At 37.1% G+C, this 57,671-nt stretch carries 35 protein-coding genes, 4 tRNA genes and 7 rRNA genes (1 of these 46 running past the window's edge); 30 read left to right on the forward strand and 16 right to left on the reverse strand.

Translation table 11 applies throughout. The annotated features are described in order from the left end of the window. On the reverse strand, positions 1 to 304 hold the beginning of the coding sequence (gene metH / locus K4L44_16890) for a methionine synthase (GenBank protein ID QZE14177.1). The gene continues 3,332 nt to the left of window position 1, outside the view; the window shows 304 of its 3,636 coding nt (coding positions 1-304); the start codon lies at positions 302 to 304; its stop codon lies beyond the left edge, outside the window. Between the two features lie 537 nt (positions 305 to 841). Here metH and K4L44_16895 point away from each other — a divergent pair. After that, entirely contained in the window at positions 842 to 1,519 is a 678-nt protein-coding gene (locus tag K4L44_16895) for a HAMP domain-containing histidine kinase (GenBank protein QZE14178.1), read from the forward strand. A gap of 228 nt (positions 1,520 to 1,747) precedes the next feature. Here K4L44_16895 and K4L44_16900 read toward each other — a convergent pair whose 3' ends face one another. The 4 genes from K4L44_16900 to queG form a co-directional block, all read right to left on the reverse strand. After that, positions 1,748 to 4,300 carry an adenosylcobalamin-dependent ribonucleoside-diphosphate reductase gene (locus tag K4L44_16900; protein ID QZE14179.1) on the reverse strand — a complete coding sequence of 851 codons (2,553 nt, stop codon included), beginning with the start codon at positions 4,298 to 4,300 and terminating at the stop codon, positions 1,748 to 1,750. 308 nt (positions 4,301 to 4,608) lie between these two features. Further along, positions 4,609 to 5,832, reverse strand: coding sequence for a 3-deoxy-D-manno-octulosonic acid transferase (locus K4L44_16905; protein ID QZE14180.1), 1,224 nt, complete (start codon positions 5,830 to 5,832; stop codon positions 4,609 to 4,611). A 50-nt stretch (positions 5,833 to 5,882) separates the two neighbouring features. Then, on the reverse strand, positions 5,883 to 6,350 hold the full coding sequence (rnhA, locus tag K4L44_16910; GenBank protein QZE14181.1) for a ribonuclease HI: 468 nt from the start codon (positions 6,348 to 6,350) through the stop codon (positions 5,883 to 5,885). Positions 6,351 to 6,537: 187 nt separating this feature from the next. After that, positions 6,538 to 7,482: a tRNA epoxyqueuosine(34) reductase QueG gene (gene queG, locus K4L44_16915; protein QZE14182.1), complete on the reverse strand. Its 945-nt coding sequence runs from the start codon at positions 7,480 to 7,482 to the stop codon at positions 6,538 to 6,540. A 99-nt stretch (positions 7,483 to 7,581) separates the two neighbouring features. Between queG and K4L44_16920 the strand changes: the two genes are divergently transcribed. The 3 genes from K4L44_16920 (at position 7,582) to prfB (ending at position 11,003) form a co-directional block, all read left to right on the forward strand. Then, positions 7,582 to 9,045 carry a glycosyltransferase family 39 protein gene (locus K4L44_16920; GenBank protein ID QZE14183.1) on the forward strand — a complete coding sequence of 488 codons (1,464 nt, stop codon included), beginning with the start codon at positions 7,582 to 7,584 and terminating at the stop codon, positions 9,043 to 9,045. Between the two features lie 147 nt (positions 9,046 to 9,192). Beyond that, positions 9,193 to 9,810, forward strand: coding sequence for a hypothetical protein (locus tag K4L44_16925; protein ID QZE14184.1), 618 nt, complete (start codon positions 9,193 to 9,195; stop codon positions 9,808 to 9,810). Positions 9,811 to 9,907: 97 nt separating this feature from the next. After that, positions 9,908 to 11,003 (forward strand): peptide chain release factor 2 gene (gene prfB / locus K4L44_16930; GenBank protein QZE14185.1). Its coding sequence is split into 2 segments (ribosomal slippage): positions 9,908 to 9,970 and positions 9,972 to 11,003, totalling 1,095 coding nucleotides; the frame shifts between segments, so codons are not numbered across the junction. Between the two features lie 42 nt (positions 11,004 to 11,045). On the opposite strand, the gene K4L44_16935 is transcribed toward prfB, so the two are convergent. Further along, positions 11,046 to 11,675: an HAD hydrolase-like protein gene (locus K4L44_16935; protein ID QZE14186.1), complete on the reverse strand. Its 630-nt coding sequence runs from the start codon at positions 11,673 to 11,675 to the stop codon at positions 11,046 to 11,048. A gap of 291 nt (positions 11,676 to 11,966) precedes the next feature. Between K4L44_16935 and ppk1 the strand changes: the two genes are divergently transcribed. Further along, a complete protein-coding gene (gene ppk1, locus K4L44_16940) occupies positions 11,967 to 14,027 on the forward strand; it encodes a polyphosphate kinase 1 (protein ID QZE14187.1) in 2,061 nt (686 codons plus the stop codon). Then, positions 14,020 to 14,361 carry a hypothetical protein gene (locus K4L44_16945; GenBank protein ID QZE14188.1) on the forward strand — a complete coding sequence of 114 codons (342 nt, stop codon included), beginning with the start codon at positions 14,020 to 14,022 and terminating at the stop codon, positions 14,359 to 14,361. Before ppk1 ends, K4L44_16945 begins: the two co-directional genes overlap by 8 nt. Here the strand turns inward: K4L44_16945 and K4L44_16950 are convergent. Beyond that, on the reverse strand, positions 14,353 to 14,880 hold the full coding sequence (locus tag K4L44_16950; protein QZE14189.1) for a hypothetical protein: 528 nt from the start codon (positions 14,878 to 14,880) through the stop codon (positions 14,353 to 14,355). The two genes, K4L44_16945 and K4L44_16950, sit on opposite strands and share 9 nt — an antisense overlap. An 82-nt stretch (positions 14,881 to 14,962) precedes the next feature. Next, on the reverse strand, positions 14,963 to 16,582 hold the full coding sequence (locus tag K4L44_16955; protein ID QZE14190.1) for an ATP-binding cassette domain-containing protein: 1,620 nt from the start codon (positions 16,580 to 16,582) through the stop codon (positions 14,963 to 14,965). 290 nt (positions 16,583 to 16,872) lie between these two features. Here K4L44_16955 and K4L44_16960 point away from each other — a divergent pair, with 290 nt between their 5' ends. The 16 genes from K4L44_16960 to K4L44_17035 all read left to right on the forward strand — a co-directional run bounded on the left by K4L44_16960 (position 16,873) and on the right by K4L44_17035 (position 35,767). After that, a complete protein-coding gene (locus tag K4L44_16960) occupies positions 16,873 to 17,508 on the forward strand; it encodes a TetR/AcrR family transcriptional regulator (GenBank protein ID QZE14191.1) in 636 nt (211 codons plus the stop codon). Then, positions 17,505 to 21,803, forward strand: coding sequence for an acyl-CoA dehydratase activase (locus tag K4L44_16965; GenBank protein QZE14192.1), 4,299 nt, complete (start codon positions 17,505 to 17,507; stop codon positions 21,801 to 21,803). The genes K4L44_16960 and K4L44_16965 overlap by 4 nt, the downstream gene beginning before the upstream one ends. 1,016 nt (positions 21,804 to 22,819) lie before the next feature. Beyond that, positions 22,820 to 24,343 (forward strand): 16S ribosomal RNA (locus K4L44_16970). A 142-nt stretch (positions 24,344 to 24,485) separates the two neighbouring features. After that, positions 24,486 to 24,559 (forward strand) — tRNA-Ile (locus K4L44_16975). Between the two features lie 24 nt (positions 24,560 to 24,583). After that, positions 24,584 to 24,657: transfer RNA gene (locus K4L44_16980), tRNA-Ala, on the forward strand. Between the two features lie 115 nt (positions 24,658 to 24,772). Next, positions 24,773 to 27,652: ribosomal RNA gene (locus tag K4L44_16985) — 23S ribosomal RNA — on the forward strand. Positions 27,653 to 27,777: 125 nt separating this feature from the next. Next, positions 27,778 to 27,888: ribosomal RNA gene (gene rrf / locus K4L44_16990) — 5S ribosomal RNA — on the forward strand. A gap of 53 nt (positions 27,889 to 27,941) precedes the next feature. Continuing rightward, positions 27,942 to 28,052 (forward strand): 5S ribosomal RNA (gene rrf, locus K4L44_16995). Between the two features lie 148 nt (positions 28,053 to 28,200). After that, positions 28,201 to 29,724 (forward strand): 16S ribosomal RNA (locus K4L44_17000). 142 nt (positions 29,725 to 29,866) lie between these two features. Next, positions 29,867 to 29,940: transfer RNA gene (locus K4L44_17005), tRNA-Ile, on the forward strand. Between the two features lie 24 nt (positions 29,941 to 29,964). Beyond that, positions 29,965 to 30,038: transfer RNA gene (locus K4L44_17010), tRNA-Ala, on the forward strand. A gap of 115 nt (positions 30,039 to 30,153) precedes the next feature. Beyond that, positions 30,154 to 33,033: ribosomal RNA gene (locus K4L44_17015) — 23S ribosomal RNA — on the forward strand. Positions 33,034 to 33,158: 125 nt separating this feature from the next. Continuing rightward, positions 33,159 to 33,269: ribosomal RNA gene (gene rrf / locus K4L44_17020) — 5S ribosomal RNA — on the forward strand. Together the 16S, 23S and 5S rRNA genes with 4 tRNA genes alongside form the textbook arrangement of a ribosomal RNA operon. 328 nt (positions 33,270 to 33,597) lie before the next feature. Continuing rightward, positions 33,598 to 33,891 carry a hypothetical protein gene (locus K4L44_17025; protein ID QZE14193.1) on the forward strand — a complete coding sequence of 98 codons (294 nt, stop codon included), beginning with the start codon at positions 33,598 to 33,600 and terminating at the stop codon, positions 33,889 to 33,891. Next, positions 33,891 to 34,235, forward strand: coding sequence for an IS66 family insertion sequence element accessory protein TnpB (tnpB, locus tag K4L44_17030; protein QZE14194.1), 345 nt, complete (start codon positions 33,891 to 33,893; stop codon positions 34,233 to 34,235). The genes K4L44_17025 and tnpB overlap by 1 nt, the downstream gene beginning before the upstream one ends. Before the next feature lie 23 nt (positions 34,236 to 34,258). Further along, positions 34,259 to 35,767 carry an IS66 family transposase gene (locus tag K4L44_17035; GenBank protein QZE14195.1) on the forward strand — a complete coding sequence of 503 codons (1,509 nt, stop codon included), beginning with the start codon at positions 34,259 to 34,261 and terminating at the stop codon, positions 35,765 to 35,767. Positions 35,768 to 36,442: 675 nt separating this feature from the next. Here K4L44_17035 and istB read toward each other — a convergent pair. The 4 genes from istB to K4L44_17055 all read right to left on the reverse strand — a co-directional run bounded on the left by istB (position 36,443) and on the right by K4L44_17055 (position 40,539). Further along, on the reverse strand, positions 36,443 to 37,198 hold the full coding sequence (gene istB / locus K4L44_17040; protein QZE14196.1) for an IS21-like element helper ATPase IstB: 756 nt from the start codon (positions 37,196 to 37,198) through the stop codon (positions 36,443 to 36,445). Next, on the reverse strand, positions 37,195 to 38,766 hold the full coding sequence (istA, locus tag K4L44_17045) for an IS21 family transposase (protein ID QZE14197.1): 1,572 nt from the start codon (positions 38,764 to 38,766) through the stop codon (positions 37,195 to 37,197). The genes istB and istA overlap by 4 nt, the downstream gene beginning before the upstream one ends. Before the next feature lie 598 nt (positions 38,767 to 39,364). Then, positions 39,365 to 40,258 carry an IS3 family transposase gene (locus tag K4L44_17050; GenBank protein QZE16028.1) on the reverse strand — a complete coding sequence of 298 codons (894 nt, stop codon included), beginning with the start codon at positions 40,256 to 40,258 and terminating at the stop codon, positions 39,365 to 39,367. 17 nt (positions 40,259 to 40,275) lie between these two features. Beyond that, on the reverse strand, positions 40,276 to 40,539 hold the full coding sequence (locus K4L44_17055; GenBank protein ID QZE14198.1) for a transposase: 264 nt from the start codon (positions 40,537 to 40,539) through the stop codon (positions 40,276 to 40,278). A gap of 179 nt (positions 40,540 to 40,718) precedes the next feature. Between K4L44_17055 and K4L44_17060 the strand changes: the two genes are divergently transcribed. The 3 genes from K4L44_17060 to K4L44_17070 all read left to right on the forward strand — a co-directional run bounded on the left by K4L44_17060 (position 40,719) and on the right by K4L44_17070 (position 42,281). Further along, complete coding sequence (locus K4L44_17060) at positions 40,719 to 40,880, forward strand: hypothetical protein (protein QZE14199.1); 162 nt, start codon at positions 40,719 to 40,721, stop codon at positions 40,878 to 40,880. 67 nt (positions 40,881 to 40,947) lie between these two features. After that, a complete protein-coding gene (locus K4L44_17065; protein ID QZE14200.1) occupies positions 40,948 to 41,238 on the forward strand; it encodes a hypothetical protein in 291 nt (96 codons plus the stop codon). After that, the gene (locus K4L44_17070) at positions 41,160 to 42,281 is read left to right on the forward strand and encodes a sulfatase-like hydrolase/transferase (GenBank protein QZE14201.1); all 1,122 of its coding nucleotides are present in this window, start codon (positions 41,160 to 41,162) and stop codon (positions 42,279 to 42,281) included. The genes K4L44_17065 and K4L44_17070 overlap by 79 nt, the downstream gene beginning before the upstream one ends. A gap of 848 nt (positions 42,282 to 43,129) precedes the next feature. Here K4L44_17070 and K4L44_17075 read toward each other — a convergent pair. Then, complete coding sequence (locus tag K4L44_17075; protein QZE14202.1) at positions 43,130 to 43,405, reverse strand: hypothetical protein; 276 nt, start codon at positions 43,403 to 43,405, stop codon at positions 43,130 to 43,132. An 825-nt stretch (positions 43,406 to 44,230) separates the two neighbouring features. Here K4L44_17075 and K4L44_17080 point away from each other — a divergent pair. Continuing rightward, the gene (locus K4L44_17080) at positions 44,231 to 46,801 is read left to right on the forward strand and encodes a hypothetical protein (protein QZE14203.1); all 2,571 of its coding nucleotides are present in this window, start codon (positions 44,231 to 44,233) and stop codon (positions 46,799 to 46,801) included. A gap of 201 nt (positions 46,802 to 47,002) precedes the next feature. Further along, complete coding sequence (gene aspS / locus K4L44_17085; protein QZE14204.1) at positions 47,003 to 48,763, forward strand: aspartate--tRNA ligase; 1,761 nt, start codon at positions 47,003 to 47,005, stop codon at positions 48,761 to 48,763. A 126-nt stretch (positions 48,764 to 48,889) separates the two neighbouring features. On the opposite strand, the gene lpxA is transcribed toward aspS, so the two are convergent. From lpxA to lpxD, 3 genes are all read right to left on the reverse strand, one after another. Next, entirely contained in the window at positions 48,890 to 49,675 is a 786-nt protein-coding gene (gene lpxA, locus K4L44_17090; GenBank protein ID QZE14205.1) for an acyl-ACP--UDP-N-acetylglucosamine O-acyltransferase, read from the reverse strand. 126 nt (positions 49,676 to 49,801) lie between these two features. Continuing rightward, positions 49,802 to 51,190 carry a bifunctional UDP-3-O-[3-hydroxymyristoyl] N-acetylglucosamine deacetylase/3-hydroxyacyl-ACP dehydratase gene (locus tag K4L44_17095; GenBank protein ID QZE14206.1) on the reverse strand — a complete coding sequence of 463 codons (1,389 nt, stop codon included), beginning with the start codon at positions 51,188 to 51,190 and terminating at the stop codon, positions 49,802 to 49,804. Between the two features lie 157 nt (positions 51,191 to 51,347). Continuing rightward, a complete protein-coding gene (gene lpxD / locus K4L44_17100) occupies positions 51,348 to 52,385 on the reverse strand; it encodes a UDP-3-O-(3-hydroxymyristoyl)glucosamine N-acyltransferase (GenBank protein ID QZE14207.1) in 1,038 nt (345 codons plus the stop codon). A gap of 319 nt (positions 52,386 to 52,704) precedes the next feature. Between lpxD and rimP the strand changes: the two genes are divergently transcribed. The 3 genes from rimP (at position 52,705) to infB (ending at position 57,671) form a co-directional block, all read left to right on the forward strand. Next, the gene (rimP, locus tag K4L44_17105) at positions 52,705 to 53,169 is read left to right on the forward strand and encodes a ribosome assembly cofactor RimP (protein QZE14208.1); all 465 of its coding nucleotides are present in this window, start codon (positions 52,705 to 52,707) and stop codon (positions 53,167 to 53,169) included. Between the two features lie 12 nt (positions 53,170 to 53,181). Continuing rightward, entirely contained in the window at positions 53,182 to 54,417 is a 1,236-nt protein-coding gene (nusA, locus tag K4L44_17110) for a transcription termination factor NusA (protein ID QZE14209.1), read from the forward strand. 137 nt (positions 54,418 to 54,554) lie between these two features. Further along, positions 54,555 to 57,671, forward strand: coding sequence for a translation initiation factor IF-2 (gene infB / locus K4L44_17115; protein ID QZE14210.1), 3,117 nt, complete (start codon positions 54,555 to 54,557; stop codon positions 57,669 to 57,671).

Here is a 57,671-nt window from a genome sequence, read left to right on the forward strand (position 1 = left end):
TGTTTATTTCTCTGACGTAATCCTCTAGATGATAGTCTAATTGGGATATCTTATTGGCATTAAAGGTATTTGTCTCAATAATATCAGCCCCTGCTTGTAAAAAGGATTCGTGTATTGCCTGAATCACTTCAGGTTGGGTAATACTTAAAATGTCGTTGTTACCCTTAATGTTGTGAGGATGATCTTGAAATTCCTCTCCTTTATACGCAACTTCGTCCAATTCATATTGCTGGATCATGGTACCCATGGCACCATCTAAAATAAGTATCTTATCTTTAAGCTTTTGATCTATAGTGCTATTCATCTCGAATAAGTTGTAATGTTTAGGTATAACACGCTATATACTCTTGTGGAAGAATATCGTGTGAGACAGTTTGAAACTTTGATTTGTGACCTACTTGCCTAGTAGGTAGAAATGTAGATATAGAAAGATTTAGCGCATGCTGCGCATACGCCTATTAGAAGAGTTATTCTGTTTTGAAAGAAATCGTATGACCAGATACTGTTTCATGATCTTTTTTAATCTTATCTATAGTTTTGAATGATTACAATTATAGTTGTTTTTCTTTTAAATCACAATATATTAATGGTTATTAGTTCTGAATAACCAATTGTTAACCGTTTCGTAATATTTAGAGGTTTATTTGTTATATATTATCCTTAAGTTTTTATACTTTTTACAATAATTTACTTTGAATAACGAATACCCATGTCTGTTACCTTTTTAAATCATCTGTTATTAGGTTGTAATATTCTTATTGCAATAGTGCTTTTATTGGCTGTACATTATCTTTTGAAAAAGTGTAATTATAAAATTAAAGACCAGTCGAATCCGGATGTTATGAATATATCAGTAATTATTGCACATGACATCCGCACTCCTATCTCGTCTTCAGTTTCAATGCTTGAAATCATGGAATACGAGGAGCTGTCTTCTTCTGAAAAAGTCGAAATGATTCAAAATATGAGGAAGCAACTAGAAAAAACAGAGCTTCTTGTGGATGATATGTTGAATTGGATGAATATGAATAGTGGATTGATAATGATTGATTTGAAGCGATTGGATGTGGTTTCTATATTAAAAAGTTATGTCGACTCATTAGAAGCATATAAACCCCTGAATAAAAATGTTTGCTTGATGTTTGAATCAAAGATGGATACTCTATGGGCTAATGTGGATAAGAGAGTTATTGAGACTATTTGTCGTAATCTTGTAATGAATTCTTTAAAGTTTGTCTCAAATGATGGTCATGTTTATGTAACAGTAAAAGAACTGAAAGGCAGTTGGCAGCTTGAGGTCTTGGATGATGGAATGGGGATGAGTGAAAATCAGGCTAAAGCATTAATGAACTTAAATAATACACAGGTTCGTTGTGCAGAGAATGGCTCTCATGGAATTGGTTTGGGGTTAATAATATGTAGCTCTTTAATAAAACTATTAAAAGGTAAATTGACTATAGAAACCTCTCTAGGAAAAGGGTCTTCCTTCATGGTTACTTTCCCATTGGATCAAGTCTAAATAGGTTGAGATCAGTTTTAATGCTCATATAAAGCTTTTGCAGTATTCTAATGGCTAAAGGTTTTTTCTCTTTCTGGTAACATTCAGTAGTCTATTATTGTCTGTGAGAATTATTTGATCTTTTATGAGTCGATTGCTTATTTATTTAAACATAGTTCAAACTCTTGGATATGAAAATAGGATGCCCAAAAAGAACATCCTATTCTCTACTTTATGTTAGGGGGATATTTATCCACACTTTGATGAACCACAATCTTTACATATTAAGCACCCCTCTTGGTAAATGACATTTGTAGATTTACAGGATGTACATGTTGCTCCTGATTTGGTTCCATTTGGAATATATTTCTTTAAAGCACGTGAGACTCCTACTTTCCAAGAATTGATTGTCTCATTATCGAATTGAAGACTAGATACAAGATCAACAACATTGGTTATAGGCATACCATGTCTCAAGACGCTAGAAATGAGTTTAGCATAATTCCAGAACTCTGGATTGAATTTATGAGATAATCCTTCTATTGTTGTTTTTATTCCTCTTTTATTCGAATATTGGAAGTCATATCTACTATTTCCACTTTCATCTTTATTCTTGATGATCAAGCCAGATGTAATTACTCTAGGAATTAATAGACCGTCTTCGTCATCAAGAAGTCCTGTAAATATTTCATAAGGAACTCCATCGATAAGTCCAATAAAAGCAATCCACTTCTCTTTGTTGTTTTGAAAACGAACCACATCGGCAATCAACTCCTTTGGTCTCTGCTTTGGCTTTTCAACTACACTCTTTTCTTTCGGCTTAGCTGAAACCAGGACACCTGAACGTGATCCATCACGATAAACAGTAATTCCTTTGCATCCGCTTTCCCATGCTGTAAAATATAATTTACTTACTAGTTCTTCAGTTGCGTCTGCTGGTAAATTGATGGTTACTGAGATAGAATGGTCAACATATTTCTGCATAAGACCTTGCATACGAACTTTCTCTACCCAATCTACATCATTAGAGGTCGCTTTGTGATAAGGTGATTTTGTAATGAGCTCATCTAACTCTTCAGAGCTATATTTCTTAGATGTATCGATGTTGTTAATTTTCATCCACTCTAAGAACTTATGGTGGAAAACAATATACTCTTCGAAAGAGTCTCCTACTTCGTCAACATAGTCTATCTGTACGTTCTTATCATTAGGATTAACTTTTCTACGACGCTTGTATACAGGCATAAATACAGGTTCGATACCTGAAGTTGTCTGAGTCATTAAACTCGTTGTACCAGTAGGTGCTATTGTTAATAAAGCAATGTTACGACGACCATATTTTTCAAGATTTTCAGCGAACTCTGGAGAATCAGCTTTAATTCTTGAGATAAAAGGGTTTTGTACCTCTCTTTGGGGTTCATAAATAGAGAATGCACCTCTCTCTTTTGCTAGTTCAGTAGAACCTAAGTAAGCGTTTATTGCTAGTGTTCTTTGTACTTCTACTGCAAAATCAGTGGCATTTTCAGATCCATATTTAAGATTCATTGCTGCTAACATATCTCCTTCTGCAGTAATCCCAATACCTGTACGTCTACCTTCTTCTGCTTTTCTTTTAATGTTAATCCAAAGAGTCTTTTCTGTTCTTTTAACTTCTTCACTTTCTGGATCTAGATCAATCTTCTGAATAATAGCATCGATTTTTTCTAATTCAAGATCAATGATATCATCCATTAATCTTTGTGCATATCTAACATGTTGAGTAAACAACTTAAAGTTAAACTTTGCATTTGGAGTGAATGGATTTTCTACGTAGGAGTATAGATTAATCGCTAGTAGTCTACAACTATCGTATGGGCAAAGAGGAATCTCTCCACATGGGTTTGTTGAGACTGTTTTATACCCCAAGTCGCTATAACAATCAGGGATAGATTCTTTTATGATGGTATCCCAAAATAGAATTCCTGGTTCTGCCGATTTCCATGCATTATGAACAATCTTATTCCAAAGGTCTACAGGATTCGTTTGTTTTGTAAAAGTAGGTTGTTTCGATTCAATTGGATATTGCTGAACATATGGAGTGTTTGTTCGAACAGATTCCATAAAATCATCATGTATTTTAACCGATACATTTGCTCCTGTTATTCGTCCTTCAGTCATCTTAGCATCAATGAAACTTTCAGAGTCTGGGTGTTTGACAGATACTGATAGCATCAATGCTCCTCTTCGTCCATCTTGAGCAACCTCTCTTGTAGAGTTAGAGAAACGCTCCATGAATGGAACAATACCTGTGGATGTCAACGCAGAGTTCTTAACTGGAGATCCAGATGGTCTGATCTGTGACAGATCATGACCAACTCCTCCTCTTCTTTTCATCAATTGGACTTGTTCTTGATCCACTTTCATAATTCCACCATATGAGTCTGATGGCCCTGTTTCTCCAATAACAAAACAGTTTGATAGGGATGCAATCTGATATTTATTTCCAATACCAGTCATTGGTCCTCCTTGTGGAACTAAATATTTAAATCCTTTCATAAGATCAAAAATTTGTTCCTCAGACATTGGGTTTGGATACTTACTCTCTATTCTAGAGATCTCGGCAGCCAAACGTTTGTGCATATCATTGGGATTCTGTTCGTAGATATTCCCAAATGAATCTTTTAGAGCATATTTGTTAACCCAAACACGTGCAGCAAGATCATCACCATTGAAGTATTCTAAAGATGATTGATAAGCTTCTTCGTTTGTAAATGTTTTTTTGGACGTCATAGATTTTTTTACGTCAATATCTCTCAATTCCATGATGAAAAGTTAAGAATTCTGTTATATTAATGCTACGATTGCAACGTTGAAAAGTGCGTATGCTTATCTTTTCTGAATTTGCGTCGCAAGGTACATTAAAAATACAATTGAGAGATAAGTTTTGTTTTCATTTTTTAAAAAAGTTATCAACTATGACGCTTTAAATAATTGATATTTAATGTATTAAAGTATTGATAAAAATGAAAAGTTTACAAAAAATGAAATTTATGGGAAAAATCAGTCTAATTCTTTTGAAATATTATTCAAAAGAATTAACTTATTAGAGACCTAAAAAGAAAGAATAACTATTACAAATGATTATGTATTATAATATCGGTAGAGCCTGTGTTTTCCTTAACGTATTGTATACATCTTTTGGATGCATTGTTTAAAATATCTTCATCTGTAAGAAGTTGGTAAAGTAATGCTTCTACTTCCAACTGACTATTTGCAGGAAATGCTGATTTTAACTTAATTAAGTCTAATGCTTCTTTAAATTTTGAATGTTTTGGGCCAAAAATTATAGGTGCACCGTATGTTGCTGCTTCCAATATATTGTGAATGCTTTTACCAAAACCACCCCCAACATAGGCTATATCAGCGTATTTGTATAGACTAGTAAGGTATCCATACCCATCAGCAATGACAATATCGTAGTCAGATGGATTTGAATTTTTTAGATTGCTAAAGGTTATGGACTTCTTCTGAATTTTTGATTCAAGTTCTGCTGTATGAGTATTACTCACTTCATGAGGTGCAATAATCCACTTTGTCCCTTCAGATTGATTTATATAGTGTAATAAGACCTTTTCATCTTCTGGCCACGTACTCCCGCATACGACAAGTTTGTCATTTCCTTTAAACTGTTCAATAGAATCAATTTTTTCTGCTTGAGTAGCAATATCGTGAACACGATCAAAACGTGTGTCACCGAGAACAGATACATTTTTGATATTAATACCTTCGAGTAATTCCTTAGACACTTCATTTTGAACATAGAGGTGAGTAAAGTTCTTAAGAATATCTGCATACCATTTACCATAATGCTTAAAAAACACTTGACTTGGTCTGAAAATTCCCGATACTAGATATGTTTCAATTTTCTGTTTATGTAGTTCACTTAAAAAGTAATTCCAAAATTCATACTTTATAAAAAAGGCCATTTCCACATGAACAGTTTCAAGAAACCTTTGAGCGTTATTTTGGGTGTCGAGAGGCAAGTATACGACCACATCTGCTGATGAGAAGTCTTTTCTTACTTCGTACCCAGAAGGGGAGAAAAATGTGATTATAATCTTCTTTGCTGGGTCCTTCCTCTTAATTCTCTCTATTAACGGGCGGCCTTGCTCAAACTCTCCTAGAGAAGCACAATGGAACCATATATATGAGCTGTTCTTATCGATCTTATTGTTTAGAGTAGACCAAACTTCATCTCTTCCTTGTATCCATTTTTTTGCTTTTGGATTCCATAAAGATGCTATTTTGATAAGATAATAGTAAAGATGAATGCTTAAATTGTAGAAGAATTTCATTTTGTTCTAATATATAACTTGAAATCTATGCCTTGTTAATTTATTTTGTTTTAATTGTTTAGTTCATACCCTTCATCAATGAGAAGATTTTGATCTAATGCTGCATTAACAGCTAGTCGGTCGCAGTTTTCATTTTCGATATTGTCTGCATGTCCTTTGACCCAAATCAATTTTACGTGATGTTTAGAATATATTTTAAGGAATCGCTTCCATAAATCTGGATTCTTTTTATCCTTAAAATTCTTCTTGACCCAACCGAATACCCATTTTTTCTCAATAGAGTCTACAACGTACTTTGAATCTGAATACACTACCACATGAACTCCATCTTTTTTTAGCGCTTCTAGCCCCTTTATCACAGCTAGCAGTTCCATACGGTTGTTGGTAGTCAATCTAAATCCTTCAGACATCTCTTTACGATGTTGTTTGTATATCATAATGGTTCCATATCCCCCAGGACCTGGATTTCCTCTAGATGCACCATCCGTATAGATGACTACTACCTCTTTTTGATTCATAATGTAAACGTATAATTGGCACCAAACACCGTTTCAATTGTAATTGCAACATGGCAAATTTAATACAATGAGAATAAATATAATAGGTTTTGCAATTCATTCTATTGTTAAACACTCTTTTTACTATCAATAATGATAAAGAATTTTAAGGATTCTCTATTTTCATATCATTAATATCGAATACCGTCTACTCTTCTTCCAGCCACTGTATATTCCTTCTTATTTGTTTTAGTCCAGCTCTAGCAATAGGACTGGATTGGAAACGTTTTTTGAATGAACCATTAGTTGTATCATCCCAATAGTTTTTAGTGAATATATCTTCTTTAATCATAGGATCAAATGCATCTATGTTTGTTGGTTTTGCTTTTTTGATATTCCAAGGACATACATCTTGACAGATATCACAACCATAAATTCTGTTACTCATTTTACCTTTTATTTCAATTGGCTTTTCGTCTCCTCTATACTCAATAGTTGCATGTGAAAGACATCTGTTCGCATCTATTGTTTTGGGTGAAATTATGGCATCTGTGGGGCATGCATCAATGCACTTAGTACAGTTCCCACAATAATTTTTCGTTTGGGGGGTATCATTAATAAGTTCTTTATTAATGATAAGTTCTCCAATAAAGACAAATGAACCATGATTTGGAGATATGAGGTTGCTGTTCTTTCCAATCCATCCAAGTCCAGATTCGACTGCCCAAACTCTATCTAATACTGGTGCTGAATCAACAAAAGCCCTCCCTTTAACATCAGGAAACCTATCTTGTATATATTCTAATAGATTTCCAATCATTGACTTCATGATGTAATGATAGTCTTTACCGTATGCATATTTCGATATGACCCACTGATCCTTCTTCTCCAGATTATTTTTTGGAAAATAATTTAATAGTACAGAGATAACTGTTTCAGCCCCCTCTTCAAGAAGAGATGGGTTCACTCTTTTTTCAAGATGATTTGCCATATATTTCATGCTGGCATTTTTCCCTTCGTAGAGCCATTTCTCAAGTCTAGTTTTATGCTCGGAAAGCTCTCTCACCTTTGAGAACCCACAATCGGTAAATCCAATCTCTATAGCATGTCGGCGAATCTCTTCTGTAATTTTATTTAATGAATCTGATTTCACAATCTTAAGCTCCTTATTTGTGGGTAAAAATACTCAAAATAACTTCCTTTTTAATATTGAACCGATTCTTTAGAATTTTTGTTTAAGCTTAAAAACAATATGAAAAGAATCTACGGAGTTTGGTTTTCCATGTTATTAGTTTCATTTGTAATATTAATAACATTTCCATTAGAACTTCATTTTGATGAAGCTCAGTATTGGAGTTGGGCCGAAAGGTTACAAGCTTCTTATTATTCTAAGCCCCCTTTGATCGCATACCTTAACTATATTTCAACATCAATTTTAGGAAAGACAGAGATCGCTGTACGTCTTTGGTCTTGGTTATTTGCGAACCTAACTTCATTGTTATTTTATAGGTGGGTTCTGTTTCTAACCTCAGACAAAAAACGAACATTGAAGGCATTATGCCTGTACTACTTCTTTCCACACTACTGGTATACCGTAATTTTCTTCACTACCGATGTATTGCTTTTATTCTTTTATATGGGAGCCATCTTATTTATTACTAAAATATCAAAGAATGATAGATTAAGATATTGGGTTATATTAGGCATCTTTGCAGGTTTAGGTGTTTTATCTAAATATGCGATGATTGCTGGATTACTGCCATTGTCTTTTATTTTATTGTCGGGAAATCGGTTTAGTAAAATACATGTGTTAATTTTTCTATGTATCACTCTGATGGGCTGTATCCCGATTTTATTGTGGGCATCGTCTAATGATTTTATATCCTTCAAGCATTTATTAGGACTGACTGTTTCTGGTAGAGAATTTAGTGTCTTACGTTCTTTTAGAAATCTTTTTGAGTTCTTAGGTGGGCAATTAGTTTTATTAGGTGGTCTTCTTTTTATTCCGATATTTAAAGGGATATCCAAATGCTTGAAAGAGGAGACACTTTTATTTAAACTGGTTCTTTTACCGTATCTATTAGTCATTTTAATGTTCTCCGTTTTATCCTTTACAAGACATAGTGCTTCTCATATTAATTGGACCCTATTCATTGTTTGTCCTATGCCTTTGATTTTACTTTTAGGAATAGAACAGATTAAGAATAAACAATGGATATATTTATCAATCATCTTTACCACTTTTAGCTACCTACTTCTTTTTGATGGATTATATCAAGGTGATAATTCGTTACTTGCTAAAACAGTCCCTATTAATAAAGTTACAAGACGACTTGTCGGATGGAATGAATTAAATGAGAAGTTAGAGGAAGTTACAATGGATAGTAAACATATTGTGATTGTTTGTTCTCATTATAGTATCTTTTCCGAACTCTGTTTTTATGGAAGTAAAAAGTATGACTTAATTTATTATAATCCTTCTTGTAGAATGAATCAATATGATCTTTGGATGGAACCTACTTATGATTTTTATAAAGGATGGGATGCATATATTATAAGTGAACATAAATCTATTAAATGTTATAAAGATCATTTTTTAAATATGGATTCAATATCCACTTTTAAATACGAAAATCAAGCTTATCAAGGTAAATCATTCTATTTATATAAAGTGTCAGGGATCAATTTTACGAACATTAATAAAAGTAAATACTAAAATATCAGGTCATTAAAATCATCTTAGTTGTAATTATATTGTATAAAGTGTTACTAATAGAAAGCTATCTATTTTATAAAGAACATAAGTTCTTTGTGGGCTAGTTTCATAAAATAAATATGAAGTAAAGAACAAAAGGGGAATCATATGTTTTCAAACTTTTATTACAATATAAATACATTAACCATTAGTGTAAATGATATTCTATGGAAATTACAGGATGATTACGATAGAGTAAATGGGGATATACGAGTAGATGAGTTGACTAAAGAGATCACTACTTTAATTGGTAAGGTCGAACAGATTGACCAAGTCTTAAAATCTATCGTCTCAGAACGTAAGTCAATCATAGAAGAAGAATTTGAGGCAAATTATTTAAAATTAATTGCTTTTTATAATGAGTTCTGCTTGAGTAACCTGAAAGAGTCAGGTGATGTTTTTTTTAAAGATGTTTTTTGTCATAACAAGAAATGGGAACAACTTTATCCTTTTATGATCACTACTATAGGGCGTGTGTTATCATCTTATGATTCAATTATTGATATAAAAGAGATATTTGAACGTAATGGGATTGTTGAGAAACAAGTTTTGTCTTTAAAAACACAGTTTGTACTCGTGAAAGAGCAAAGAAGTAAGTTATTGGCTGAATCGGGGATTCATGATATTGAGATTGAACGATATGATAAGATGATTTTGAAACTTATTGAATGTCTTCACATCGTGAAACAATATGAAATGGAAAAGTTAAACTGTCGAATTGCTTAAACTCTTGAATACTCCTCCTAAAACTTTTACTAAGAAACACGATTTATAACTGTAGATATTTATTTTTGTAGAGAAATAAATCTAATAATAGAATATCATGGTTATTAAAGATCAGATTAAAGCCTTAAGTGGACGTCTTGAAGCGTTAAGGAGGTATCTTTGACATCGATCATAGATTGATGCAATTAGAAGAAGAAGAGCTTAAGACGCAAGATCCATCATTTTGGGAAGATTCAAAAAAAGCGGAACTTCAAATGAAGCAGATTCGAGAAATCAAGCAATGGACTGATGCTTTTGCAAATGTAAAACAAATTCAAGGAGATCTTGAAGTACTATTCGAGTTCTTCGAATTAGGTGATGCTTCAGAAGATGAGGTTCAAGAACAATATGATCTAGCCATAGAAGCCATAGAAGCCTTAGAAGTGAAAAATATGCTTCGAAGAGAAGAAGACAAGCTAGGAGCTGTTTTAAAGATCAATGCGGGTGCTGGTGGTACCGAGGCAAATGATTGGGCAGATATGCTAATGAGAATGTATATTCGTTATGCTGAAAAGAGTGGATATAAAGTTCGTGAAGCTTCTTTTGTACCTGGTGAGGATGCTGGGATTAAAAGTGTTACTCTTGAGATAGAAGGCGATTTTGCATATGGTTATCTGAAAAGTGAGAATGGAGTTCATCGATTGGTTCGTATTTCTCCTTTTAATGCTCAAGGGAAAAGACAAACATCTTTTACCTCTGTTTTTGTTTCTCCTTTAGTGGATGATACGATTGAGATTGAGGTAAATCCTGGAGATATTACATGGGAAACATTCCGATCTGGTGGCGCTGGTGGACAGAATGTGAATAAGGTAGAAACAGGCGTACGTTTACGACATGCTCCTACTGGAATTATTATTGAAAACACCGAATCTAGATCTCAATTACAAAACAAAGAGAACGCAATGCGTCTTTTGAAATCCCAACTTTATGAGATGGAGATCCGTAAGAGGCGTGAAAAAGAGATGGAACTTGAAAGCAATAAGAAGGCTATTGAGTGGGGATCGCAAATACGTTCTTATGTTATGCAACCATACAAAATGGTGAAAGATGTCCGTACTGGTCATGAGACTGGTAACGTACAGGCTGTTCTTGATGGTGATCTTGATGGCTTTGTTAAATCATATTTAATGGAGTTTTCTGGAAAGCAAGATTAAAAGACTATAAAGATTATAGGATGGGCATAAATGATGTTCATCCTATAATGTTGTTAACAAATAATCTAAAATATCTATTGGAGATTCTGCCACCATTAGAGGATTTGCTTCCTTCAATATCTCTGTATTATTCATACCCCAGGATACTGCTATAAAGTCAATATTCGCTTCTATACAGGCTTTCCCATCTCTATATTCATCACCAATGTATATGACATCTTTGTTGGAGATTTTACTTTTAGATAGAAATCTTTTCAAACACCATTTTTTGTTAAGAATTGAAGCATCGAAATCTTTATATTTAAAATAATCTAGTTCATAGTTTGTTAAAAGCTCTTTTACAGCATATTCACCATTACTTGTTATAATTCCTAATTCATAGAATTGGTTTAATTCATTTAATAGCTCTGGAATACCTTCAAAAGGTTTAACAGAATGAATTTTCTCTTGAAAAAGCTTTTTCATATCTGCGATGAAAAAAGGCAATTGGAACCACGATAGCTTTAGAACATCAAATAGGAAGTCCTTTGCTGGCATATCTCGATATTTCTCCCAATCTTCATGCATCTTAAACCTATATTTAAGAGCCAATTGATTACTACATTCATAGTATGCAGATTGTGTGTCGAATAGGGTTCCGTCAAAGTCAAAAAGTATCACTTTCTTAGTCATGTGATTTTAAATATCTATATCAAGTTTATGATAATAGCTCAATTGAACTAGCGTTATTAATGAAAACTATCTACAAGATACCTATTTTTAGTTTTGACTAAATTACTGTTTACAAAGTTTATAAAATAAATGTCTATTGTGTTAACTGGTGTTAATTAAGTGTTTTATAATAAGGTATATTCTTTTCGGAATCATGTCTATGATTTATTTTTTTTAATATCTTGGGAATTATAATTAGCCCTTGAGGCAGTTCTTGATAGGGGGTGTTCGTTGTTATAAAAATTCTTGAATATGAGTTTATTAAGAAGATATAATAATAGGGAGTTGAGTTGGCTGTCATTTAATGAGAGAGTGCTGCAAGAGGCTGATGATCCATCAGTACCACTTCTTGAACGATTAAGGTTTCTAGGAATTTTTTCTAAAAACCTAGATGAGTTCTTTCGTGTAAGAGTTGCATCGGTAAAACGTATGGTAAAGCATGGTATTGAGATGCCTGATCAGATTGGTACTTACTCTCCTGATGAGTTGTTAGAGCAAATAATGGACACTGTTAATGAGCAACAACTCTATTTTAAAGAGATATATGAGAAGGTAAAGAAAGACATGTCCTTAAGTGGAATTAGTATCGTTGATGAAAAAGAACTTACTGACATTCAGGGGAAATATGTCAAGAGATTTTTTTATGATACCGTACTTCCATATTTGGTGCCAATCATGCTCAATGATCTCTCAAATTTCCCTGACTTAAGCGATGGTGCGATATATTTGACCGTGGTTCTAAGTCGTGAATCGAAGAAAAAAAATGATCACTATTTTGCAATTCTTAGAATCCCATCGAATTCACTTTCTCGCTATGTTGAACTACCCAATGGTTCAAATCAGAAGTCTATCATCATGTTAGATGATGTGATTCGTTATTGTCTTGATGATCTATTTCATATTTTCAACTACGATAAAGCCCAAGCATATAGCTTAAAGGTCACTAGAGATGCAGAGATCGATCTCGATGATGATATCTCTACCACTCTAATTCAAAAGATGGAAGATAGTCTTAAAAGAAGGAAGAAAGGGAACCCGGTCCGCATTATATACGATAGAGAGATGCCTAAAGAGCTATTTCGATTTATCACGAGAAAAATGAATATTAATATTGAAAATATTGTTCCTGGAGGTCGATATCACAATAGAGGCGATTTTATGTCATTCCCTAGAGTCGGTTCCGACACCGATTACTATCAATCAATCGTGCCATTAGAGCATCCTCTCTTGAAAAGAAAGAGAAGTGTTATTCGTGCAATCAAAAAGCAAGATATTATGCTTCACTATCCTTATCAAAGCTTTAATCATTTTATTGATTTCTTGAGAGAGGTAGCGATTGATCCTAAAGTGGTAGAAATTGGCGTCACTATCTATCGAGTTGCAAGCGACTCAAAAGTGATCAATGCTTTAATTAATGCCGCAAGAAATGGGAAAAAAGTCACTGTTTTAATTGAATTGCAGGCTCGATTTGATGAAAAAGCAAATATCTATTGGTCTAATACCTTACAAGAAGCAGGAGTGCAGGTTATAAGTGGAATACCTGGATTAAAGGTACATAGCAAACTTGTTTGGGTACAACGTATTGAGAATGATATCCCCGTTAACTATGGATATATAGGAACAGGAAATCATAATGAGTCGACAGCAAAGATATATTCTGATATCGGTCTTTTTACGTCTGATACAATGATTACACAAGATCTAGAGAACCTATTTCGTTTTTTTAGGCATAATTATATGCATTTTGATTATAATCGTTTGATTGTTTCTCCTTTTTATCTCCGTAATTTTTTGGTTGATTGTATTGAACAAGAGATATCTAATGCGAAGAATGGAATACCTGCTTTTATGATTCTAAAGATGAATAGCCTTGTGGATAAAGAGATGGCAGACAAATTATATGAAGCTAGTTCTGCTGGAGTTAAAATAGATATTATTGTAAGAGGCATTTCTGTTGTTGTTCCTGGTGTTCCTGGGTTAAGTGAGAATATTCGTACTGTCAGTATTGTGGATAAATTTCTAGAACACTCAAGAATTTGGCTATTCCATAATAATGGAGAAAATAGTACTTACATCTCCTCTGCGGACTGGATGCCAAGAAATTTAAACCGAAGAATTGAAATTGCGTGCCCTGTTAAAGACGAAGTACTCAAAAATGAACTTATAGATTATCTGCAAATACAGCTGAGTGATAATGTCAAAGCTAGAGAGAATGGTCGTGGATACAGAAATATATATATTAATAAGAATGAGTCTGGCATGAGATGTCAAGATGCATTCTATGATTATTTAAAAGAGAAACAGTATGATTAAAATTTATCATAACCCAAGATGTAAAAAATCTAGAGAAGGATTAGAATATCTTAAGAGTAAAAATGTCGATATACAGATCGTTGAATACCTTAAAGAAGGACTAACTATTGAAATGCTTCAAGGTCTCTTAACGCGATTTGATGGCTCAGTAGAGGACCTCCTTAGAAAGCAAGAGAAATATTATAAAGACAATCTGAAAAACAGTGATATGTCAGAAAAGAAAATTCTACAGGAGATCATTAAAGAACCTCGCTTACTTCAAAGACCTATTATTGATAATGGGGCCTCGGTTGTTATCGGTAATCCAGTAGATGTAATCGATTTACTAATGTAAGTCGTTCTTAATTTGTGACTCCAATGACTTCCAATTGGTATACACCTCTGATGTATTGCTATCCGTTGGACCTTTCATTATGTACATAAGCAACTTCATCATTTTCTTTTCAATGAAATTATACTTGGAGTAATCTAACTCTCCTGGAATGATGATTAATCTCGTCGGAGTCCAATTAAGCTTGCTCCATATTTTACTTACTTGCTTATTGTTTTCAAGGCTATTTCTGTCATTCTTTCTCGAAACAAGGTCAATGGAGACAATAACACAATGGGTTTTAGACAGAATATGATCGTACTGTTTAAGAAAATTTAGAACCTTCTTAGCGTAGTTTCCATATTTTATAGGGGATATTATATATTTATAGCTATAAGAAAAAAGGTCTAGCAAATCTGCTTGATCTATGGAACAAATAACTACCTCTAAATTGGATCTCGAAATAGCTTGCTTGACAAATTCTGCTACTGTATAAGAAAAACCATAGTTAGTGTGATATAGAATAAGTGCCTTTTGATTCATAACTTACATTTGATTGATATGAAATATATAAAAAAAGAGAGTCGATGGATTAACGACTCTCTTTATTATTTTGTAACCTGTTTTATTCTCCTGAATACATCTTCTCTCGTAGAGATTGAATTTTTTCATCTCTTATGTAATCATCGTAATCCATTAGTTTATCAATGATTCCATTTGGTGTTATCTCAATGATTCGATTACATACTGTTTGAATAAACTCGTGGTCATGTGAGGACATCAAAACAATACCTGGGAATGAGATAAGTCCATTATTGAATGCTTGAATTGATTCTAGGTCCAAGTGGTTTGTAGGATTATCTAGAACTACAACATTTGGATTACCCATCATTAATTTAGATAGCATACATCTTACTTTTTCCCCTCCAGAAAGAACTTTTACCTTTTTCTCAATATCATCACCAGTAAATAGCATCTTTCCTAGAAATCCACGAATATATGCATCTTCAGAGTTGTCTGTATACTGAGATAACCAATCGAAGACGTTGGATTCATTCTGGAAGAAATTAGAGTTGTCGAGAGGTAAATATCCCTTTGTTGTTGTTACTCCCCACTCTAAAGACCCATTGTCTGCTTCTGCTTTGTCATTAATAATATCGAATAAAGCTGTCATCGAACGAGAATCTCGTGATAAAAATACAACCTTCTCCCCTTTTTCGATGGTAAACGACATATCTTTAAAGAGCGTGTCACCATCTACTGATTTAGATAGACTTGATACTGTTAGAATGTTATTTCCAACTTCTCTTTCTGGTTGGAAGATAATACCCGGATAGCGACGTGTTGAAGGGTCGATATCTTCGATATTCAACTTCTCTATCATCTTCTTACGACTTGTTGTCTGTTTCGATTTAGCAACGTTCGCAGAGAAACGAGAAATGAACTCTTGAAGTTCTTTCTTCTTCTCCTCCATCTTTTTATTTTGTTGTGCTTGCTGTTTCGCAGCCAACTGACTTGAGTGGTACCAGAATGAGTAGTTACCTCCATAAGACTTCACTTTACCAAAATCGATATCTACAATATTTGTACATACACTGTCTAGGAAGTGACGGTCGTGAGAAACTAAAATAACAGTATTCTCAAAATTTGCTAAAAAGTTTTCTAACCAGCCTACAGTTTCAAGGTCTAAGTCATTGGTAGGCTCATCTAAAAGAAGGTTATCTGGATTACCAAACAGTGCTTGTGCTAAAAGCACACGTACCTTCATCTTTGGATCCATATCTTGCATCAATTTATAATGGCTTTCCTCCTTGATACCAAGACCACTTAATAGTGCGGCAGCATCACTTTCAGCATTCCAACCATCCATCTCAGCAAAGCGATCTTCTAATTCAGCAGCTTTCATTCCATCTGCTTCATTAAAATCCTCTTTCATATAAAGAGCATCTTTCTCTGACATGACGTCCCACATCTCTTTGTGTCCCATCATCACAGTATTTAGTACTGTATGCTCATCAAATTCATGGTGATCCTGCTTTAGTACAGAAAGACGTTCTCCTGGTTCAAGAGATACACGTCCTTTGGTCGACTCAAGATCTCCAGAAAGAAGTTTCAAGAAAGTTGACTTTCCTGCACCGTTTGCCCCAATAACTCCGTAGCAGTTTCCCGGTAGAAACTTTAGGTTAACATCTTGGAAAAGAGGTTTCTTCCCAAATTGAATGGATAAATCCGAAACTGTAATCATTTTTATCTAAAGGTATATGTAGTTTACATTTTTGAATTTGCAAAACTAGAAAAAATATTACAACCTATGTAGCTTTTGAAGGTTAATATTTCATTTTCAGCATGTTCTTAAGTTTTTAGACATTCTTATTAGATTGTCTAATTTAACAATATATTTACATTCTGTCTTGAACTTATGTGGTTAAAAAAAGATATATTCATAATGAAAAGAAGGTCGTTTGTTGAAAATATATGATCATAATTATGTCTAATAGCTACATTTGACACCATTGTCAAACAATGATGTTTGTTATGGAGATAGATAGAAATATTGAAGAACGTATTTTATTTGTCGCAGAGAAGGTGTTTATGAAGAATGGCTTTAAGTCTACGACAATGAATATGATAGCGAAAGAAGTCGGGATTTCAAGGACCTCCTTGAACTACTATTTTAGATCAAAAGAGCGTCTTTATAGTCGCCTTCTAGATGGGATGATAAATCGGTTTATCCCTCGTTTAGGTAGTTATATTGGGACTACCGACGATATATATGACGTGTTAGACTACTGGGTGGATGAGTATACCAAGCTTTTAATTGAACACCCATCTTATCCGTTTTTTATTATCAGCGAAATTGAGCGTAACCAGGAAAATTTAGCCTCGGTAGTAAGAAACTCTTTATATGAGTTTGGTATAATTGAACGAGTTTCAGAGATCACGATAAGACAGTTTGGTGTGCAGAAGATGATGCGATTTAATAGCACCAATTTTATTATAAAAATAATAAGTATAATCCTTGGGTCTGTAATTATTTCGCCAACTATTAGACTAGTATTAGGGGACCATGACTCTTTAATGGAAGAATACTTGTTGTCTAGTAAGACTCAAAATAAAATACTTGTAAGGGAAATATTCAATAATTTTTTGAACGAAAAGGTAGAAGAATGATGTGTAATGATAGACCTATTAGATTAGGTGTTGATATGGGATCAACCACAATTAAAGTTGTATGTGTCGATGATGATAATGAAATTATATTTTCTAGTTATAGAAGACACCATATTGGCATTCATGAAGCTTTAATGAGTCTTCTTGAAGAGGTGAAAGAGAAATTTAATGATAGGAAAGTTTCTTTGGTTATCACAGGTTCCGTTGGAATGGGGGTGTCTGAAGATTGTCAAATCCCTTTTCTTCAAGAGGTTGTCTCCGCTTCGGAGGTCATTAAGCATAATTTTACGGATGTATCTACACTTTTTGATATGGGTGGAGAAGATTCGAAGCTTATTGTATTCGAAGAGAAAAAAGCTCCAATGATGCGTATGAATGGTAGTTGTGCTGGAGGAACTGGCGCTTTTATTGATCAGATGGCGGTCCTATTGGGAGTTAGTGTTACAGAATTAAACGATCTTGCCTACAAATATAAAAAGAGATACCCTATCTCTTCTCGTTGTGGGGTATTTGCCAAAACCGATATTCAAAACCTTCTTAGTAAGAAGGTCGCCAAAGAAGATATAGCTGCGTCTATATTCTATGCTTTGTCCAATCAAACTGTTACGACACTAGTTCGTGGATTAGAACTTAAACCAAAGGTGCTCCTGTGTGGAGGTCCATTTTCATTTATCCCTTTCTTAAGAAAGGCATTGATTGAAACTTTAGGCATCGAGGAACAAGATGTTATTGTTCCTGAATACTCATCTTTGATCCCTGCATTGGGATGTGCTCTAGTGGATGATATTGAAAGAAAGGAGATCTTCTTAGGAGAGTTGATATCTCTTATCTCTGAAAGAACTGCTGAAAGTAAACAAACGGATCCAGATCTTACACCTCTGTTTAAGAACGAGGAGGAGTTCCTTTCTTGGAAAAAGAAAAAGCAAGCCAATTTCGTTCAAACAAACGAATTCATATCTCTTCCTTCTAAAAATTGTTTCCTAGGCGTAGACTCTGGTTCTACTACTACTAAGATTGTATTGTTGGATGAGGATGAAAAACTTGTCTATCGATATTATCAGAACAATAATGGAGATCCATTAAATGCTCTGCATCAAGGATTAAAGAAATGCGCAGAGAAGGTCCTCAGTGCTGGTATAGATATTCAAATTAAAGGATCCTGTGTTACTGGATATGGTGAGGATCTAATTCGAAAGGCTTATCGCCTAGATTTTGGAATCGTTGAGACCATTGCTCACTATATGGGGGCAATGAAATATAATCCAAATGTCTCCTTTATACTTGATATTGGGGGGCAAGATATGAAAGCGATCTTTGTCGATAATGGACAGATTACTCGTCTGGAAGTGAACGAAGCTTGTTCTTCTGGTTGTGGTTCGTTTATTGAAGGTTTTGCTACCTCGATGAACTACAAACCAAGTGAATTTGCAGAACTTGCTTGTAAATCCCAAAGTCCATGTGATTTGGGAACTCGATGTACTGTCTTTATGAACTCTAAAGTGAAACAATCGCTAAGAGCAAAAGCACAACCTGGAGATATCGCAGCGGGTTTATCCTACTCCGTAATAAAAAATATGCTTTTCAAGGTGTTGAAGTTGAAGAATGTCGAAGACTTAGGTGGTTATATTTCTGTGCAAGGAGGTACTTTTAAAAACCTTTCTGTTGTCAAAGCAATGGAAGATTTGGTAAAGAAACCAGTCTCTTTTACCGATATGCCAGAATTAATGGGTGCAATTGGTGCTGCAATTTATGCCGCAAGGAATATCCACAAAGTCGATCATTTAATCGATCGTGGTGTCGATTTTTTACAACACAAACCCGAATACAATACAAAGAATCTACACTGTAAAGGTTGTGAAAACTTATGCGAGATTCAGCAATATAAATTCGACAACAATCAAAAGTTCTATTCAGGTAACAAATGTGAGAAGATCTTCACCAATGGGGGGATTAAGTTAGAATACGGACAGAATGCTAGTGAATATCGTTATAAAGAAGTTTTTAGTTCTTACAAAGCAGATCTAAGAAATACTGCTCCTAAGATAGGTATTCCAAAAGTGCTTAATATGTATGAAAACTTCCCTTTTTGGAATACTTTTTTTACCGAATTAGGCTTCGATGTCGTTTTATCGGATACGTCTAATATGGCTGATTACGAAAAGGTGACCTCTACCATCATGTCTGACAATATCTGCTTTCCTGCAAAGTTGGTACATAGTCATGTGCAAGATTTGATAGAGAAGAAGGTGGAACGTATTTTTCTTCCTTATGTAATTTATGAAAATAAAGAATCAGATAAAACAACCAATAGCTTTAATTGTCCTGTCGTTTCTGGTTATTCAGATGTGATAAAAAGTGTCTTTGGGAATAAAGTTACAGTGGATGCTCCTCCAATCTCTTTTAAAGATCAAAAGTTACTTGAGGGTGCCTTGTTGAAGTATATTGAATCGTGGCCTGAAATTACTTCTAAAAAATCAAATATTCGACTAGCTGTTGAAAAGGCGAATAATGCACAATGGAATTTCAGAAAGAGGTTGAAAGAGGAGAATGTCCAAATATTCGAGAAGGCTAAAAAAGAGGATCGAATGGTGGTTCTTTTAGTAGGACGTCCTTATCATCATGATCCTTTGATTCAACATACAATCTCAAAATGTATAACAGGTTATGGAGTGGATGTAATAACCGAAGATATCGTTCGTTTTGATGATTCTTATTATGATGACAACCAGGAGCTTGTTTTGCAATGGGCATATGTAAATAATATTATTAAAGCAGCACACTGGGCGAAAAGACAAAATCAAAAAGTACAGGTTATCCAACTCTCTTCTTTTGGTTGTGGACCTGATGCTTTTATTATTGATGAACTTCAAGAGATACTTAAAACAGGGGATAAGAATTTAACTCTGTTAAAGCTTGATGATGTAACAAATATTGGTTCTCTCAATCTGCGTATTCGTTCTTTGATCGAAAGTATTAAGCTAAAAGATCAAAGTGATAAGGAGGTGGAGATTACACCAGTTCCAGAATTGAAAACATTTGAGAAGGAAGACCGCTCTCGAAAGTTGTTGCTGCCTTACTTTTCCCCATTCTATTCTCCTTTCTTTCCAGAACTATTTGCATTAGCTGGATATGAAGTGGAAAGTTTGCCCCCTAGTGATAAGGTCTCTCAAGAACTCGGATTGCAGTACGCGAATAATGAAGTTTGCTTCCCTGCTACCGTGATTGTTGGTGACATTATTAAAGCAGTTCAGTCTGGACAATATAACCTTGATGAAGTGGCTTTCGTTATGACCCAAACGGGAGGGCAGTGTAGGGCTACAAACTATCTTGGTCTGATTAAAAAAGCTTTGCGTAGTGCTGGTTGTATGGATGTCCCATTGGTCTCTCTTACTAGTGATGAGGTGATTGCTCATAAACAACCTGGTTTCGAGTTTGAGATGAAGAAATATGTAGGTGTTATTATGAACACGATGTTATTTGCAGATTCTCTTTCCAAATTATATTATAGTGCTGCTCCAAGAGAGTGTCGTAAAGGTGCAGCATTTGAGTTAAGAGAAAAGTATATTACGTTATGGAAGAGTAAATTGACTAATTCTAAAACATCTGATGCAACAGATCTTTTAAAACATGCTTCAGTCGAATTTTCTTCTATTGTTCATCATAATATCGATGTCCCTTCTGTTGGGGTTGTCGGTGAGATTTATGTCAAATATAATGATCAGAATAATTTCCATATTATTCAATGGTTAGTAGATCAGGGAGTGGAAGTTGTGGTTCCTCCTGTTCTTGACTTTATGTCTCAATATTTTGTGAACAAAAAGTTTAATGAGGTAAATTTCTTAGAAAAGAAATCTTCCTGGATGAATAGATTGTTTACCGATGGAATGAATCATATTCTGAATAAAAGAGTACGAAAATTTAATAAAGCATGTGCCGGTTTCCCTTTCTTTATACCGTTCACAGATATTCATCATGAAGGAGAGAAAGCTTCCGAAATGGTTAGTTTGGCTGCACAGTTTGGTGAAGGTTGGCTTATTCCTGCCGAATATTCATTCTTTGCTAAGACAAACGTAAACCATGTGGTAAGCCTTCAGCCTTTTGGTTGTATTGCAAATCATATTATCTCAAAAGGAGTCGAAAACAGAGTAATGAAATTATATCCTGAAATGAATTTACTATTCATTGATTTGGACGGAGGTGTGTCGCAGGCAAATATGTTTAATAGATTACATTTTCTTGTTAAAAATGCCAAAGATCACTGTCAACCTTTAGATAGAGTTGCATGTAGTTTGTAGAAGTGTTTTTAGTCTCTATTATATAAGAACCATCGATTCTAATTGAATCGATGGTTTTTTTATGAGATATTTTACCCTATCTAAATACTCCATGTTCACGTCTCGCAAGATCTTGTTGTATCGAATTTTTACTGAATCAAACCCTTTCAAATCATCTTCCTAGATTATACTATATACTTTTACTTCAATTATAGCGAGGTATTTGGTATAGGATTATCTCTTATTCCGATCTTAGTCCCACTCTTCATAACTATTTGATAGCTGTTTCTACCTGACTTTGTTCATGGTTTGCTCATGGTTTGTTCATGCTTCAGTCATCGAATCGATGGAGAATCGGTGGACAAACCATGGACAAAGGATGGACAAGCCATGGACAATGTGCCTATCAATCCCTTTGGATTCCCTTTGGATGTCCCTCAATAGAGGTTGTCCAGAAAATTATGGATATTGCAAAGGTTGTCTTCCAAGAAACTGTTTTCTTGGAAGTGATTTATCATAACTTAAATAGATGTCTTAAGGTTTTGGATGTTTTTCCACGATAGTGTGGTTTTAGTGGATGAGTCTTTTGGTGTCAATATTTGATTTGAGATGAACCGTGTTCGGAATGTATCTGTAGGGATGAAAAAAAGATGTGTTTCATAACATGTTTTGGATTAGTGTGATAGCAGGTGTTTCACGTTGGCTAGGTAAAATTAACTGTTTTTTTATTTGGAAGTAAAGCAAAAAAAGCCCTTTCTTTGCAACGCTTTCGAGAAAAACGATAGCGAGTTCTTAATGGTTTTGATTCAATGTTTTTTAGTTTTTCGGAGACGAAAAATAAATGAAAAAACATTTGGAGTTTAAAGATAAAATGATTTACCTTTGCAACCGCAAAAACATCGGCGCAACGGCGACGATGGATGAAATAAGAAATAAGTTCTTTGAAGATATTTTTTTGATAATGACAAGTACAAAAAAGCAACCGTCAATCAATAGATTTTTGAGTTTTTGTTGAGCTAAATTAATTAACTTTTTATACAACGAAGAGTTTGATCCTGGCTCAGGATGAACGCTAGCGGGAGGCCTAACACATGCAAGTCGAGGGGTAACGGAGGTAGCTTGCTACCAGACGACGACCGGCGCACGGGTGAGTAACGCGTATGTAATCTGCCTTGTACAGAGGGATAGCCCAGAGAAATTTGGATTAATACCTCATAGTATTATTGAGTCGCCTGGCTCGATAATTAAAGCTCCGGCGGTACAAGATGAACATGCGTGACATTAGCTAGTTGGTAAGGTAACGGCTTACCAAGGCAACGATGTCTAGGGGTTCTGAGAGGATGATCCCCCACACTGGTACTGAGACACGGACCAGACTCCTACGGGAGGCAGCAGTGAGGAATATTGGTCAATGGACGCAAGTCTGAACCAGCCATCCCGCGTGAAGGATGACTGCCCTATGGGTTGTAAACTTCTTTTATATGCAAATAAACCTACTTTCGTGAAAGTAGCTGAAGGTAGCATATGAATAAACACCGGCTAACTCCGTGCCAGCAGCCGCGGTAATACGGAGGGTGTAAGCGTTATCCGGATTTATTGGGTTTAAAGGGTACGTAGGCGGTAATATAAGTCAGTGGTGAAATCCTGCAGCTCAACTGTAGAACTGCCATTGAAACTGTATTACTTGAGTATACTTGAGGTAGGCGGAATGAGTAGTGTAGCGGTGAAATGCTTAGATATTACTCAGAACACCGATTGCGAAGGCAGCTTACTAAGGTATAACTGACGCTGATGTACGAAAGCGTGGGGAGCGAACAGGATTAGATACCCTGGTAGTCCACGCCGTAAACGATGATTACTCGCTGTTGGCGATACACAGTCAGTGGCTAAGCGAAAGTTTTAAGTAATCCACCTGGGGAGTACGATCGCAAGATTGAAACTCAAAGGAATTGACGGGGGCCCGCACAAGCGGAGGAACATGTGGTTTAATTCGATGATACGCGAGGAACCTTACCTGGGCTTAAATGTACGGCGACCGGTCTAGAGATAGACCTTTCTTCGGACGACGTACAAGGTGCTGCATGGTTGTCGTCAGCTCGTGCCGTGAGGTGTCGGGTTAAGTCCCATAACGAGCGCAACCCTTATCTTTAGTTGCTAACAGGTTAAGCTGAGGACTCTAGAGAGACTGCCACCGTAAGGTGAGAGGAAGGTGGGGATGACGTCAAATCAGCACGGCCCTTATGTCCAGGGCTACACACGTGTTACAATGGTCAGTACAAAGGGCAGCTACCTGGCGACAGGATGCTAATCTCTAAAACTGGTCTCAGTTCGGATCGGAGTCTGCAACTCGACTCCGTGAAGCTGGATTCGCTAGTAATCGCGCATCAGCCATGGCGCGGTGAATACGTTCCCGGGCCTTGTACACACCGCCCGTCAAACCATGGAAGCTGGGGGTGCCTGAAGTCTGTTACCGAGAGGAGCGGCCTAGGGTAAAACTAGTGACTGGGGTTAAGTCGTAACAAGGTAGCCGTACCGGAAGGTGTGGCTGGAACACCTCCTTTCTGGAGCCGACAAGAACGGTTTAAGAAAATCGACAGATTAGGTTGTTTTTTCTTGTCATATCAAAAAAACCTTATATACCCACATGACCAACGTGGTGATAGCGTAAGCTGAAAAACTAAGGTGGTTATGTTTTTATAGCATAGTCCCGTAGCTCAGCTGGTTAGAGCGCTACACTGATAATGTAGAGGTCCCCAGTTCAAGTCTGGGCGGGACTACATTTAAGATAACGCAGGTTATTGGGGGGATTAGCTCAGTTGGCTAGAGCGCCTGCCTTGCACGCAGGAGGTCATCGGTTCGACTCCGATATTCTCCACACATTTATACTGATTAACTAATTAGTGTATATAAGTTCTTTGACATTCTGGAAGAAGTAATCTGTAAAAAGAATACAACAGTAATATTTTAGATTAACGAAAAGGTTAATGTAATAGAAAGTAAGTAAGGGTGTATGGTGGATGCCTTGGCTCTTAGAGGCGATGAAAGACGTGATAAGCTGCGATAAGCTTTGGGGAGGTGCAAACAACCTATGATCCGAAGATTTCTGAATGGGGCAACCCAGCCAATTTATTGGTTATCTGATTATGTCAGAGGCAAACCCGGAGAACTGAAACATCTAAGTACCCGGAGGAAGAGAAAACAAAAGTGATTCCGTTAGTAGTGGCGATCGAACGCGGATTAGCCCAAACCAATTACGTTTCGGCGTAATTGGGGTTGTAGGACTGCAATATGAGATTATGCGTGAAGTGGAAGTAACTGGAAAGTTACACCAAAGAGGGTGAAAGTCCTGTACACGTAAGCAAATATGATCTAGCAGTATCCTGAGTAGGGCGGGGCACGTGAAACCCTGTCTGAATCTGCCAGGACCATCTGGTAAGGCTAAATACTCCTAAGAGACCGATAGTGAACCAGTACCGTGAGGGAAAGGTGAAAAGTACCCCGAACAGGGGAGTGAAAAAGTACCTGAAACCATACACTTACAAGCGGTCGGAGCATATTTATATGTGACGGCGTGCCTTTTGCATAATGAGCCTACGAGTTACTCCTCACTGGCAAGGTTAATAGTTTAAGGCTAGGAGCCGAAGCGAAAGCGAGTCTGAATAGGGCGCTAAAGTCAGTGGGGGTAGACGCGAAACCGTGTGATCTACCCATGGGCAGGTTGAAGTCTTGGTAACACAAGATGGAGGACCGAACCAGGGAGCGTTGAAAAGCTCTTGGATGACCTGTGGGTAGGGGTGAAAGGCCAATCAAACTCGGAAATAGCTCGTACTCCCCGAAATGCATTTAGGTGCAGCCTTGGATATAGTATTGCAGAGGTAGAGCTACTGATTGGATGCGAGGGCTTCACCGCCTATCAACTCCAGACAAACTCCGAATGCTGTAATATGATTACCAGGAGTGAGGGCATGGGTGCTAAGGTCCATGTCCGAAAGGGAAAGAACCCGGACCATCAGCTAAGGTCCCCAAGTATATGTTAAGTTGAACAAACGAGGTCTGATTGCATAGACAGCTAGGATGTTGGCTTGGAAGCAGCCATTCATTTAAAGAGTGCGTAACAGCTCACTAGTCGAGCGATCGGGCATGGATAATAATCGGGCATTAAACATATCACCGAAGCTATGGATTTAATGGACTACCATTAAGTGGTAGGGGAGCATTCTAACCAGCGTTGAATGCATACTGTGAGGTGTGCTGGAGCGGTTAGAAAAGCAAATGTAGGCATAAGTAACGATAAGGGGGGCGAGAAACCCCCCCGCCGATAGACTAAGGTTTCCTGATCAACGCTAATCGGATCAGGGTTAGTCGGGACCTAAGGGAAAGCCGAACGGCGAACTCGATGGACAACAGGTTAATATTCCTGTACTTTGTATAATTGTGATGGGGCGACGGAGTGATGAAAGCACCGCGTACTGACGGAATAGTACGTTGAAGGGCTTAGGTTATGATATGTGTAGGCAAATCCGCACATTGAGCTGAAACCTGATAGTACCAAGCGTCTTCGGACAATTGGATAGTGTGCCTAAGGGCTTCCAAGAAAAACCTCTAAACGTAGATTATACAGACCCGTACCGCAAACCGACACAGGTAGTCAAGGAGAGAATCCTGAGGCGCTCGAGTGATTCATGGCTAAGGAACTAGGCAAAATCGATCCGTAACTTCGGGAGAAGGATCGCTCCTCGTAAGGGGAGCCGCAGTGAAAAGGCCCAGGCGACTGTTTATCAAAAACACAGGGCTTTGCTAAATCGAAAGATGATGTATAAGGCCTGACACCTGCCCGGTGCCGGAAGGTTAAGTGGGGGCGTTATCTTCGGAGAAGCGCTGAAATGAAGCCCCGGTAAACGGCGGCCGTAACTATAACGGTCCTAAGGTAGCGAAATTCCTTGTCGGGTAAGTTCCGACCTGCACGAATGGTGCAACGATCTGGGCACTGTCTCAGCCATGAGCTCGGTGAAATTGAAGTATCGGTGAAGATGCCGATTACCCGCAACGGGACGGAAAGACCCCGTGAACCTTTACTGCAACTTCACATTGATTCTGGGCATGTAATGTGTAGGATAGGTCGGAGACAATGAAGCGGCATCGCAAGGTGTTGTGGAGTCGTCCTTGAAATACGACCCTTTGCCTGTTTGGAACCTAACTCAGTGATGAGGACATTGTGTGGTGGGTAGTTTGACTGGGGTGGTCGCCTCCAAAAGAGTAACGGAGGCTTCTAAAGGTACCCTCAAGACGATTGGTAACCGTCTGTAGAGTGTAATGGCACAAGGGTGCTTGACTGTGAGACCAACAAGTCGATCAGGTACGAAAGTAGAGCATAGTGATCCGGTGGTTCCGTATGGAAGGGCCATCGCTCAAAGGATAAAAGGTACTCCGGGGATAACAGGCTGATCGCTCCCAAGAGCTCATATCGACGGAGCGGTTTGGCACCTCGATGTCGGCTCGTCACATCCTGGGGCTGGAGAAGGTCCCAAGGGTTGGGCTGTTCGCCCATTAAAGTGGCACGCGAGCTGGGTTCAGAACGTCGTGAGACAGTTCGGTCCCTATCTGTTGTGGGCGCAGGAAACTTGAGAGAAGCTGCTGCTAGTACGAGAGGACCGCGGTGGACAAACCTCTGGTGTATCAGTTGTGCCGCCAGGTGCATTGCTGAGTAGCTACGTTTGGAAGAGATAAGTGCTGAAAGCATCTAAGCACGAAGCTCCACTCAAGATGAGGTTTCCTTAGAGGGTCGTTGGAGACTACGACGTTGATAGGCTGCAGGTGTAAAGGTTGCGAGACCAAAGCCGAGCAGTACTAATTACCCGAAACTTTCATTAGAATAAAGTATGTTGTATTCTAGGATTCCTTCTTCCAGGAGAAATGTCAAAATCATATTGAACTATGTATATTGATTAATATTATTAAAATTATTAGTCACGTATAAATCACCGTATTAACAATTTAAGGTGGTTATTGCATAGGGGTTCCACCTCTTCCCATTCCGAACAGAGAAGTTAAGCCCTATCGCGCCGATGGTACTGCAGAGATGTGGGAGAGTAGGTCGCCGCCCTTTTAATGAAAGATCAATTCACTTGAGTTGATCTTTTCGCAATGATATTAACAATTTAAGGTGGTTATTGCATAGGGGTTCCACCTCTTCCCATTCCGAACAGAGAAGTTAAGCCCTATCGCGCCGATGGTACTGCAGAGATGTGGGAGAGTAGGTCGCCGCCCTTTTAATGAAAGATCAATTCACTTGAGTTGATTTTTTTTATGAACAAAACGTTCTTTGAAGATATTTTTTTGATAATGACAAGTACAAAAAAGCAACCGTCAATCAATAGATTTTTGAGTTTTTGTTGAGCTAAATTAATTAACTTTTTATACAACGAAGAGTTTGATCCTGGCTCAGGATGAACGCTAGCGGGAGGCCTAACACATGCAAGTCGAGGGGTAACGGAGGTAGCTTGCTACCAGACGACGACCGGCGCACGGGTGAGTAACGCGTATGTAATCTGCCTTGTACAGAGGGATAGCCCAGAGAAATTTGGATTAATACCTCATAGTATTATTGAGTCGCCTGGCTCGATAATTAAAGCTCCGGCGGTACAAGATGAACATGCGTGACATTAGCTAGTTGGTAAGGTAACGGCTTACCAAGGCAACGATGTCTAGGGGTTCTGAGAGGATGATCCCCCACACTGGTACTGAGACACGGACCAGACTCCTACGGGAGGCAGCAGTGAGGAATATTGGTCAATGGACGCAAGTCTGAACCAGCCATCCCGCGTGAAGGATGACTGCCCTATGGGTTGTAAACTTCTTTTATATGCAAATAAACCTACTTTCGTGAAAGTAGCTGAAGGTAGCATATGAATAAACACCGGCTAACTCCGTGCCAGCAGCCGCGGTAATACGGAGGGTGTAAGCGTTATCCGGATTTATTGGGTTTAAAGGGTACGTAGGCGGTAATATAAGTCAGTGGTGAAATCCTGCAGCTCAACTGTAGAACTGCCATTGAAACTGTATTACTTGAGTATACTTGAGGTAGGCGGAATGAGTAGTGTAGCGGTGAAATGCTTAGATATTACTCAGAACACCGATTGCGAAGGCAGCTTACTAAGGTATAACTGACGCTGATGTACGAAAGCGTGGGGAGCGAACAGGATTAGATACCCTGGTAGTCCACGCCGTAAACGATGATTACTCGCTGTTGGCGATACACAGTCAGTGGCTAAGCGAAAGTTTTAAGTAATCCACCTGGGGAGTACGATCGCAAGATTGAAACTCAAAGGAATTGACGGGGGCCCGCACAAGCGGAGGAACATGTGGTTTAATTCGATGATACGCGAGGAACCTTACCTGGGCTTAAATGTACGGCGACCGGTCTAGAGATAGACCTTTCTTCGGACGACGTACAAGGTGCTGCATGGTTGTCGTCAGCTCGTGCCGTGAGGTGTCGGGTTAAGTCCCATAACGAGCGCAACCCTTATCTTTAGTTGCTAACAGGTTAAGCTGAGGACTCTAGAGAGACTGCCACCGTAAGGTGAGAGGAAGGTGGGGATGACGTCAAATCAGCACGGCCCTTATGTCCAGGGCTACACACGTGTTACAATGGTCAGTACAAAGGGCAGCTACCTGGCGACAGGATGCTAATCTCTAAAACTGGTCTCAGTTCGGATCGGAGTCTGCAACTCGACTCCGTGAAGCTGGATTCGCTAGTAATCGCGCATCAGCCATGGCGCGGTGAATACGTTCCCGGGCCTTGTACACACCGCCCGTCAAACCATGGAAGCTGGGGGTGCCTGAAGTCTGTTACCGAGAGGAGCGGCCTAGGGTAAAACTAGTGACTGGGGTTAAGTCGTAACAAGGTAGCCGTACCGGAAGGTGTGGCTGGAACACCTCCTTTCTGGAGCCGACAAGAACGGTTTAAGAAAATCGACAGATTAGGTTGTTTTTTCTTGTCATATCAAAAAAACCTTATATACCCACATGACCAACGTGGTGATAGCGTAAGCTGAAAAACTAAGGTGGTTATGTTTTTATAGCATAGTCCCGTAGCTCAGCTGGTTAGAGCGCTACACTGATAATGTAGAGGTCCCCAGTTCAAGTCTGGGCGGGACTACATTTAAGATAACGCAGGTTATTGGGGGGATTAGCTCAGTTGGCTAGAGCGCCTGCCTTGCACGCAGGAGGTCATCGGTTCGACTCCGATATTCTCCACACATTTATACTGATTAACTAATTAGTGTATATAAGTTCTTTGACATTCTGGAAGAAGTAATCTGTAAAAAGAATACAACAGTAATATTTTAGATTAACGAAAAGGTTAATGTAATAGAAAGTAAGTAAGGGTGTATGGTGGATGCCTTGGCTCTTAGAGGCGATGAAAGACGTGATAAGCTGCGATAAGCTTTGGGGAGGTGCAAACAACCTATGATCCGAAGATTTCTGAATGGGGCAACCCAGCCAATTTATTGGTTATCTGATTATATCAGAGGCAAACCCGGAGAACTGAAACATCTAAGTACCCGGAGGAAGAGAAAACAAAAGTGATTCCGTTAGTAGTGGCGATCGAACGCGGATTAGCCCAAACCAATTACGTTTCGGCGTGATTGGGGTTGTAGGACTGCAATATGAGATTATGCGTGAAGTGGAAGTAACTGGAAAGTTACACCAAAGATGGTGAAAGTCCTGTACACGTAAGCAAATATGATCTAGCAGTATCCTGAGTAGGGCGGGGCACGTGAAACCCTGTCTGAATCTGCCAGGACCATCTGGTAAGGCTAAATACTCCTAAGAGACCGATAGTGAACCAGTACCGTGAGGGAAAGGTGAAAAGTACCCCGAACAGGGGAGTGAAAAAGTACCTGAAACCATACACTTACAAGCGGTCGGAGCATATTTATATGTGACGGCGTGCCTTTTGCATAATGAGCCTACGAGTTACTCCTCACTGGCAAGGTTAATAGTTTAAGGCTAGGAGCCGAAGCGAAAGCGAGTCTGAATAGGGCGCTAAAGTCAGTGGGGGTAGACGCGAAACCGTGTGATCTACCCATGGGCAGGTTGAAGTCTTGGTAACACAAGATGGAGGACCGAACCAGGGAGCGTTGAAAAGCTCTTGGATGACCTGTGGGTAGGGGTGAAAGGCCAATCAAACTCGGAAATAGCTCGTACTCCCCGAAATGCATTTAGGTGCAGCCTTGGATATAGTATTGCAGAGGTAGAGCTACTGATTGGATGCGAGGGCTTCACCGCCTATCAACTCCAGACAAACTCCGAATGCTGTAATATGATTACCAGGAGTGAGGGCATGGGTGCTAAGGTCCATGTCCGAAAGGGAAAGAACCCGGACCATCAGCTAAGGTCCCCAAGTATATGTTAAGTTGAACAAACGAGGTCTGATTGCATAGACAGCTAGGATGTTGGCTTGGAAGCAGCCATTCATTTAAAGAGTGCGTAACAGCTCACTAGTCGAGCGATCGGGCATGGATAATAATCGGGCATTAAACATATCACCGAAGCTATGGATTTAATGGACTACCATTAAGTGGTAGGGGAGCATTCTAACCAGCGTTGAATGCATACTGTGAGGTGTGCTGGAGCGGTTAGAAAAGCAAATGTAGGCATAAGTAACGATAAGGGGGGCGAGAAACCCCCCCGCCGATAGACTAAGGTTTCCTGATCAACGCTAATCGGATCAGGGTTAGTCGGGACCTAAGGGAAAGCCGAACGGCGAACTCGATGGACAACAGGTTAATATTCCTGTACTTTGTATAATTGTGATGGGGCGACGGAGTGATGAAAGCACCGCGTACTGACGGAATAGTACGTTGAAGGGCTTAGGTTATGATATGTGTAGGCAAATCCGCACATTGAGCTGAAACCTGATAGTACCAAGCGTCTTCGGACAATTGGATAGTGTGCCTAAGGGCTTCCAAGAAAAACCTCTAAACGTAGATTATACAGACCCGTACCGCAAACCGACACAGGTAGTCAAGGAGAGAATCCTGAGGCGCTCGAGTGATTCATGGCTAAGGAACTAGGCAAAATCGATCCGTAACTTCGGGAGAAGGATCGCTCCTCGTAAGGGGAGCCGCAGTGAAAAGGCCCAGGCGACTGTTTATCAAAAACACAGGGCTTTGCTAAATCGAAAGATGATGTATAAGGCCTGACACCTGCCCGGTGCCGGAAGGTTAAGTGGGGGCGTTATCTTCGGAGAAGCGCTGAAATGAAGCCCCGGTAAACGGCGGCCGTAACTATAACGGTCCTAAGGTAGCGAAATTCCTTGTCGGGTAAGTTCCGACCTGCACGAATGGTGCAACGATCTGGGCACTGTCTCAGCCATGAGCTCGGTGAAATTGAAGTATCGGTGAAGATGCCGATTACCCGCAACGGGACGGAAAGACCCCGTGAACCTTTACTGCAACTTCACATTGATTCTGGGCATGTAATGTGTAGGATAGGTCGGAGACAATGAAGCGGCATCGCAAGGTGTTGTGGAGTCGTCCTTGAAATACGACCCTTTGCCTGTTTGGAACCTAACTCAGCGATGAGGACATTGTGTGGTGGGTAGTTTGACTGGGGTGGTCGCCTCCAAAAGAGTAACGGAGGCTTCTAAAGGTACCCTCAAGACGATTGGTAACCGTCTGTAGAGTGTAATGGCACAAGGGTGCTTGACTGTGAGACCAACAAGTCGATCAGGTACGAAAGTAGAGCATAGTGATCCGGTGGTTCCGTATGGAAGGGCCATCGCTCAAAGGATAAAAGGTACTCCGGGGATAACAGGCTGATCGCTCCCAAGAGCTCATATCGACGGAGCGGTTTGGCACCTCGATGTCGGCTCGTCACATCCTGGGGCTGGAGAAGGTCCCAAGGGTTGGGCTGTTCGCCCATTAAAGTGGCACGCGAGCTGGGTTCAGAACGTCGTGAGACAGTTCGGTCCCTATCTGTTGTGGGCGCAGGAAACTTGAGAGAAGCTGCTGCTAGTACGAGAGGACCGCGGTGGACAAACCTCTGGTGTATCAGTTGTGCCGCCAGGTGCATTGCTGAGTAGCTACGTTTGGAAGAGATAAGTGCTGAAAGCATCTAAGCACGAAGCTCCACTCAAGATGAGGTTTCCTTAGAGGGTCGTTGGAGACTACGACGTTGATAGGCTGCAGGTGTAAAGGTTGCGAGACCAAAGCCGAGCAGTACTAATTACCCGAAACTTTCATTAGAATAAAGTATGTTGTATTCTAGGATTCCTTCTTCCAGGAGAAATGTCAAAATCATATTGAACTATGTATATTGATTAATATTATTAAAATTATTAGTCACGTATAAATCACCGTATTAACAATTTAAGGTGGTTATTGCATAGGGGTTCCACCTCTTCCCATTCCGAACAGAGAAGTTAAGCCCTATCGCGCCGATGGTACTGCAGAGATGTGGGAGAGTAGGTCGCCGCCCTTTTAATAAAAGCTGATTCTTCTAAAGAGTCAGCTTTTTTTGTGTCTATACTTTTCTGAAATATAACTATGCTATCGTTTAGAAATAAAGAGATGTATCTTCTAATCTTGGGAAGAGGGACCTCTTCCCGAATTTAATGCCCTTTGGGAACAGAGAAGTTAAGCCCTATCGCGCTGAGGCTACTGCAGAGATGTGGGAGAGTAGGTCGCCGCCCTTTTAATAAAAGGGGCTTCTTCTAAAGAGTCAGCTTTTTGTAAGCGTTCGGTTATTCACATCTTGTGCATTATTTTAAAGCCTTCTATTTTTGAGACGTAATCAAAAAAAGAAATAGATGAGTAAAAAAGCACATATGTTTGATCTCATAGAAGCACAACACAATAGTGGACTAAGCAATATCGATTACTGTAAACAGAACAATATAAAACTATCAGTATATAGTTATTGGAAGGCAAAATATAAGAAGGAGTATTCTAAAGAAACTCAAGGTTTTTTTGTCACATTAGACAATGAAACCTCACAAATAAAAGAAGAGATCGTTATCACTTATCCCAATGGTGTAACCCTTCAACTTTCTTCAGCAACGACAATATCGACGCTTCGATCATTAATCCAAATTCAAGGCTGATGTTATCAATATCTTCAAATGATCGTTTTCACCTCTATTCTGAAGCAACAGATATGAGGAAAAGTTTTGATGGATTATCCGGATTGGTGCAGAATAAGATTGATGCCAATATTACTTCGGGTGATGTATTTATCTTTCTGAACAAACGTCGTACCATGATGAAATTACTTAAATGGGAAAGAGGTGGTTTTGTTCTTTTTGTGAAACGACTAGAGAGAGGAACCTTTAGACCTCCTGAAATAAAAGACTTAACATCAATGCATCTTGAGTACACTGATCTTGTCCTTCTTATAGAAGGTGTTCTTGTCAAAGAATATAAAAGACAAAAACGTTATGTTATTTAAATAAATATGTGTATCCTTAAACCATGAAAAAGAGCGATATCATAGAGGATGTAAGTAAAGAAGATCTTTTGGATCAACTCCAGAAGATGATGACTGAATACTCTAATGTCGACTCTGAAGTTACTAGTTTAAAACAAGAAAACGAATCCTTAAAGGCACAGATTGCCTATCTTAAGAGACGTATCTTTGGCTCAACCAAAGAAACCTATAAAGATCCGAACCAATTAGAGTTAGCTCTTGAAGTCGAAGAGAAAAATCTAGAAGACTTACAGATATCTTCTCCAGAAGAGGAGGTTATTGAGGTTGTTAAGAAGAAAAAAAAGGCAAAAAGAAAAAGTATCCCTTCTGACCTTCCTCGTCAAGTAGAAGTGATTGAACCTGATGATGTCCCAGAGGGAGCAACTCGTATTGGAGAAGAAATATCAGAGAGGATTGAATTTAGTCCAGGTAAGCTTTATGTAAGACAAATTGTTCGTCCAAAATATCGTTTACCCGAAGAGGATAACATTATCATCTCCGAACTTCCGTCGGATCTTATCCCCAAATGTATGGCGGGGAACTCATTAATAAGTCAATTTATTGTTGGTAAATTCTACGACCATATACCTCTTTATAGAGCCCAAGGGATCTTTAAAAGATCAGGAATTGATTTTCCTAAAGCAACCATCAATGGATGGATAAGGAAGGCTGCTGAACTACTTTCTCCACTATACAAACATATCGAGAAAAAAGTAATCCAGTCAGACTATATTCAAGCCGATGAGACAAGTATCAAGGTTCTAACAGATAAGAAACAAGGAGCCACTCATCTTGGTTACTTCTGGATCTATTATGCTCCAAATATAAAGAGTTGTTTATTTACTTACGATAACTCCCGAAAAGGTTCTGTACCAGAATCGATTTTAAAAAAGTTTAAAGGAGTTCTACAGACAGATGGATATCAAGGTTATCATAAACTTGGAAATCAAAAAGAAATTATAAAGTTAGCATGTATGGCACATGCTCGACGGAAATTTTTTGAGGCAAAAGAAAATGATCGAACTCGTGCCGAATATGCTTTAAAAAAGATCCAAGAACTATATAAGATAGAGAGAACAAGTCAGGAAAAAGAGTTGTCTATCGAAGAAACCTATCTTCTTCGACAAGAACTTGCTGTGCCTATACTAAAGGAACTCGAAAAATGGTTAAAAAAAGAGTCTCTTATAGCATTACCTAAAAGCCCTATTGGGAAAGCAATCAACTATAGCCTAAACCTATGGGATGAACTGTGCCAATATACAGAAGATGGAAGCTACATTATCGACAATAATAATGTGGAGAATAAAGTACGTCCAGTAGCCATTGGACGTAAAAACTATCTCTTTGCAGGATCAGAAGAGGGAGCTAAAAGAGCAGCAATGTTCTATACTCTATCTTCCATGTGCAAAATGGCAGACGTTGAACCTCATGCATGGTATACAGATATCTTAAATCGTATATCCGACACCAAGCCATCGAAATACGATGACTTACTTCCTCAAAACTGGAAATAATCTTTATAGTAAAAAAGATCAATCTTCATATACGTGAGTAGCCGAACGGATACAGCTTTTTTGTGTCTATACTTTTCTGAAATATAACTATGCTATCGTTTTAGAAATAAAGAGATGTATCTTCTAATATTGGAAAGAGGGACCTCTTCCCGAATTTAATGCCCTTTGGTAACAGAGAAGTTAAGTCCTATCGCGCTGAGGCTACTGCAGAGATGGGCGATAGTAGGTTGCCTCCCTTTTAATAAAAGGGGCTTCTTCTAAAGAGTCAGCTTTTATTGTGTCTATACTTTTCTGAAATATAACTATGCTATCGTTTAGAAATAAAGAGATGTATCTTCTAATCTTGGGAAGAGGGACCTCTTCCCGAATTTAATGCCCTTTGGGAACAGAGAAGTTAAGCCCTATCGCGCCGAGGCTACTGCAGAGATGGGCGAGAGTAGGTCGCCGCCCTTTTAATAAAAGGGGCTTCTTCTAAAGAGTCAGCTTTTTTTGTGTCTATACTTTTATGAAATATAACTATGCTATCGTTTTAGAAATAAAGAGATGTATCTTCTAATGTGTAAATAGCAAATTAATAATCATCATTTTTTCGTAAAAGTAAATCACCACTATTACAACCAAAAGTTTCCCTGATCCATAATGAGGATCTGCCATATAAATACAGTATAGGGATGATTATCGAACAGGTTCAAAAATGGTCCTTCTATTTTCCATTCTAAAGCTTTGCCCTTTCATTTTTACTACTTCACAACGATATAGTAAACGGTCAAGTAATGCTGTAGCCAACACTTCATCCTCGAGTGTTTCAGCCCATTCTTTAGGAGATTTATTGGTAGTTATAATAACCGATGTTTGTTCATGAAGATGGTTTATTAAATTAAAAAATGAAACTGCATCTTCTTTCTTGATTGGAAAAAGCATAATATCATCAATGGCAATAATATTTGCCTTTAATAGTCGGTTGTATTTTGCAAGAGCAGAAGAGATCATTTCTTTCATTTTCAATGTCTTTATTAACTCCTCCATGGTGATAAAATAAGCTTTGTATCCTGTATTTACGGCATCGTAGATCAATCCTGCTGCGATAAAAGTTTTTCCAGTTCCTGATGGTCCCATTAAAATTAGGTTATAATTCTGTTCCATCCACATCAGCTCCCTCAGTTGCTTAAGATGAGATGGTGTTATACCATTTGAAGCATTAAAATCATATTTATCAAGATCATGATCTTTGGGAAGGTTAGCTAAGGCTATTCGTCGTTCAATATTTTTCTTCTCTCGATGCTTAATTTCACATTCAAAAACAGATAATAAGAACTCCATATAGGTTGGCTTATTTATTTGTGCTTCATGTATAATCCCTTCTGGGTTATTACGGGTCTGGGTGAGTCTTAGAGCATCAGCATGTAGCTTTATTTTTTCAATCTGGTTCATAGGTTTATTAATCTTTCATATGTTTCAATACTACTTCTTGAAGGTTGTACATCACGATTATTGATCTTTTTACCACCACTCATTTCAACTTTAGGAAGAACAACTTTTTGACTGATCTTCATTGCTTCATCCCGACTCTTATAATAGTTAAGTATCTGTATGAAGTCATTTGCATTCAGGATGTTGTTTTCTGAACACCAATTTATGGTTTGCTCTGCAAAACGAATATTATCATCTGTGATTTTCCTGTCTAAAAGTCTTAGACTATCATAATAATATCTTGACTTATCATTCTCTAAAGTTTCTAAATAAAGTTTCACAGAGTCAGTATGTCCCAGTTTATCCAAGATAGTATTATGCAGTTTTTCTTTTGTTTTAGATTTTGGCCTCGAGTGATCGTTATTTTTCACATAATTCCCTCTACTAGATGGAACTAAGTGTTTTGCTAATAGCGTTTGATCGCTATTCAGAATAAGCAATTCATTGTCTTGTTGTGATACAATCACTTTCGTATCAACTCCTTGATACGTTTCGAAAGGTACGCTATATGTATTCCCTTTATATCTGATTGTATTGTCTTTTAACACATTAAGTGTAGGTAATTTATCTTTAGGTGTTTCAATATCCCCATTAAAAGGAAGTAAATGATCTTTTTCTATCATCCACTCTTCTGAAGGTATTTTGTGAGTCGTACTGTGTCTCTTTTGGTTTCCAGTACGACGCAACCAAGCCAAACATGCTGTCTGTAAAGATTCATTATCAATAAATTTTCGACCTTTTAGAAAATTGTATTTCACATACTTAACTACATTTTCTATTTTACCCTTAGATTCAGGATCAGCCTTTCGACAAAAGTGAGTCTCAAATTTATACTTATCACAAAGTTGTCTAAACCCCTGTGTTAGTTTAAAATCTCCTAGATTTTCATCATGAATAAAAACACTATCTTGATCATATACAATACGTTTTGGTATTCCCTCGAAATATGAAAATGCAAGTTCATGAGCATAGTTAGCAGTTTCGCTAGTAAAGGGACGACTTTGACAATAGACATATTTATATCGAGATCGAGAAAGAACCATGGCAAAAAAATAGACCTTAACTCTGCATCCATCTTCTTTATAAAGATAGCATTCACCAAAATCAACCTGCGCCTCAGAACCATATTTCACTTCGACGATTTTCTCATACTGCCGTATCGAATAGGCAGAGACCTTAGGAATGTCATATCGTTTGCGAGTTGACATCACAAAATTATACACCGTCTTACTACAAACTTGAGGCAAGTCTTTAAAATTTTCTTTAAGTCGATCTTCAATTTGTGCGGCAGAGAGAAATGGATACTCAACCAATAAATTTTTGGTGAACATTTGATACGGTGCTAACTTTTTAGGCATCTGACAGATGCTCGTTAAGCTTCGAATGAATTCGTCCTCTTTTGTATTGATATATTTGCGAACAGTAGCGCGATCAATACCTAATTTCGCACTTATTTGACTTTTGTTAAAGCCAGATTCATGCATTTCTTTAACTTTGTACCACATAGAGAATTTTTGTTTTCTATTCATTGCCTCGATTTTTGGTTTGGACACCTAAAAGATCGAGGCTTTTTTATTTATATACAACTGGTGAATAGCTTTTACGAAAATTTGATGAAGTAAAGTTACCTCTTACAAGAGTAGGTCGCCGCCCTTTTAATAAAAGGGGCTTCTTCTAAAGAGTCAGCTTTTTTGTGTCTATACTTTTCTGAAATATAACTATGCTATCGTTTAGAAATAAAGAGATGTATCTTCTAATATTGGAAAGAGGGACCTCTTCCCGAATTTAATGCCCTTTGGGAACAGAGAAGTTAAGCCCTATCGCGCTGAGGCTACTGCAGAGATGTGGGAGAGTAGGTCGCCGCCCTTTTAATAAAAGGGGCTTCTTCTAAAGAGTCAGCTTTTTTGTGTCTATACTTTTCTGAAATATAACTATGCTATCGTTTAGAAATAAAGAGATGTATCTTCTAATATTGGCAAGAGGGACCTCTTCCCGAATTTAATGCCCTTTGGTAACAGAGAAGTTAAGTCCTATCGCGCTGAGGCTACTGCAGAGATGGGCGATAGTAGGTTGCCTCCCTTTTAATAAAAGGGGTTTTGGATATGCAACTTTTTACCGGACAAAAAGTTAAGCCGCACATTGATTATATAATTCCATAAATTCCAATGGCGATCTGTATCCCAATTTTGAGTGTATTCTTTTCCTGTTATACCAAACCTCAATAAAATGAAATATTTCTGTCTTTGCCTGAAATCTAGAGTAATAGTGTCTATGATCAATCATTTCAGATTTAATTATCTTAAAGAAATTTTCAGCTACTGCATTATCCCAGCAGTTTCCTTTTCTACTCACACTTTGAATTACATTCGCCTTTCTAAATTCTTTTTTTAATTCTTCAGCTACATATTGCACCCCTTGATCAGAGTGAAATAGCATTTCGGCCTTAGGTTTACGATTGCGTTTGGCCATTTTCCAAGCCTTCATTACAGTGTTTTCTGCCGTCATGTCTTCAGACATTGACCACCCAACAATAGAGTGGTCAAAGAGATCTATTATTGTAGTAAGGTATAGCCAACCTTGCTCTGTTGGAACATATGTAAGATCAGATACCCAAACTTTACATGGTTCGTTAGTCTTGAATTCTCGATTAAGATGATTTAATGCAACTCGTTTACCATGGTCTGACCTAGTCGTTTGGGGTTTGTAACTTTTACAAATACAACTTTTTATACCATTTCGTTTCATTATCCGAGCAATACGGTTTCTTGATGTAGTGACACCATTTTGATTAGGTACTGCTGTAATCTTATGGCTACCGTAACGACGTTTCGATTCATTATACTCTTTCAACACGAGCTTTGTATCCTTCTCCCATGCTATTTTTCTTTGGGATGGTATATCTTTTTTCCATTCATAATAAGCTGAGCTACTTAAGTCTAGTGTTTTACACATACTCTCGACAGAAAACATCGTACTATTATCTGATACGAACTCATAAGTTAGCTGTCGCTCTTGGAGAATATGTTGATGGCTTTTTTTTAGATATCTCGTTCCATACGAACTTGCTTCAGCTCTTTTTCAAGTTGTGAGATTCTTGCTTCTTCGTCTGTCTGAACTAGATTGCCATTACCCTGAAATGAGTTTTTTTCATATGTACGAAACTCACGAACCCAGCGTCGTACCATATGAGCATCGATGTCGTTCTCTTCAGCAACTGAACGAGCATCTCTACCGCTATCTACAAGATTAACAATCATCATCTTGAACTCTCTTTCGTAACTCTTTCTTTTTCGTATTCCCATAATACAAATTTATTATTTTTCTGTAATAGGGGTTTAACCTGCTATCCGTACAAATATACCACATCCACTGTAATAAAAATGTTATGTGATAGACGTTGAATAGATTAGTTTTATTTCGGTTCGTTTTGAATTTATATTCAACTCTAATCGTAACTATTTACTGTAATAACATAACATTTATGAACACTAAAATTTCAGTATTGATTTTTGCATCTTTATTGAGTGCAGGATCTACTATCGCTAAAAAGAAAGCCCCAAAATCTAGGCCAAATATTATTTTCCTATTAACAGATGATCAAAGGTATGATGCTTTAGGTTGTATGGGGAATAGTGAAATCTAGACTCCCAATATTGATAAGATAGGAAAGGATTATCTTTACTCAGTATTATAATACTACTGCAATCTGTATGGCATCGAGGGCGACACTAATGACTGGTATGTATGAGAATAAAACTGGTTGTAATTTCTCTCATGGTGCAATGACACCTGATAAATTTGAACTTTCATATCCTATGCTATTAAAAGGAGCAGGTTACAAAGTAGGATTTGCTGGTAAATTTGGATATGCTATAAAAAAGGTAAGGCAGCTAAAGGATGTTCTTATCATACTTATGAAGATTTGCCTATCGATAAGTTTGATTGGTGGAGAGGCTGGCCTGGTCAAGGTGATTATGCTACTATTAAAAATAAGTATATGAAAGAGTATGCATCGGAATATCCTCATGTGCCTGGAGCTTTGGGAGCAGCAGCAATTGACTTTCTTAAAGAATATGGAGATAAAGAAGAACCTTTTTGTTTGTCTATTAGTTTCAAAGCGCCTCATGGCCCTATGAGACCTGATAAAAAGTATGATGAGGTATATAAGGGAGTTAAATTTACTAGAAAAGAGAATTACTGGAGAGAAAATGGTACTCATCTAGCCAAACAATCTAAATTGGGTCGTCAATACACTACCATATGTGATACCTGGGCACCAGAAAAATATGATGCGAAACTTGCTATCTACTATCAACAAATTTATGGTGTTGATAGTGCTGTTGGAATGATTTTATCTCAGTTAAAGCGTCAGGGCTTGGATGATAATACAATTGTTATTTTTACCTCTGATAATGGGTATCATTGTGGAGCTCATGGTTTTGGTGGTAAGGTCTTAACTTATGAGGAGGGGTCACGTGCTCCTTTGTTAGTTTACGATCCTACAGCTAAAGGTAATCGCAATAGTTGTAGTTCTTTGGTTTCAAATGTTGATATAGCGCCAACTATTTTGAATCTAGCAGGAGTACATATCCCACCTAATATGGATGGTAAAAGTTTGACTAGATTATTTGATAATCCTAAGAGAGCGGTGAAGAATCATGAAATTCTAATTCAGGTATGGGGAGAAAACCCAACACATAGTTTAAGTGTTGTAGCCGATGGTTTTAAATATATATATTGGTTTTATGGCAAAGACATGGCACCCGTTGAAGAGTTGTTTGATTTATCCAAAGATCCCTATGAGATGCATAATATTGCTGGTGTGGGTAGTAGCAAGAAACAGCTAACAAAAATGAGAATGATTTATGATAGTGAAGTCAAAAAGTGGAAGGGTAGATCTATTGCAGGACATAATTATGAGCAGTATTCCATTCTTTTTGATAGAAATATCCCTTGGTCTAAAAAGGAGGGAATAATGAAGAAGCCTAATTACAATTATGGTCCCAAGAAAAAGAAGTCCGAAAAAAGAACGAAACACTCTTAGTTGAGCCTAAAACTTACCTCTCTTTCTTTATTATAAATGGACTAATTTGTTCAGAATAATCTTTTTATAAAATGATACTACATTCTTTAATCGAATAATATCATATAGGTATTGTTTCAAAAAACTTTGATATTAAATTGTCTTTATTCTCAAAGACTTAAATAGAGTCATAATAATGTAGTATAGAACAACGGTATGACAATTTTAATATTTAAGGCGAACTAATATTCAGTTAATCAGTGTTTTGTGTGATCTTGTTGCTATGGGCATGGATTATTTATATCGATGATCTTATATAATAAGACATTAAGAATCATTTTTGTGAATTATGTTGTCATACTATCGTCTAGATTATTAAAGATACTTGATCGAAGTAATTAGTTGACTAGAAGGATTCAATTTGAGTACTAATTTTAATAAACGAGTCCCAATTCATTGCTTGAAGAAACAATTAACCTATTTGGTTTCTATATTTGTAGTGTAATAAATTTAAAGGCTTTATCGTAATAATATAAGTTCTTTCGTTTTGTTTGTTATTTCAGATATATCCATTGTTCGATATTTCTGAATTTTAGTTAGATTGTTAGTTTAGTTCGTTTATTTATAGTTGCGTGGATTACATTTGTTGTTATTCCAAATACTCTTACTTGAGATGCCTGTTGGGGGACAGACATCTACAGGTAAGAGTTTTTTTTATTCTTTAATTACTCTTTCTTGGTAATGAGAATATCTCGCAGAATAGAGTTGACTATTTTGCAAAAACATTGAATAGGCTCGTTTGGAATGAATAAACTGAATCCTTTATACTCAAATATTCTCAGTAGTTATTTTCTTGGGCGTTTTATTGATTAATCGCAATAAAAACGTCTCTCCCCTTCCTTAAGATTTAGTGTGTGTAATGGGATTATATCTTTTACAAGAGCCACTGTAATTCTTGAAAGAGAGGAGATATTCTTGACACTTTTATATGAATGCCACATATCATATGAAAGATCCAATACAATTAAGAGGAGCATCTCTTTCTTATAATACTTATTTAATTCTGTCGTACTTTCATTTATAATAGATTGGACATTCTCTCCTTGCTGTTTGAATAGCTTCTTATATCGTAACGAAATATTCATTTGGTATTATCTGGCAGAGCTTGGTTCTTCTACTTTCTCTACATTTCTTTTAGCATGTTTAATCTAAGGGCTTTTTGAAAAATATGTTTATTTCTTATACTTACATTGGTTCTATCTCGATTCTGGCAGTCTGATGTTGCAATTTCATATAGATTAGAAATTTTCCAAGAAATGGGATCAAGATTAGTAAGGTTCTCTTGATTATGTGTCTTAGAATACTCCTTTGCAATATTAATCATCATTAGAGTGAAAAAAATATATGTCATTCAAGGATAATTGAGATCAGAGATAATAGTTAGATTCGAACTAGTTTGGTTCGTATGGATGATTATTACATGTTTTGATTAATATATAGAACAAAAAGATAATTTTGCAATTTTCCGTATTTTGTTTTTGTCAAATGAATGTGTGGTTTCTATGGTTATAATATCTAGTTGTTTCCATGTATCAGTAACTAATTTTGTAAATTTGATATTATAATTATTACATAACATTCTTACTTATGATCGGGCCAATCTTTTTTCATTTGGAAAGTCGGCTCAATAGTGTAATGGAGTATTGTATATCTCATTAGGATTATTTTTTTTGATAAAATAAATTAGATAAATATGGGTAGTCATTATGTGTGTGTCTTAATTGTCTGTTTTACAGTATCTATGATGTTTATTTTCTGATGGATATTATTTGTTAGTTTAGATTCATAAGAATAAATAAGTGATTAGGTTTAGATTTTATATGAAAATGTATTAATTATGTTTTATTAATTCCAATTTATTGGAAGTCAAATGATTTATAGTATTTAGATTTTTAAAATTTTATTATTTTATGCGTTACATATATTCGTTATTTGTCTTTTTGTGTATCCTATTAAGTGAAGTCCATGTGGAAGCACAAAATGCTTTCTTAGAGAGTCGTTTCAGTTACTATTCTTATGAAGATGAAATATCATTTATATATCATGATCCTGTAGATTTTTCTCTGTCCAATACAGAATTGAGAGTGGATGACATTAAACACTATTTTTCTATTCGCAGGTTGACTCCGAAGGTGTCGTTATTATCTATTTCGATAGATAAATTAGATATGGGAGATCATAATGTTGTTCTAATGGTCAAGGACCAAGCAGTTGCAAGTTGTCGTTTTTCTATTTTGCATAGTCAGATAAATGAGGTGAAGCTCGATAAGTTAAGTGGTGGTTTAATCGTAGATCGACGCCCTTTTTATCCTCTTGGATTTTATACGCGTCTTCCAATGGATCAGGTTATAAAAAGGGAAGTGTACCATGGTTTTAATATGGTCGGGCCTTATCAGAATCTGAAAAAGAATAATTTCGAGTCGAGAAAAGCATATATGGATCTTTGTCATCAACTAGGATTGAAAGTTAATTATGCTGTGAATTCGATTGTGAATGAAGGAAATATTGACACAAAAAAAGATTTAGACAAAGAGACTGGAAAATCAAATTTGGAATTATTACAAGAAGAGGTTTTACGAATGAAAGATCATCCCGCACTTCTTTCTTGGTATCTTTCAGACGAACCTGTAGGTCAAGGACGAGATCCTAGATATTTAGAGAAAGCTTACAATCTTATTCACACACTGGATCCATATCATCCAATTACAATGGTTTTTATGACTCCCTCAAGAGCATCAGAATTTGATACTTCAATGGATATTGCCATGACGGACCCATATCCTATTCCAGGTCCTATTGATGAAATTCCTCAAAGTGTGAATGTATTAATGAACCAGTTTGAGTATAGAAAAGGCGTTTGGTATGTTCCACAGACCTTCGGTGGGGGCGAATTTTGGGAAAGAGAGCCAACCGAACAAGAGATTAGAGCCATGTGTTATAGTGCTATTCAGCAAGGAGCAATGGGGTTACAAGCATTTATTAAGAAGGGGGTTAATGAGTTTCCAAAGTCGATTACCTCATGGAATGGCTATGTAAAGGTTGTCAATGAGATACAGATGCTAATGCCATGGTTAAATAGTCGAGCAATGAGACAGGAGCTGACAACGGAAAACTCTGATATTTTAGCCTCTTATTGGAGACGTGATGATTCAGGTTTATTGATTGTTGTTAATAAGTCGAATAAGCCAATGAATTTTAATGTGGCATTGCCTTCAAGTTGTAGAGAGGAGAAAGTGGAAGTAATGTTTGAAAATAGGACACTTCCATTTAATAATGCCTATGTTTCAGATATGATTGACGCTTTAGGAGTAAGGGTATATAAAATATATGAACCTAAAGATAAAAGTAATAATTTACTTTCATTTGGAGATTTTGAGGAGTTTAGTAGTGCTTCAACCCCATCTTCATGTTATGCAAGAAATAGTAGTTTTGATGGAAGTAGATACTTTTTAGATGCTACATCTTATTATGAAGGACACTATTCTTTGTGTTTCTTTAATAATGGAAGTGATTCTGAAATGGGTCTTTCTTTTTATCGTACTTTGGTGTCACCTAACCAAGGTTATCATCTTTCATTTTGTGCAAAGTCAGAAACATTGTCTACAGATACTCTTTTTATTGAACTTAAAGGAATTGACAAGAAGATTCCTTTTATTCTAACCCCAGAGTGGAAAAGATATGATTATCAATTTTCAACAAAAGATAATTCTTCTCAAATTTCCATAGGGATCATCTCTAAGGTTCATGGACGTTGTTGGGTTGATAATATTGAGATGTATTACGATCCTTTCATTATGGAGAAGAAAGGAAGTGATAATACTTCTCTTGTTGTATTGAAAAAACATGGAGAAGGTACACTGCTCTATCGTACGACTATTATGGGACATAAGAGTAGATGGAGAAAATATCGTTTGCCAATAAAAGTAAATAAAACTACGCTGATAGAGGCAAAGTTGGAGGTGAAAGGTAAAGTTCTTAATTACTCTTCTAAGATGATTTTAAATCATCTCGGAATGAAAGGAAATTTAAAATTAAATGTGCCCGCTTCAGACAAATACCCAGGTCTTTCTAAAGGAAAGACTCTGATTGATGGAAAGTTTGCAACACCTTCTTATTTTGATAAGAATTGGCAGGGGTATGAAGGAATAGACCTCGCTGGGGTTATTGATCTTTGTGGATCTAACGAATTAGAACAGATCCGTTTTAATTTCCTAGATGATGTAAATGATGGAATCCATCTACCAAAACAGATTAAAGTATTCGGATCATTAGATGGGAAGCATTTTAAGCAAATTTCGGAGACAAGTATTGAATCGAGTAAGCCAGGAAAAAATGTAAATAAAGTGGTTGTATTATGTCCTTTAAAAACCAAAACAAGGTATATAAAATATGTGGTTGAAACGACTCATATTATACCTGAAGGTTTTCTTTTTAAAGGAAGTAAAGCTTGGACCTTTATTGACGAGATAGAGGTTTATTAGTGTGAAATAAATACAAGATAAAAGATGCGTTTTATAAGGATCTCTTCTCTTGTATTTATGTGACGAGTTTCAGATTCTTACTGTAAATTGAGAAATATGGGAATATGTTTCATTTTCGATCGAAAAGAAATAAATGTTTGCTCTCCTTATCCCATTTTTCTTTTTATTTTTGTGTTTTGAAATGTAAAATAATAGATAACGATGTATAGAACACATACTTGTGGTGAGTTACGACTTGCCAATGTAGACCAAGAAGTAACCCTCAGTGGTTGGGTACAACGTGTACGTGATTTAGGAGCAATGAGTTTCGTTGATCTACGAGATCGCTATGGGATAACACAATTGGTAGTTGATGAGACTAGTGATGCTTCTATTCGTGATGCTGTAAACCAACTTGGTAGAGAGTTTGTAGTTCAAGCAACAGGAGTAGTTCGAGAACGTTCGAGCAAGAATGATAAGATTGCAACAGGTGGTATAGAGATCTCTCTTACTGATGTGAAGATCTTAAACAAAGCGGATCTTCCTCCTTTTACAATTGAAGACGAAACAGATGGAGGAGATGAGATTCGTATGAAATATCGTTACCTTGATTTGAGACGTAGTCCTGTACGTGAGAATTTGGTGCTTCGTTCAAAAATGGCGCACGCTGTTCGTTCTTATCTTAATGATATGGATTTTATTGAAACAGAAACTCCTGTTTTGATTAAATCAACTCCAGAAGGCGCACGTGATTTTATCGTTCCTTCTCGTATGAACGAAGGACAGTTCTATGCTCTTCCTCAGAGTCCTCAGGTTTTTAAACAGTTGTTGATGGTTTCAGGATTTGATCGTTATTATCAAATCGTAAAGTGTTTCCGTGATGAGGATTTGCGTGCTGATCGCCAACCCGAGTTTACCCAGATTGACTGTGAAATGTCTTTTGTTGAACAAGAAGATATCTTGAATCTTTTTGAGGGAATGACTCGTGACCTGTTTAAGCAAATAAAAGGAATTGATCCAGGAGTATTTGCACGTATGCCTTATGCTACAGCAATGAGTAAATATGGATCGGATAAGCCAGATATTCGTTTTGAAATGTTGATTGAAGAGCTTACTTCGACAGTTCAGGGACAGGACTTTAAGGTGTTTGATGAAGCAGAGTATATTGGAGGTATTGTTGTAAAAGGAGCCGCTACCTTTACTCGTAAAAAATTAGATAAACTTACTGACTATGTAAAGCGTCCTCAAGTTGGTGCGAAGGGAATGGTCTATGTTAAGTGTAATGAGGATGGATCATTAAAGTCTTCTGTCGATAAGTTTTATGATAATGAACAACTAAAGCGTTGGGTTGAAACGACTGGTGCTAAAGTAGGTGATTTGATTCTTGTTCTTTCAGGTGATAAATCACACACATTGAATGCACTAGGAGAACTTCGTTTAGAAGTTGCACGTCAGGAAGGTTTAATGGATAAAGAGACTTTCAAACCTTTATGGGTTGTTGATTTTCCTCTTCTTGAATGGAATGAAGAGTCAGGACGATTCCATGCAATGCACCATCCATTTACTTCTCCGAAGAAAGAAGATTTTGATTTGATCGAGTCTGATCCTGGTGCTGTTAGAGCAAATGCTTACGATTTGGTTATCAATGGAGTTGAAATCGGAGGAGGATCTGTTCGTATTTTTGATAAGGATCTTCAAAGTAAGATGTTTGATCTATTAGGGTTTACTCATGAAGAGGCTCAGTCTCAATTTGGATTCTTGATGGATGCATTTAAATATGGTGCACCACCTCATGCTGGTATAGCTTTTGGTTTTGATCGACTAGTATCGATGTTTGCTGGCCTAGATACTATCCGTGATGTGATTGCATTTCCAAAAAACAACTCAGGACGCGATGTGATGATTGATTCACCATCTATGGTAGATAAGAGCCAATTAGAAGAACTTCAACTTGAGTCAACTGTAAAGGCTGACAAAGAGTAAGTACGAAGTTTGAAAATAGAATATAAAAGAAGGTTTTTTTTTACAAAACCCTTCTTTCATTTAACAAAAAAAAAGAGGGCTATCTTATTATAAGATAGCCCTCTCTTAATAATGTTATTATTGAGATTATTTTTCAGAATAATAACCTTTAATTACTCCCCTATGAGAGTTTTTCACAAACTCAATAATCATGTCGCGCTCTTTAGATTGAGGCACTTCAGTTGCAATTATTTCAAGAGCTTGCTTGTTATTGTACCCTTTCTGATATAAGAAACGGAAGATATCTTGAACCTCTCTAATTTTATCATTCGTAAACTGTCTTCTTCGAAGTCCAATAGAGTTTACTCCGACAAAAGATAAAGGATCTCTACCTGCTTTTACGAAAGGCGGTATGTCTTTAGAAACATGAGAACCTCCACTTACCATCACATGTTCGCCGATATGACAGAATTGATGAACTAAAGTTCCTCCTCCTAATATTGCCCAATCACTTACAATAACCTCTCCTGCAAGTTGAGTACAGTTTGCTAAAATTACATGGTTTCCAACAATACAGTCGTGAGCAATATGAGAATATGCCATGATTAAACAGTTGTTTCCTACCACAGTTTTCATTGCAGCAGAAGTACCTTTGTTGATTGTTACAAATTCACGTATTGTGTTATTGTCACCAATTTCAACAGTTGTATATTCTCCTTTATATTTTAAATCTTGAGGGTCGCCTCCGATAACAGCCCCAGAGTGTATTTTACAGTTCTTACCGATACGAGTACCAGGAAGAATAGTTACATTCGAACTAATATGAGTTCCATCTCCAATTTCAACGTCATTAAAGATGGATGCAAAAGGTTCGATGGTTACATTCTGTCCAATTTTTGCGTCAGGATGAATGTATGCTAACGATTCTTTCATTCGAGATAATTATTTAAGTCTTAAAAAATAAGAGCAAATAGTTTAATTACGCACAAAGTTAAAAAAAAAGATCAATTAAGAACTATGTGTATGACATAGAGAATAATTGATCTTTTTTATAGCTTATTACTGTTCTACAATTTGAGCCATAAAACCACCTTCAGCTACGAGTGTATCACCAACGTAAGCATATCCTTTCATATGAGCTACACCTCGTCTGATACCACCAAGTAATTCGAGTTTGAAAATTACTGTGTCGCCAGGAATAACTTTTTTTCGGAACTTAATATTATCCATTTTCATGAAGTAAGTGCCATAGTTTTTATCAGGATTGTCCGATAAAACATATATGCCACCACATTGTCCCATGGCCTCGACAAGAAGAACACCAGGCATTACTGGCTCTTCAGGGAAGTGTCCTTGAAAAAAAGGTTCATTAACCGTAACATTTTTTACTCCAACAATGTAATTGTCTTTCTTTTCAATGATTTTATCAATAAGAAGAAAAGGGTAGCGATGAGGGAGCATGTTCTTGATATCATTAATATCAAAAAGAGGCTTTGCTTTCGGGTTATATTGCGGAACTTTGTTTTTTTGCTCCTCTTTACATATTGCTTTTTTTATAATCTTTCCAAACTCAGTGTTAGCATGGTGTCCTGGTCTGGTAGCAATGATTCTCCCTTTGATTCGTTTTCCAACTAGAGCAAGGTCACCAATAATATCCAGTAGTTTGTGTCTTGCAGGTTCGTTGTTGAAGTGAAGGTTGATGTTATTTAATATGCCAATTTTATCAGCTTGAATATTATCTTGGTTAAAAAGAGAGGCAAGTCGATCAAGGTCTTTTTGATCCATCTTTTGATCCATGATTACAATCGCATTATCTAGATCGCCTCCTTTAACAAGATTATGCTGAAGTAGCATTTCTAATTCTCTAACAAAAACAAAAGTTCGACAGGGTGCAATTTCCTTCTCAAAGTCTTTGATATTGTCAAGAGATGCGAATTGATTTCCAAGAACAATAGAATCGAATGATATAAGTACATTTGCTCTAAAGTCATCATCCGGAAGTGCAATAATCTCAACACCTTTTTCAGGATCAGAATAAGTGATCTTTTCTTTTACAACAAAATATTCTCTTTTTGATTTTTGTTCTTTTAGACCAGCCTTTTTTAGGGCTTCCATTATCTTTATAGAACTTCCGTCCATTATAGGAGCTTCGGGGCCATCAAGTTCGATTAGAATATTGTCAAGGTCCGATGCAATAAGAGCAGCCATAGTGTGTTCAATGGTCGATATTCTAATATCTCCCATTTGTAAAACGGTACCTCTAGATGTGTCTGTTACGAGGGATAGATCACAATCTAGTATTGGGTGGCCTTCAATATCAGTACGCTTAAATTTAAAGCCATGATTTTCTGGTGCAGGTAGAAATGTCATTGTTACATTGGCACCTGTGTGTAGGCCTTTCCCAGAAATAGAAACTGTTTCTAAAATGGTTTTTTGTATATCACTCATTATTTTATTCAATAAGATTAATATCCATTAAATGATTAATATCTCTTTGTTGATATATTATGATAATATCGATTATGAATCGATTTAGAGTTCATTATATTATCAACACCCTCTCCTGTTAAAGTTCAGGTCAACAAGGATAGATTTTATGTGCGATTTATAAATCTAAATCAAGAGATTTTATTTTTTTAGACAAACTATTTAAGTCGCGTCTTAAGTCAGGTAGTTTACGTTTAACTGCCTCAATACGGAAAGCTTGTTTAACATCCATTGCAGGAGTTCCAAAAAGTGTTTGATTCTCATCCACATCAGACATGATACCCGCTTGTGCAGCAAGTGTCGTATGGTTTCCTATTTTTAAGTGACCAGCTACCCCTACTTGTCCTGCGAATATGCAATTACTACCAACTTTAGTTGATCCTGCTACTCCTGATTGAGAAGCTATTACTGTATTCTCTCCGATAACGACATTGTGTGCAATTTGTACTAAGTTATCAAGCTTCACACCTTGCTTGATGACAGTAGATCCCATTGTTGCACAATCTATGGTAGTATTGGCTCCAATCTCTACATTGTCTTCTAGTTTTACGTTACCAATTTGTGCAATCTTTTTATAAGAACCATCTTTAGTTGGTGCAAAACCAAATCCATCAGACCCTAAAACAGCACCTGCATGAATAATACAGTTTTGACCAATATGAGATTGTGGATATACTTTTACCCCTGCATAAATAATGCAATTATCACCAATGACTGTATTATCACCGATATAAGTGTTCGGATAGATTTTAACATTGTTTCCAATAGTTACATTTTCTCCGATATATGCAAAGGCACCAAGATAAATATCGTCTCCGATAGTTGCACTTTTAGCCATGTAACTAGGATTCTCAATTCCGACTTTCTGAGGTTGCATTTCTGCATATGCATTTAGTAGCGTAGCAATTGCAGTATAAGGATCTTTTACTCTAATAAGAGTACACTGAAGGGGTTTATCTGGAGTAAAATCATTTTTTACAAGCACAACAGAAGCTTGGGTTGTATAGATATGGTGGGTGTAATTTGTATTGGCAAGAAAAGCCAATGTTTCAGGTGCACTATCATCAATCTTTGATACGTTTTTGATGATAGTATTTTTGTCACCATCCACTGTACCATCTATGATAGTAGCTATATCTTGAGCAGTGAATTTCATAATATTATAACGTTTTTGTGAATTTCGTCATTCTTAAAGAAGATAACAATAATTTGAATTAAAAAATAGTGATCTTCAGAGCACAAATGTAAGAATAGTTTATTTAATCGACTTTAATTGTACTATTATTTAGATTATAGAACTTTATTTGACACAATTTAGTTGAATCAAAACATGTAAGCTGAAAATAGAAAGTAAATATTTTTTAAGGGCTAATGTATTTGTAATCAATTTTGTTTTTTTATATTTTTGTGGCAGAATTGAGCGAGATGTACAGCTGGGGGACACAAAGTCCCCTATTTTGTTAAGCCATATTGAAATGATAAGTAAAGATACCGTATATAAGTTATTAGAAGAGAAGTTGGTTGGAGATCTTTTTTTGGTTGATCTAACTGTGTCGTCTTCAAATGTAATCACTGTCGTAATTGATAGTGACTCAAGTGTAAATGTGGATACTTGTATCGAAATAAGTCGTCAGGTGGAACACAACCTAGATCGTGAAGCGGAAGATTTCGAGCTAACTGTTTATTCTGCAGGGGTTGGAGAACCATTGAAACTACCTCGTCAATATGAAAAAAATATTGATAGAGAGCTTGATTTGGTAACCTCTTTAGGAGATAAACTTGTTGGTGTTTTAAAAGAGGCTGATCAAGAGAAGTTTGTTTTAGAAGTAAGTAAAAAAGAACGTGTAGAAGGTAAAAAGAAGAAGATTGTGGTGACAACACAACATACTCTTTTCTATACGGATATAAAGACAGCGAAAGTTGTAGTTTCATTCAAATAAAAATCAGAGGCAATGGATAACCTTAATTTGATTGATACTTTCTCGGAGTTTAAGGAGTTGAAAAATATTGATCGTGCGACCATGATGAGTGTTTTGGAGGATGTTTTTAGAAGCGTTCTACAGAAACAATTTGGGACCGATGAGAATTTTGATGTGATTATAAACCCTGATAAAGGTGATCTAGAGATATTTAGAAATCGTGAAGTCGTAAAAGATGAAGATTTAGAGGACCCAAATCTTCAGATTTCTCTTTCAGAAGCAAAAAAGATTGATTCTGATTATGAGTTAGGTGAAGATGTGACCGATGAAGTAAGCTTTAAGGATTTTGGACGTCGTTCGATTTTGAACTTAAGACAGAATTTAGCCGCACGTATTTTAGAGCTAGAGAAAGATAATATTTATAACGAGTACAAGTCTAAGATTGGACAGATTGTAACTGGTGAAGTTTATCAAATTTGGAAGCGTGAGATCCTTATTCTAGATGATGAAGAGAATGAGTTGCTTTTGCCTAAGACGGAACAAATTCCTTCTGATTTTTTCAGAAAAGGAGATACTGTACGTGCAATCGTGACAAGTGTAGAGATGAGAAATAGTAATCCTATGATTATGCTTTCTCGTACTTCACCAGATTTCTTGTCTCGTCTTTTCGAATTAGAAGTTCCAGAGATCTACGATGGTCTTATTATAATTAAGAAAATTGAGCGTGTTCCTGGAGAAAGAGCAAAAGTTGCTGTTGAATCTTACGATGAACGAATTGATCCAGTTGGAGCTTGTGTTGGAATGAAAGGATCTCGTATCCATGGAATTGTACGCGAGCTTAAGAATGAAAACATTGATGTAGTAAACTACACGAATAATGTACAACTATATATCCAAAGAGCTCTTAATCCTGCACAAGTAACTTCTATTCGTATAAACGAGGAATTTAAAAAAGCGGATGTGTTCTTGCGTCCTGATCAAGTTTCACTTGCCATTGGTAAAGGCGGTTTAAATATCCGCTTGGCTAGTCGATTGACTGGTTATGAGATTGATGTGTATCGTGAAGCTGAAGAGGATGACGAAGATGTAAGTATTGACGAATTCTCAGACGAAATTGATGAGTGGATTATCGGTTCACTAAAATCGATTGGATGTGATACAGCCAAGAGTGTATTGCGTTTAAGTCGTGAAGAATTAATTAAACGTACAGACCTAGAAGATGAGACCGTTGATGAAATAATTGATATTTTCCAATCGGAATTTGAATAATTATGTCATAGATATTAGGTTGGGGCTTGTTCTAAGCCCCACTTCTTAACATTTATTTATTGGTTAATGTTGGAAGTATAAAGGTATAGGGTCTGTAACTAAGCATACTGTTATTTGAAAAAAAATCAAAGCATTATATGGTTTCAGAAGGAAAAAGATTAAGTAAGGTGGCCAAGGAACTCAATGTGGGGATCAGTACGATTACTGATTTCTTACAGAAAAAGGGGTTTGAGATTAAAAGTAATCCAAACACCAAATTAGAGTCTTCTGTGGTTAAAGAGTTAGAGAGTGAGTTCCGCAATGATCACGATCTAAAGAAACGTAGTGAGAAGGTTGCTCTTAGACCAAATAGTCGTAAGGCAAAGGACTCTGTTATTGCGAATGATGATGTACCCAATACTCCTTCCGATGCTCCAACGCAGGAGAAGGTGTCAGAACCTGTTGTTTCTTCTCCAAAAGAGGAGAAAGAGGGCACTTCATCTTCTGAAAAAAAGGTTCAAGAAGAGGTTCAAACAAAGCCTAAATTAAAAGTATTAGGAAAAATAGACCTCTCTACTTCGAAAAAGTCTACAAAAGACAAAAAAACGCCTGAAAAAGATAAATCTGCCGATACTTCCAAACCAGCGAAAGAGGTTGTGGATAAAAAACAATTTTCTGAACCAATTAAAGATAAACCTAAGAAAAAAGCTCCATTAAAAACGGAGAAAAAAGAAAATACTCCTGAGGTCCGAAAGGAAAAGGCTGTTGATGAGCAACGTGTCATCGAAACTGCAGTTAATAAAAAGCCGCAAGTCGAATCATCGACACTTCAGGAAGCTTCATCATCAGATAAAAAGAATAAGACGGACAAAGCTTTAGATAAGCCTAAAGAGGAAAGTAACGAAAGAATGACTAAAGAAAACGGAAAAAAGGATCAAGCTAACAAGCCTGTTGAAAAAAAGGAAGAAAGTGTATTTCACACTGAGAGACAGAAATTGTCTGGTCCTAAGGTTGTTGGGAAAATTGAACTTCCTGTAGAAAAGAAATCAGACAAATCTTCTAAGTCTGATAAAAATAAAAAGAAGAGAAAACGCCTTCCAAAAGAGAAGGTTGACATTAATGCTAAAGGAACCGACTCTGCAAATAAAGGACAAGGTAATAACCGAGGCAGAAATGGTCAAAGAGGCGGTCAAGGACAAAACGGTGGGAACCAGAATAATAAAGATGGGAACCAAAATAATAGCCAAAATAATAACCGTAATAACCGTGGTGGTCAACAAGGTGGTCAACAAGGTGGTCAAAACCGAAACAATAGTCAGAGACCAAACAACCGTAAACACACAAAAGGTCGTAAACCAATTGTGAAAAAAGAGGTTTCTGAAGAAGATGTTCAAAAGCAAATTAAGGATACTTTAGCACGTTTAACTTCTAAAGGTAAGTCTAAAGGAGCAAAGCACCGTCGTGATAAGAGACAAGCTGCAAGTGAGAAAGTTGCTAAAGAAGAAGCAGTAATTGCTCAAGATAAGAAAGTATTAAAGGTTACTGAGTTCGTTTCTGTTAGTGAGTTGGCAACCATGATGGATGTTACCGCAACACAGGTGATCGCAACTTGTATGAACCTTGGTACAATGGTTTCTATTAACCAACGTTTAGATGCAGAAACTTTAAGTATCGTTGCTGAAGAATTTGGTTATAAAGTTGATTTTATCTCTGTTGAGGTACAAGAAGCAATTGCAGAAGAGGTTGATAAAGATGAAGATCTTTTAGTTCGTCCTCCTATTATTACTGTAATGGGTCACGTTGATCATGGTAAGACATCACTTCTTGATTATGTTCGTAAGGCGAATGTGATAGCTGGAGAGGCTGGAGGAATTACTCAGCACATTGGTGCATATAATGTAACTCTAGAAGATGGACGTAAGATTACTTTCTTAGATACTCCAGGTCACGAGGCCTTTACTGCGATGCGTGCTCGTGGTGCTCAAGTTACTGATGTTGCTATTATTATTGTAGCGGCGGATGATAATGTGATGCCACAAACAATCGAGGCGATAAACCATGCTGCTGCTGCTGGTGTACCGATTGTATTTGCTATCAATAAAGTCGATAGAGACGCAGCGGATCCAGAACGTATAAAGAGTGAATTGGCTAATCTTAACTATATGGTTGAAGATTGGGGTGGAAAATATCAATCGCAAGAGATATCTGCAAAGACTGGTTTGGGGGTTTCTGAACTTCTAGATAAAGTTTTACTTGAATCAGAAATGCTAGACTTGAAAGCTAATCCAGATAAACGAGCTATCGGTTCTGTAGTTGAATCATCATTAGATAGAGGTCGTGGATATACTTCTACTGTGCTTGTTGAGTCAGGGACTTTACATGTAGGAGATGTTATTCTTGCTGGTCCTTACCACGGACACGTGAAAGCGATGTTTAATGAGCGTAACCAACAGGTTAAGAGTGTAGGTCCTTCTGAACCAGTATTAGTATTGGGACTGAATGGTGCACCACAGGCAGGTGATAAATTCAACTGTTTAGATAGTGAACGTGAGGCACGTCAGATTGCAAATAAACGAGAGCAGCTTCAACGAGAGCAAGGATTGAGAACTCAGAAACATATCACACTTGATGAGATTGGTCGTCGTATTGCTATTGGAAACTTCCAAGAGTTGAATGTTATTGTTAAGGGTGATGTGGATGGTTCTATTGAGGCATTGTCTGATTCACTTATTAAGCTTTCAACAGAAGAGATTCAGGTTAATATTATCCATAAGGCTGTTGGTCAGATCTCTGAATCTGATGTTATGTTGGCAACAGCATCGAATGCGATTGTTGTTGGTTTCCAAGTAAGACCTTCTATTGGAGCACGTAAATTAGCTGAGAAAGAGGAGATTGATATTCGTCTTTACTCTATTATTTATGATGCGATCGAAGAGGTTAAAGCTGCAATGGAAGGAATGCTTTCTCCTGAGATTAAAGAAGAAATTGTTGCTACAGTGGAGGTTCGTGAAATATTCAAGATCTCTAAAGTGGGTACAATTGCTGGTTGTTTCGTTCGAGAAGGAAAAGTTTCAAGAAATGCTAAGATCCGCTTAATTCGCGACGGTATCGTGGTTTATACAGGTGAATTGGCTGCGTTGAAACGTTTCAAAGACGATGTGAAAGAGGTAACACATGGTTACGAATGTGGTGTAAGTATTGAAAAGTACAACGACATTCGCGTAGACGATGTTATTGAAGCATATGAGCTAGTAGAAGTTGCTAAGAAACTTTAA

The organism is Prolixibacteraceae bacterium (assembly GCA_019720755.1).
Lineage (GTDB): Bacteria > Bacteroidota > Bacteroidia > Bacteroidales > Prolixibacteraceae > Halosquirtibacter > Halosquirtibacter laminarini.

What these genes read in the sequence shown, in the direction of transcription:
- K4L44_16965 (QZE14192.1), top strand. Translation starts at nt 17,505, where the DNA reads ATGATGTGTAATGATAGACCTATTAGATTAGGTGTTGATATGGGATCA.
- tnpB (QZE14194.1), top strand. Translation starts at nt 33,891, where the DNA reads ATGTTATCAATATCTTCAAATGATCGTTTTCACCTCTATTCTGAAGCA.
- K4L44_16920 (QZE14183.1), top strand. Translation starts at nt 7,582, where the DNA reads ATGAAAAGAATCTACGGAGTTTGGTTTTCCATGTTATTAGTTTCATTT.
- K4L44_17065 (QZE14200.1), top strand. Translation starts at nt 40,948, where the DNA reads ATGGCATCGAGGGCGACACTAATGACTGGTATGTATGAGAATAAAACT.
- K4L44_17055 (QZE14198.1), bottom strand. Translation starts at nt 40,539, where the DNA reads ATGGGAATACGAAAAAGAAAGAGTTACGAAAGAGAGTTCAAGATGATG.
- K4L44_16935 (QZE14186.1), bottom strand. Translation starts at nt 11,675, where the DNA reads ATGACTAAGAAAGTGATACTTTTTGACTTTGACGGAACCCTATTCGAC.
- K4L44_17080 (QZE14203.1), top strand. Translation starts at nt 44,231, where the DNA reads ATGCGTTACATATATTCGTTATTTGTCTTTTTGTGTATCCTATTAAGT.
- istA (QZE14197.1), bottom strand. Translation starts at nt 38,766, where the DNA reads ATGAATAGAAAACAAAAATTCTCTATGTGGTACAAAGTTAAAGAAATG.
- rnhA (QZE14181.1), bottom strand. Translation starts at nt 6,350, where the DNA reads ATGAATCAAAAAGAGGTAGTAGTCATCTATACGGATGGTGCATCTAGA.
- K4L44_16955 (QZE14190.1), bottom strand. Translation starts at nt 16,582, where the DNA reads ATGATTACAGTTTCGGATTTATCCATTCAATTTGGGAAGAAACCTCTT.
- K4L44_17025 (QZE14193.1), top strand. Translation starts at nt 33,598, where the DNA reads ATGAGTAAAAAAGCACATATGTTTGATCTCATAGAAGCACAACACAAT.
- rimP (QZE14208.1), top strand. Translation starts at nt 52,705, where the DNA reads ATGATAAGTAAAGATACCGTATATAAGTTATTAGAAGAGAAGTTGGTT.
- infB (QZE14210.1), top strand. Translation starts at nt 54,555, where the DNA reads ATGGTTTCAGAAGGAAAAAGATTAAGTAAGGTGGCCAAGGAACTCAAT.
- ppk1 (QZE14187.1), top strand. Translation starts at nt 11,967, where the DNA reads ATGAGTTTATTAAGAAGATATAATAATAGGGAGTTGAGTTGGCTGTCA.
- K4L44_16895 (QZE14178.1), top strand. Translation starts at nt 842, where the DNA reads ATGAATATATCAGTAATTATTGCACATGACATCCGCACTCCTATCTCG.
- K4L44_17095 (QZE14206.1), bottom strand. Translation starts at nt 51,190, where the DNA reads ATGAGTGATATACAAAAAACCATTTTAGAAACAGTTTCTATTTCTGGG.
- nusA (QZE14209.1), top strand. Translation starts at nt 53,182, where the DNA reads ATGGATAACCTTAATTTGATTGATACTTTCTCGGAGTTTAAGGAGTTG.
- K4L44_16950 (QZE14189.1), bottom strand. Translation starts at nt 14,880, where the DNA reads ATGAATCAAAAGGCACTTATTCTATATCACACTAACTATGGTTTTTCT.
- K4L44_17035 (QZE14195.1), top strand. Translation starts at nt 34,259, where the DNA reads ATGAAAAAGAGCGATATCATAGAGGATGTAAGTAAAGAAGATCTTTTG.
- lpxA (QZE14205.1), bottom strand. Translation starts at nt 49,675, where the DNA reads ATGAAAGAATCGTTAGCATACATTCATCCTGACGCAAAAATTGGACAG.
- K4L44_16925 (QZE14184.1), top strand. Translation starts at nt 9,193, where the DNA reads ATGTTTTCAAACTTTTATTACAATATAAATACATTAACCATTAGTGTA.
- istB (QZE14196.1), bottom strand. Translation starts at nt 37,198, where the DNA reads ATGAACCAGATTGAAAAAATAAAGCTACATGCTGATGCTCTAAGACTC.
- K4L44_17075 (QZE14202.1), bottom strand. Translation starts at nt 43,405, where the DNA reads ATGAATATTTCGTTACGATATAAGAAGCTATTCAAACAGCAAGGAGAG.
- K4L44_17060 (QZE14199.1), top strand. Translation starts at nt 40,719, where the DNA reads ATGAACACTAAAATTTCAGTATTGATTTTTGCATCTTTATTGAGTGCA.
- lpxD (QZE14207.1), bottom strand. Translation starts at nt 52,385, where the DNA reads ATGAAATTCACTGCTCAAGATATAGCTACTATCATAGATGGTACAGTG.
- aspS (QZE14204.1), top strand. Translation starts at nt 47,003, where the DNA reads ATGTATAGAACACATACTTGTGGTGAGTTACGACTTGCCAATGTAGAC.
- K4L44_16905 (QZE14180.1), bottom strand. Translation starts at nt 5,832, where the DNA reads ATGAAATTCTTCTACAATTTAAGCATTCATCTTTACTATTATCTTATC.
- K4L44_16960 (QZE14191.1), top strand. Translation starts at nt 16,873, where the DNA reads ATGGAGATAGATAGAAATATTGAAGAACGTATTTTATTTGTCGCAGAG.
- K4L44_16900 (QZE14179.1), bottom strand. Translation starts at nt 4,300, where the DNA reads ATGGAATTGAGAGATATTGACGTAAAAAAATCTATGACGTCCAAAAAA.
- K4L44_16945 (QZE14188.1), top strand. Translation starts at nt 14,020, where the DNA reads ATGATTAAAATTTATCATAACCCAAGATGTAAAAAATCTAGAGAAGGA.